The sequence below is a fragment of the Ectobacillus sp. JY-23 genome (assembly GCF_023022965.1).
Classification (GTDB): domain Bacteria; phylum Bacillota; class Bacilli; order Bacillales; family Bacillaceae_G; genus Ectobacillus.
The window spans coordinates 1,492,285-1,549,955 of the sequence record NZ_CP095462.1 but is presented as its reverse complement, the minus strand read 5'-3'; the positions used below and the strand labels follow the sequence as shown (position 1 = coordinate 1,549,955).

The 57,671-nt window shown below is 39.4% G+C and carries 55 protein-coding genes, 2 pseudogenes and 2 riboswitches (1 of these 59 running past the window's edge); of the genes and pseudogenes, 46 read left to right on the top strand and 11 right to left on the bottom strand.

Annotated elements, in window-relative coordinates; genetic code table 11:
- Nucleotides 1-74: 74 nt before the first annotated feature.
- The 18 genes from yqfC (at nucleotide 75) to MUG87_RS08000 (ending at nucleotide 16,483) form a co-directional block, all read left to right on the top strand.
- Nucleotides 75-353 (top strand): sporulation protein YqfC, encoded by a 279-nt coding sequence (gene yqfC, locus MUG87_RS08085; RefSeq protein WP_247086976.1) that lies wholly within the window; start codon nucleotides 75-77, stop codon nucleotides 351-353.
- Between the two features lie 12 nt (nucleotides 354-365).
- A complete protein-coding gene (gene yqfD, locus MUG87_RS08080) occupies nucleotides 366-1,565 on the top strand; it encodes a sporulation protein YqfD (RefSeq protein ID WP_247086975.1) in 1,200 nt (399 codons plus the stop codon).
- 3 nt (nucleotides 1,566-1,568) lie between these two features.
- Nucleotides 1,569-2,528, top strand: a complete 960-nt coding sequence (locus MUG87_RS08075; RefSeq protein WP_247086974.1) for a PhoH family protein — start codon at nucleotides 1,569-1,571, stop codon at nucleotides 2,526-2,528.
- 207 nt (nucleotides 2,529-2,735) lie between these two features.
- Nucleotides 2,736-4,844, top strand: coding sequence for an HD family phosphohydrolase (locus MUG87_RS08070; protein ID WP_247086973.1), 2,109 nt, complete (start codon nucleotides 2,736-2,738; stop codon nucleotides 4,842-4,844).
- Nucleotides 4,845-4,862: 18 nt separating this feature from the next.
- Complete coding sequence (gene ybeY, locus MUG87_RS08065; protein ID WP_247086972.1) at nucleotides 4,863-5,330, top strand: rRNA maturation RNase YbeY; 468 nt, start codon at nucleotides 4,863-4,865, stop codon at nucleotides 5,328-5,330.
- Complete coding sequence (locus MUG87_RS08060; protein WP_247086971.1) at nucleotides 5,327-5,689, top strand: diacylglycerol kinase family protein; 363 nt, start codon at nucleotides 5,327-5,329, stop codon at nucleotides 5,687-5,689. Before ybeY ends, MUG87_RS08060 begins: the two co-directional genes overlap by 4 nt.
- A gap of 20 nt (nucleotides 5,690-5,709) precedes the next feature.
- Nucleotides 5,710-6,108 (top strand): cytidine deaminase, encoded by a 399-nt coding sequence (locus MUG87_RS08055; protein WP_247086970.1) that lies wholly within the window; start codon nucleotides 5,710-5,712, stop codon nucleotides 6,106-6,108.
- Nucleotides 6,101-7,003 carry a GTPase Era gene (gene era, locus MUG87_RS08050; protein WP_247086969.1) on the top strand — a complete coding sequence of 301 codons (903 nt, stop codon included), beginning with the start codon at nucleotides 6,101-6,103 and terminating at the stop codon, nucleotides 7,001-7,003. The genes MUG87_RS08055 and era overlap by 8 nt, the downstream gene beginning before the upstream one ends.
- A gap of 98 nt (nucleotides 7,004-7,101) precedes the next feature.
- On the top strand, nucleotides 7,102-7,245 hold the full coding sequence (locus MUG87_RS08045; RefSeq protein ID WP_247086968.1) for a YqzL family protein: 144 nt from the start codon (nucleotides 7,102-7,104) through the stop codon (nucleotides 7,243-7,245).
- A 31-nt stretch (nucleotides 7,246-7,276) separates the two neighbouring features.
- The gene (recO, locus tag MUG87_RS08040) at nucleotides 7,277-8,023 is read left to right on the top strand and encodes a DNA repair protein RecO (protein WP_247086967.1); all 747 of its coding nucleotides are present in this window, start codon (nucleotides 7,277-7,279) and stop codon (nucleotides 8,021-8,023) included.
- Nucleotides 8,024-8,136: 113 nt separating this feature from the next.
- Entirely contained in the window at nucleotides 8,137-8,766 is a 630-nt protein-coding gene (locus tag MUG87_RS08035) for a transcriptional regulator CcpN (RefSeq protein ID WP_247086966.1), read from the top strand.
- Nucleotides 8,767-8,786: 20 nt separating this feature from the next.
- Nucleotides 8,787-9,596, top strand: coding sequence for a pyruvate, water dikinase regulatory protein (locus MUG87_RS08030; protein WP_247086965.1), 810 nt, complete (start codon nucleotides 8,787-8,789; stop codon nucleotides 9,594-9,596).
- 524 nt (nucleotides 9,597-10,120) lie between these two features.
- Complete coding sequence (locus MUG87_RS08025) at nucleotides 10,121-10,579, top strand: YaiI/YqxD family protein (protein WP_247086964.1); 459 nt, start codon at nucleotides 10,121-10,123, stop codon at nucleotides 10,577-10,579.
- Between the two features lie 33 nt (nucleotides 10,580-10,612).
- Nucleotides 10,613-12,388 carry a DNA primase gene (gene dnaG / locus MUG87_RS08020; RefSeq protein WP_247086963.1) on the top strand — a complete coding sequence of 592 codons (1,776 nt, stop codon included), beginning with the start codon at nucleotides 10,613-10,615 and terminating at the stop codon, nucleotides 12,386-12,388.
- 40 nt (nucleotides 12,389-12,428) lie between these two features.
- Nucleotides 12,429-13,544 carry an RNA polymerase sigma factor RpoD gene (gene rpoD / locus MUG87_RS08015; protein WP_247086962.1) on the top strand — a complete coding sequence of 372 codons (1,116 nt, stop codon included), beginning with the start codon at nucleotides 12,429-12,431 and terminating at the stop codon, nucleotides 13,542-13,544.
- 392 nt (nucleotides 13,545-13,936) lie between these two features.
- The gene (cccA, locus tag MUG87_RS08010; RefSeq protein ID WP_247086961.1) at nucleotides 13,937-14,296 is read left to right on the top strand and encodes a cytochrome c550; all 360 of its coding nucleotides are present in this window, start codon (nucleotides 13,937-13,939) and stop codon (nucleotides 14,294-14,296) included.
- Nucleotides 14,297-14,657: 361 nt separating this feature from the next.
- The gene (locus MUG87_RS08005) at nucleotides 14,658-15,362 is read left to right on the top strand and encodes a tRNA (adenine(22)-N(1))-methyltransferase (protein ID WP_247086960.1); all 705 of its coding nucleotides are present in this window, start codon (nucleotides 14,658-14,660) and stop codon (nucleotides 15,360-15,362) included.
- Nucleotides 15,362-16,483 carry a Nif3-like dinuclear metal center hexameric protein gene (locus MUG87_RS08000; protein ID WP_247086959.1) on the top strand — a complete coding sequence of 374 codons (1,122 nt, stop codon included), beginning with the start codon at nucleotides 15,362-15,364 and terminating at the stop codon, nucleotides 16,481-16,483. Before MUG87_RS08005 ends, MUG87_RS08000 begins: the two co-directional genes overlap by 1 nt.
- Before the next feature lie 85 nt (nucleotides 16,484-16,568).
- Here the strand turns inward: MUG87_RS08000 and MUG87_RS07995 are convergent, their stop codons facing one another.
- Both MUG87_RS07995 and vrrA read right to left on the bottom strand, forming a co-directional pair.
- The gene (locus MUG87_RS07995; RefSeq protein ID WP_247086958.1) at nucleotides 16,569-17,510 is read right to left on the bottom strand and encodes a 4-hydroxy-3-methylbut-2-enyl diphosphate reductase; all 942 of its coding nucleotides are present in this window, start codon (nucleotides 17,508-17,510) and stop codon (nucleotides 16,569-16,571) included.
- An 82-nt stretch (nucleotides 17,511-17,592) separates the two neighbouring features.
- Nucleotides 17,593-18,273, bottom strand: a complete 681-nt coding sequence (gene vrrA / locus MUG87_RS07990; RefSeq protein ID WP_247086957.1) for a VrrA/YqfQ family protein — start codon at nucleotides 18,271-18,273, stop codon at nucleotides 17,593-17,595.
- A 389-nt stretch (nucleotides 18,274-18,662) separates the two neighbouring features.
- On the opposite strand from vrrA, the gene MUG87_RS07985 reads away from it, so the two are divergent.
- Both MUG87_RS07985 and MUG87_RS07980 read left to right on the top strand, forming a co-directional pair.
- Nucleotides 18,663-19,967, top strand: a complete 1,305-nt coding sequence (locus tag MUG87_RS07985) for a DEAD/DEAH box helicase (protein WP_247086956.1) — start codon at nucleotides 18,663-18,665, stop codon at nucleotides 19,965-19,967.
- Nucleotides 19,968-20,012: 45 nt separating this feature from the next.
- Entirely contained in the window at nucleotides 20,013-20,906 is an 894-nt protein-coding gene (locus MUG87_RS07980; RefSeq protein WP_247086955.1) for a deoxyribonuclease IV, read from the top strand.
- Here the strand turns inward: MUG87_RS07980 and MUG87_RS07975 are convergent, their stop codons facing one another.
- Nucleotides 20,907-21,158, bottom strand: coding sequence for a DUF2624 domain-containing protein (locus tag MUG87_RS07975; protein WP_247086954.1), 252 nt, complete (start codon nucleotides 21,156-21,158; stop codon nucleotides 20,907-20,909).
- A gap of 120 nt (nucleotides 21,159-21,278) precedes the next feature.
- On the opposite strand from MUG87_RS07975, the gene MUG87_RS07970 reads away from it, so the two are divergent.
- The 4 genes from MUG87_RS07970 to MUG87_RS07955 all read left to right on the top strand — a co-directional run bounded on the left by MUG87_RS07970 (nucleotide 21,279) and on the right by MUG87_RS07955 (nucleotide 24,518).
- Nucleotides 21,279-22,157 (top strand): YitT family protein, encoded by an 879-nt coding sequence (locus MUG87_RS07970; RefSeq protein WP_247086953.1) that lies wholly within the window; start codon nucleotides 21,279-21,281, stop codon nucleotides 22,155-22,157.
- A 327-nt stretch (nucleotides 22,158-22,484) separates the two neighbouring features.
- The gene (locus tag MUG87_RS07965; RefSeq protein ID WP_247086952.1) at nucleotides 22,485-23,261 is read left to right on the top strand and encodes a metal ABC transporter ATP-binding protein; all 777 of its coding nucleotides are present in this window, start codon (nucleotides 22,485-22,487) and stop codon (nucleotides 23,259-23,261) included.
- Nucleotides 23,258-24,091: a metal ABC transporter permease gene (locus MUG87_RS07960; protein WP_247086951.1), complete on the top strand. Its 834-nt coding sequence runs from the start codon at nucleotides 23,258-23,260 to the stop codon at nucleotides 24,089-24,091. The genes MUG87_RS07965 and MUG87_RS07960 overlap by 4 nt, the downstream gene beginning before the upstream one ends.
- 13 nt (nucleotides 24,092-24,104) lie before the next feature.
- Nucleotides 24,105-24,518: a Fur family transcriptional regulator gene (locus MUG87_RS07955; RefSeq protein WP_247086950.1), complete on the top strand. Its 414-nt coding sequence runs from the start codon at nucleotides 24,105-24,107 to the stop codon at nucleotides 24,516-24,518.
- A 23-nt stretch (nucleotides 24,519-24,541) separates the two neighbouring features.
- Here the strand turns inward: MUG87_RS07955 and ispG are convergent, their stop codons facing one another.
- From ispG to MUG87_RS07940, 3 genes are all read right to left on the bottom strand, one after another.
- On the bottom strand, nucleotides 24,542-25,624 hold the full coding sequence (gene ispG / locus MUG87_RS07950; protein ID WP_247087591.1) for a flavodoxin-dependent (E)-4-hydroxy-3-methylbut-2-enyl-diphosphate synthase: 1,083 nt from the start codon (nucleotides 25,622-25,624) through the stop codon (nucleotides 24,542-24,544).
- 115 nt (nucleotides 25,625-25,739) lie between these two features.
- Nucleotides 25,740-26,060, bottom strand: a complete 321-nt coding sequence (locus MUG87_RS07945; RefSeq protein WP_247086949.1) for a hypothetical protein — start codon at nucleotides 26,058-26,060, stop codon at nucleotides 25,740-25,742.
- A gap of 67 nt (nucleotides 26,061-26,127) precedes the next feature.
- Entirely contained in the window at nucleotides 26,128-26,892 is a 765-nt protein-coding gene (locus MUG87_RS07940; RefSeq protein ID WP_247086948.1) for a DUF1189 domain-containing protein, read from the bottom strand.
- A gap of 228 nt (nucleotides 26,893-27,120) precedes the next feature.
- Here MUG87_RS07940 and sodA point away from each other — a divergent pair, with 228 nt between their 5' ends.
- The 12 genes from sodA to MUG87_RS07880 all read left to right on the top strand — a co-directional run bounded on the left by sodA (nucleotide 27,121) and on the right by MUG87_RS07880 (nucleotide 41,328).
- Nucleotides 27,121-27,732 (top strand): superoxide dismutase [Mn], encoded by a 612-nt coding sequence (gene sodA, locus MUG87_RS07935; RefSeq protein WP_124563380.1) that lies wholly within the window; start codon nucleotides 27,121-27,123, stop codon nucleotides 27,730-27,732.
- Between the two features lie 138 nt (nucleotides 27,733-27,870).
- Nucleotides 27,871-29,142, top strand: coding sequence for an MFS transporter (locus MUG87_RS07930; protein ID WP_247086947.1), 1,272 nt, complete (start codon nucleotides 27,871-27,873; stop codon nucleotides 29,140-29,142).
- 84 nt (nucleotides 29,143-29,226) lie between these two features.
- The gene (locus MUG87_RS07925) at nucleotides 29,227-31,359 is read left to right on the top strand and encodes a peptidoglycan D,D-transpeptidase FtsI family protein (protein WP_247086946.1); all 2,133 of its coding nucleotides are present in this window, start codon (nucleotides 29,227-29,229) and stop codon (nucleotides 31,357-31,359) included.
- A 407-nt stretch (nucleotides 31,360-31,766) separates the two neighbouring features.
- Nucleotides 31,767-32,582 (top strand): phosphate ABC transporter ATP-binding protein PstB, encoded by an 816-nt coding sequence (gene pstB / locus MUG87_RS07920; RefSeq protein ID WP_247086945.1) that lies wholly within the window; start codon nucleotides 31,767-31,769, stop codon nucleotides 32,580-32,582.
- A 25-nt stretch (nucleotides 32,583-32,607) separates the two neighbouring features.
- Nucleotides 32,608-33,264 carry a phosphate signaling complex protein PhoU gene (gene phoU / locus MUG87_RS07915; RefSeq protein WP_247086944.1) on the top strand — a complete coding sequence of 219 codons (657 nt, stop codon included), beginning with the start codon at nucleotides 32,608-32,610 and terminating at the stop codon, nucleotides 33,262-33,264.
- Between the two features lie 147 nt (nucleotides 33,265-33,411).
- Nucleotides 33,412-34,593, top strand: a complete 1,182-nt coding sequence (locus tag MUG87_RS07910) for a glycosyltransferase family 4 protein (protein WP_247086943.1) — start codon at nucleotides 33,412-33,414, stop codon at nucleotides 34,591-34,593.
- Between the two features lie 5 nt (nucleotides 34,594-34,598).
- Entirely contained in the window at nucleotides 34,599-36,923 is a 2,325-nt protein-coding gene (locus MUG87_RS07905) for a sugar phosphate nucleotidyltransferase (protein WP_247086942.1), read from the top strand.
- Between the two features lie 70 nt (nucleotides 36,924-36,993).
- Nucleotides 36,994-37,143: a 50S ribosomal protein L33 gene (rpmG, locus tag MUG87_RS07900; RefSeq protein ID WP_028399211.1), complete on the top strand. Its 150-nt coding sequence runs from the start codon at nucleotides 36,994-36,996 to the stop codon at nucleotides 37,141-37,143.
- Nucleotides 37,144-37,421: 278 nt separating this feature from the next.
- The gene (locus MUG87_RS07895) at nucleotides 37,422-37,976 is read left to right on the top strand and encodes a 5-formyltetrahydrofolate cyclo-ligase (RefSeq protein ID WP_247086941.1); all 555 of its coding nucleotides are present in this window, start codon (nucleotides 37,422-37,424) and stop codon (nucleotides 37,974-37,976) included.
- A 96-nt stretch (nucleotides 37,977-38,072) separates the two neighbouring features.
- Nucleotides 38,073-38,276, top strand: a complete 204-nt coding sequence (locus tag MUG87_RS07890; RefSeq protein WP_247086940.1) for a YqgQ family protein — start codon at nucleotides 38,073-38,075, stop codon at nucleotides 38,274-38,276.
- Between the two features lie 188 nt (nucleotides 38,277-38,464).
- Complete coding sequence (locus MUG87_RS07885) at nucleotides 38,465-39,421, top strand: ROK family glucokinase (protein ID WP_247086939.1); 957 nt, start codon at nucleotides 38,465-38,467, stop codon at nucleotides 39,419-39,421.
- Nucleotides 39,422-39,513: 92 nt separating this feature from the next.
- Nucleotides 39,514-41,328 carry an LTA synthase family protein gene (locus tag MUG87_RS07880; RefSeq protein WP_247087589.1) on the top strand — a complete coding sequence of 605 codons (1,815 nt, stop codon included), beginning with the start codon at nucleotides 39,514-39,516 and terminating at the stop codon, nucleotides 41,326-41,328.
- A gap of 58 nt (nucleotides 41,329-41,386) precedes the next feature.
- On the opposite strand, the gene MUG87_RS07875 is transcribed toward MUG87_RS07880, so the two are convergent.
- Nucleotides 41,387-41,566, bottom strand: a complete 180-nt coding sequence (locus MUG87_RS07875) for a DUF2759 domain-containing protein (RefSeq protein WP_247086938.1) — start codon at nucleotides 41,564-41,566, stop codon at nucleotides 41,387-41,389.
- Between the two features lie 189 nt (nucleotides 41,567-41,755).
- Between MUG87_RS07875 and MUG87_RS07870 the strand changes: the two genes are divergently transcribed.
- Both MUG87_RS07870 and MUG87_RS07865 read left to right on the top strand, forming a co-directional pair.
- Entirely contained in the window at nucleotides 41,756-42,385 is a 630-nt protein-coding gene (locus tag MUG87_RS07870; RefSeq protein ID WP_247086937.1) for an MBL fold metallo-hydrolase, read from the top strand.
- 4 nt (nucleotides 42,386-42,389) lie between these two features.
- Nucleotides 42,390-43,502, top strand: a complete 1,113-nt coding sequence (locus tag MUG87_RS07865; protein WP_247087587.1) for a class I SAM-dependent methyltransferase — start codon at nucleotides 42,390-42,392, stop codon at nucleotides 43,500-43,502.
- Between the two features lie 129 nt (nucleotides 43,503-43,631).
- On the opposite strand, the gene MUG87_RS07860 is transcribed toward MUG87_RS07865, so the two are convergent.
- From MUG87_RS07860 to MUG87_RS07850, 3 genes are all read right to left on the bottom strand, one after another.
- On the bottom strand, nucleotides 43,632-43,919 hold the full coding sequence (locus tag MUG87_RS07860) for an ArsR/SmtB family transcription factor (protein WP_247087585.1): 288 nt from the start codon (nucleotides 43,917-43,919) through the stop codon (nucleotides 43,632-43,634).
- A gap of 394 nt (nucleotides 43,920-44,313) precedes the next feature.
- Nucleotides 44,314-45,483 carry a cystathionine beta-lyase gene (gene metC / locus MUG87_RS07855; RefSeq protein ID WP_247086936.1) on the bottom strand — a complete coding sequence of 390 codons (1,170 nt, stop codon included), beginning with the start codon at nucleotides 45,481-45,483 and terminating at the stop codon, nucleotides 44,314-44,316.
- Nucleotides 45,480-46,589, bottom strand: a complete 1,110-nt coding sequence (locus tag MUG87_RS07850) for a methionine biosynthesis PLP-dependent protein (RefSeq protein WP_247086935.1) — start codon at nucleotides 46,587-46,589, stop codon at nucleotides 45,480-45,482. Before MUG87_RS07850 ends, metC begins: the two co-directional genes overlap by 4 nt.
- Before the next feature lie 177 nt (nucleotides 46,590-46,766).
- Nucleotides 46,767-46,878, bottom strand: a riboswitch (SAM riboswitch).
- A 166-nt stretch (nucleotides 46,879-47,044) separates the two neighbouring features.
- A riboswitch (SAM riboswitch) is annotated at nucleotides 47,045-47,155 on the top strand.
- 82 nt (nucleotides 47,156-47,237) lie between these two features.
- On the opposite strand from MUG87_RS07850, the gene MUG87_RS07845 reads away from it, so the two are divergent.
- From MUG87_RS07845 to MUG87_RS07835, 3 genes are read left to right on the top strand one after another with little or no spacing between them, the layout of a single operon-like run.
- Complete coding sequence (locus MUG87_RS07845) at nucleotides 47,238-49,046, top strand: bifunctional homocysteine S-methyltransferase/methylenetetrahydrofolate reductase (RefSeq protein ID WP_247086934.1); 1,809 nt, start codon at nucleotides 47,238-47,240, stop codon at nucleotides 49,044-49,046.
- Nucleotides 49,043-52,426: a methionine synthase gene (gene metH, locus MUG87_RS07840; protein ID WP_247086933.1), complete on the top strand. Its 3,384-nt coding sequence runs from the start codon at nucleotides 49,043-49,045 to the stop codon at nucleotides 52,424-52,426. Before MUG87_RS07845 ends, metH begins: the two co-directional genes overlap by 4 nt.
- A 60-nt stretch (nucleotides 52,427-52,486) precedes the next feature.
- Entirely contained in the window at nucleotides 52,487-53,545 is a 1,059-nt protein-coding gene (locus MUG87_RS07835) for an undecaprenyldiphospho-muramoylpentapeptide beta-N-acetylglucosaminyltransferase (RefSeq protein WP_247086932.1), read from the top strand.
- 153 nt (nucleotides 53,546-53,698) lie between these two features.
- Here MUG87_RS07835 and MUG87_RS07830 read toward each other — a convergent pair.
- Nucleotides 53,699-54,090 (bottom strand): annotated as a pseudogene (locus MUG87_RS07830) (HD family hydrolase).
- Between the two features lie 179 nt (nucleotides 54,091-54,269).
- Between MUG87_RS07830 and MUG87_RS07825 the strand changes: the two are divergent.
- The 5 genes and pseudogenes from MUG87_RS07825 to MUG87_RS07805 all read left to right on the top strand — a co-directional run.
- On the top strand, nucleotides 54,270-55,271 hold the full coding sequence (locus tag MUG87_RS07825; protein ID WP_247086931.1) for an NADP-dependent oxidoreductase: 1,002 nt from the start codon (nucleotides 54,270-54,272) through the stop codon (nucleotides 55,269-55,271).
- A 192-nt stretch (nucleotides 55,272-55,463) separates the two neighbouring features.
- Nucleotides 55,464-55,634 carry a hypothetical protein gene (locus MUG87_RS07820; RefSeq protein WP_247086930.1) on the top strand — a complete coding sequence of 57 codons (171 nt, stop codon included), beginning with the start codon at nucleotides 55,464-55,466 and terminating at the stop codon, nucleotides 55,632-55,634.
- Between the two features lie 293 nt (nucleotides 55,635-55,927).
- Nucleotides 55,928-56,881: pseudogene (locus MUG87_RS07815) on the top strand (CapA family protein); the annotation flags it as partial.
- A 16-nt stretch (nucleotides 56,882-56,897) separates the two neighbouring features.
- Nucleotides 56,898-57,287 carry a group-specific protein gene (locus tag MUG87_RS07810; protein ID WP_247086929.1) on the top strand — a complete coding sequence of 130 codons (390 nt, stop codon included), beginning with the start codon at nucleotides 56,898-56,900 and terminating at the stop codon, nucleotides 57,285-57,287.
- 5 nt (nucleotides 57,288-57,292) lie between these two features.
- Nucleotides 57,293-57,671 carry the 5' portion of a hypothetical protein gene (locus tag MUG87_RS07805; protein WP_247086928.1) on the top strand. Its footprint extends 92 nt past the window's final position, so the window shows 379 of its 471 coding nt (coding positions 1-379); the start codon lies at nucleotides 57,293-57,295; the stop codon falls past the right edge of the window.

Here is a 57,671-nt window from a genome sequence, read left to right as displayed (position 1 = left end):
TTTTATGCTTTTTTTATTTTTAGTGATAGATGTCTCGTCTGTTTCATACATATGAGATAAAAGGGGGGTCTTTTGTGAAAAAGCTGCAACAGATGAAAGGTTGGATGACAAAGAAGATGGACCTGCCTGCGGATGTTCTAATGGATCTTCCGCGCATTACGCTGATTGGACAAATTCACATTTATATAGAAAATCATAAAGGTTTACTTGTTTTCTCAGATACTGAAGTACGTTTATTGTTAAAGCAGGGACATCTTCTTGTTAAAGGAAATGGCTTTGTAATCAAAACAATATTGCCGGAAGAATTATTGCTCGAAGGGACAATTGATCAAGTATTATTTTTAGACGAGTAATGGGGGAGAACGATGAAAAATCAATGGATGACTTTCTTTTTTGGACATGTTAAAGTTCGGCTCGCTGGACGAGGTGTAGAGCGTTTCTTGAATGAATGTGTAAGGAAAGGCATGCATGTGTGGGATGTTCGAAGAGTAGGAGAGGATATGTTAACTTTTCGTATCTATGTTAAAGATGTTAAAGCACTTCGCCCTATCTTTCGTAAATATGAATGCGATTTAACATTCGTTGAAAGGGGAGGGCTGCCATTTTTGCAAAAGCGAACATTCCGCAATGCAGGATTTACCCTTGGCTTGTTGGGGTTCTTTAGTATTTTACTATTACTATCAAATATGGTATGGAATGTGGAAATTAAAGGTGCTAAACCAGATACTGCGTATATTATTGAGAAAGAATTGCAAAAAATGGGAGTTACAAGAGGGAAGCTGCAATTTCAAGTGCCAAATGTAGAACAAATTCAGTGGCAACTTACAAATAATGTGGGTTCTATCACTTGGGTAGGAGTTGAATTGCGTGGAACAACATATCATTTGCAGGTCGTTGAAAAAAATGAGCCGGAGCAAGAAAAAGTTCTGCCACCTCAAAATTTAGTTGCTCGTAAAAAAGCAATCGTTCAAAAGATGTTCGTTGAGCATGGCAAAACAATGGTGCAGTTATATGACCATGTTGAACCAGGGCAACTTTTGGTGTCGGGTATGTATGGTCCTGAAAACCAACCGACTGTTACAGCTGCAGAAGGAGTTGTATTTGGAGAAACGTGGTATGATTCTGTGGCTGAGATACCGTTAAAAACATCGTTTCAAGTGTATACGGGAGAATTTTTTCATAAACATTATCTGAAAATCGGTAATTTCAAGATAAAAATATGGGGTTTTGAAAAAAATAAGTACAAGCAATATAAAGAGGAAACGATAACTCATCCTCTTCACTTTTTAAAATGGGAGCTTCCTTTTGGATACGAGAAGGTCATTGTCAGAGAAGAGGAAGGAGCTATTCGTCAATACAGTGAAAAAGAAGCTCTAACAGTTGGAGTTGAAATGGCAAGAGGAGAACTTAAGAAAAAACTGGAAAGTAATGCAATTATTTTAGGTGAAAAGGTTTTACAGAAGCAGATCGAGAATGGTACATTAAAATTAAAGTTATATTTTAAAGTAATAGAAAACATAGCAGTAGCGCAACCGATTACAGAATCCAATATTCAAGGAGACTAAGTAATGGCCGAACGTTTAGTAGAAATGAAGCAACAAGTAGAAAACCAGAATGAGGCTGCCGCATTATTCGGCGTCCAAGATGCAAATTTAAAACTTATTGAGCGTGAATTGCAGGTCACAATTGTAACGAGAGGTGAAAGTGTTCGTGTATCAGGTGAACCCGAGGCTGTAGAACTTGTTGAAGACATTTTACAACATTTATTGATAGTGATCCGAAAAGGAATTTCAATTTCTGCCAGAGATGTTGCCTATGCCATTCAGTTAGGACAAGAAGGGGAGCTAGCGCAGTTTGAAAATCTATATGTTGAAGAGCTATTAAAAACAGCAAAGGGGAAGCCTGTACATGTTAAGACAATCGGACAACGTCAGTATATCCAATCTATAAAAAGGAACGATGTTGTGTTTGGGATTGGACCTGCAGGAACGGGAAAAACATACTTGGCCGTGGTCATGGCTATTCGAGCATTAAAGAACGGCTCGGTTAAAAAGATTATTTTAACAAGACCGGCAGTAGAAGCGGGAGAAAGTCTTGGGTTTTTACCAGGCGATTTAAAAGAAAAAGTAGATCCGTATTTAAGACCTCTTTATGATGCGCTTCATGATTTGCTTGGACAAGAGCATACACAACGTATGATTGAGCGAGGTACAATTGAAATTGCGCCCCTTGCTTATATGCGCGGACGAACATTGGATGATTCGTACGTTATTTTGGACGAAGCACAAAACACAACCGGTGCGCAAATGAAAATGTTCTTAACGCGTCTGGGGTTCGGTTCTAAAATGATTATAACAGGAGATCCATCTCAGATTGATTTACCAAAAGGTGTTCGTTCTGGATTAGCTACAGTTACAACAGTTCTAAAGGATGTTCCAGGTATTGCATTTGTCACTTTGGAGCAGTCTGATGTAGTACGTCATCCTGTTGTACAAAGAATTATTGCGGCATACGAGAAAGCAGAGTAGAGGGTGTCCTATAGGACACCCTCTTTAGCCTGTAAAATAATATTTGGTGTTTATGTATTTTTTTTATATGATAAACTTAAAAGTGATGTAAAAATTGAAGGAAATTTTATACAGGATACGGACTCTTAATCCTAGTAGCAACCCAGTAACAATATGTATATATAATCAAATGATGGAAGTGAACCGGAGAGGGGGATGTAGGCAAACATGTTGAAAACAAACAAGGTCTCTCTGTTTGTGAGAAGGCTTTCGCACATTAATTTTATTATAATGAGTTTATATGCCATACTCGGCTTTATTTTATTTGCAGCACTGGCCAGTAATGTAAAACCGGACGAGCTTGATGTAAAATTGCTTTCAATCGCAAAAAAAACCATTCATTCTCCCATTACTATTGAAGATAAAGCCACTACTGAAAAGAAGAAGCGAGAAGCTGCCCAAAAAGTAGAGGACCAATATACATATCGCACGGAATATAAACAAAATCGAATCGATATTGTGAATTCTGTATTTGATATCGTTAAAGAGGTAGGCGATGATAGCAAAGGGTCGGCTACAACAGTGCCTGTTTCAGAGCAAGTTGATATGCTGAAAAAGAAGCTTCCAAGCGATATTATTAAAAGTGTTACTGAACAAGGATTATTAGCTATGCTAAGTGCTACGCCGGAGCAACTTGCGGCTGCGCGAGAGTTTTCTGTCACGGCTGTTAATAATGTAATGAGTCGTCAAATAAAAATCAATGAAGTAAGTGAAGCAAGAACAAGACTCAGCAATGAATTACGCTATGCAAGTGTTACTGGCGCTTTAAAAGATGCCATTATTTCTTTAGGGCAATATGCTGTTATACCTAATTATTTTTATGATCCAATCGCAACGAAAGAACGTAAGCAATTAGAGATGAGCACGGTGGATCCTGTATACATTTTACAAGGGCAAGTTATTGTAAAAGAAGGAGACACCATTAAGCGAGAGGTATATGAGCAACTCAAATTGGTAGGGCTAGCGGACAATCAAACAGCACTTCAACCGTTTCTTGGGTTAATTATGTTAATATCACTCTTATTGTTCTTTGTGCATAAGCAGTTTACACGTTTTTTGAATCATAAGCATGAAGATAAGCCTTACCTTGTGGCATATATCATTATCGTTGCTATGACAATTTTCCTTATGAAAATAATTAGTTTATTTCAACAAGTGGAATATGCAGGACTTAGTTATATGGTACCGGTAGCGATGGGGACAATGCTCATTAAACTAATGATTGGGGAGCGATTTGTTTTTGTAACAAGTATGATTTTTTCCATCAGTGGAAGCATTATGTTTAACGAGGGTGTAACAAGTGCATTCAACTACTCTGTTGGTACGTACATTTTATTAAGCGCCTTGTCAGCTAATATATTTTTAAAAGAGAAAAATCTCAGGAGTATGATTTTACAAGCGGGTATTTTTATTAGCCTGTTTAATGTACTGGTAATATCAGCATTATTGCTACTTCGTAATGGACAGTTTTCGTGGTTTGAGGTTGGATTGCATCTCATGATGGCAGCGGCATCGGGTTTACTTTCTTCCGTACTTGTTATGGGCCTTTTACCTTACTTAGAAAGTGGGCTTGGGATTGTCTCGACGATGAAGTTAATGGAGCTGGGCAGCCCAAATCATAACTTATTACGTAAAATTCTACTCGAAACACCAGGGACGTATCACCACAGTATTATGGTAGCAAACTTATCAGAAGCTGCCTGTGAGGCAATTGGTGCAAATGGATTGGTAGCAAGAGTTGGTGCTTATTATCATGATATTGGAAAGACGGTGCGGCCACATTTCTTTATAGAAAATCAAATGGGTGCCGCTAACCCTCATGATGAGCTTTCTCCTGAAGTAAGTCGAGATATTATTATCTCTCATGTAACGGAAGGAGTAAAGTTACTGCGTGAGCATAAAATTCCGAAAGAAATTGTAGATATTGCTGCCGAACATCATGGTACAACGCTCTTAAAATATTTTTACCATAAAGCAGTTCAAAGTGGAGACAAGGAATACACGGAAGAAATGTTTCGGTATCCTGGTCCAAAGGCTAGGTCTAAAGAATCGGCTATTGTTGGTATTGCAGATAGTGTAGAAGCTGCTGTGCGCTCATTGAATGCACCGACGCCTGAGCAAATTGAAAAATTGGTTAAAGGAATTGTGTCGGATCGTTTGCGAGATGGGCAGTTTTCTCAATGTAATTTAACATTTCAAGAATTAGAAATCGTAACAAAAACATTATGTGAGACGTTGAATGGAATTTTTCATTCACGTATTACATATCCCGATTAATGATAGTGGAGGTACAAGATGAGTATTGTTGTTGATTTTTTTGATGAAACAAATGAAATAGAGGAGAAGCATATTAGTATGTTACAAGAGCTCATTGCGTTTGCAGCAAAGAGTGAAAAGGTTGGAGATGCAGAGATGTCCGTCACGTTTGTGACAAATGAACGTATACAGGAGTTAAATCATAAATATCGTGGCAAAAATCAACCCACGGATGTGATTTCGTTTGCAATGGAGGAGATGGGTGAAGGAGAATTAGAAATTTTGGGCGGAGAAGAAATCCGAATGCTAGGCGATATTATTATTTCTGTTCCTCGTACAAAAGAGCAAGCGGAAGATTACGGTCACTCGTTTGAAAGAGAGCTTGGATTCTTAACAGTTCATGGTTTATTACATCTTCTCGGTTACGATCATATGACGGAAGCGGAAGAAAAAGTGATGTTTGATAAGCAAAAGGAAATTTTACACACTTACGGACTAAATCGATGAAAAAGGGGAAGCTAATCAATAGCTTCCAGTACGCATTTTTTGGTCTTTGGATATGTGTTCGTGATGAACGCAATATGAGAATTCACATTTGTGCAGCGGTAGTTGTATGCGGGATGGGGCTTTATTATGGTATTTCCAGGCAGGAGTGGAGTATTCTTTTGCTCACGATCGGTGTTGTAATGAGCTTGGAAGCTGTCAATACAGCAGTAGAGAAAGTAGTGGATTTAACAACAACTGAACAACATCCGCTTGCAAAATATGCTAAGGATGCAGCGGCAGGAGCTGTTTTATTGTTCGCATCTATAGCTGTTGTAATTGGTATATTAATTTTTATCCCTTACGTTCACCAATCATTTTAATTGTGGAAAGGATGGGTTATATGAACAGTCAAGAATTAATTCAAAAAGCGATTGAGGCTCGTCAAAATGCTTATGTACCATACTCTAAATTTAAAGTGGGTGCTGCCCTATTAGCAGTCGACGGCAAACTATATCAAGGTTGTAATGTGGAGAATGCTTCATACGGTTTAACAAATTGTGCAGAGCGAACAGCATTATTTAAAGCAGTGTCGGAAGGTAATAAGGAGTTTACAGCAATTGCAGTAGTAGGAGACACAGCTGGTCCGATTTCTCCGTGTGGCGCATGCCGTCAAGTTATGGTAGAATTATGCAAGCCCGAAACGAAAGTTTATTTGGCTAACTTAAAGGGCGACGTGCAGGAAACGACCGTTGCGGCGTTATTGCCCGGCGCATTTTCATCGGAGGATTTACATGAATAAAGAATACAAATCAGGATTTGTCTCCATTATTGGGAGGCCGAATGTAGGGAAATCTACATTTTTAAATCGAATCATCGGTCAAAAAATTGCAATTATGAGCGATAAGCCGCAAACCACGCGGAATAAAATTCAAGGTGTGTATACAGAAACGGACGCGCAAATCGTTTTTATTGATACACCAGGAATTCATAAGCCAAAGCATAGGCTTGGTGATTTTATGATTAAAATGGCTGAAAATACGTTAAAGGAAGTAGACATTGTTTTGTTCATGATTAATGCAACAGAACAATTTGGACGCGGAGATGAATATATTATTGAAAAATTAAAGAGCACAAAGCAGCCGGTCTTTTTGGTAGTTAATAAAATTGATCAGGTGCATCCTGAAAAGTTATTGCCGCTTATTGAAAAGTACAAAGAAGCTTATAGTTTTACAGAAGTAATTCCAATTTCCGCATTGGAAGGCAACAATGTTGAGGCTTTAATTGGGACAATTAAAAAGTACTTACCGCCAGGTCCGCAATATTATCCTGCTGATCAAGTAACGGATCATCCAGAACGATTTATTATCGCGGAATTGATTCGCGAAAAGGTGCTGCATTTGACACGTGAAGAGGTGCCACATTCTGTTGCGGTTGCAATTGATGCGATTGAAAAGCGTGAAGGCGGAGCGGTGTATGTGAATGCCACTGTGGTAGTTGAGCGCCCTTCTCAGAAAGGAATTATTATTGGTAAACAAGGTGGCATGTTGAAAGAGGTGGGGAAGCGTGCTCGCCTTGATATTGAAATGCTTCTCGGTTCAAAGGTATTCTTAGAACTATGGGTAAAAGTACAAAAGGATTGGCGCAATAAAATGTCGCAGCTGCGTGATTTTGGATTTCGGGAAGACGAGTACTAATTAACAAAATTTTTCTCACATGAAAATGAACAAATAAGGTCATTTTAATAATAAGGAATTGGAGTATATGCTGGTCTTACTGAGGAAGGTGGGTTCTTATGTTGAAGTTTACCTGGAGTGTGTTTTCAAAGACGGGCAATATCGAAACATATCTTCTCTTAAAGGAATTAGAGAGAGAAGGGCAAGACATACCAGACCAACAAATGGATGAGCTAGCAGAAAGCGATTCGCCAATTTCTTGATCTTATTTGTTCAATCCCAGGGGGAACGAACGTGTTTCAAAAAATTGAGGGAATTGTGATTCGGACAACCGATTATGGAGAAACGAACAAAATTGTCACTATCTTTTCTAGAGAGCTTGGAAAAGTAAGTGCAATGGCAAGAGGCGCTAAAAAACCGAAAAGTCGTTTAGCGGCCGTTTCACAGCCGTTCACATATGGCTATTTTCTCCTGCAAGTCGGTTCGGGTTTAGGAACACTACAGCAAGGTGAAATTATTTCTTCTTTTCGTGATATACGTGAAGATATATTTTTGACTGCATATGCTTCGTTTATAGTAGAATTGACTGACAAGGCAACTGAGGAAAAAAGGAACAATCCATATTTGTTTGAAATGCTGTATCAAACGCTTCATCACATGAACGAAGGAGCGGATGCGGAAATCTTATCGCTGATGTATCAGACAAAGATGTTACCTGTTCTGGGTCTTCATCCGTCTTTTGACGAGTGTGCGATTTGTCGTCGGTCAGACACATTTGTCGCCTTTTCTGTACGTGAAGGCGGCTTTCTGTGTGCTTCGCATGCTGAACAAGATCCATATCGTATTCCATTGAATGAAGCGGCTGCAAAATTATTACGATTATTTCATCATTTTGATTTAACAAGGCTAGGTAACATATCTGTTAAACCAGAAACGAAAAAGCAAATGCGTATAGCATTAAACGCGTATTATGATGAGCATTGCGGTATTTATTTGAAGTCACGACGTTTTTTAAATCAGTTAGATAAACTAACACCGTAAGACCGTCACGGGACTTTCCCGATATGACGGTCTTTTTTGAATCTTCCATTTAGTATATAATATTGAAAAGACAGTATAACGTTTTTTCATGAAAGGATAAAGGTGGTGAGTGTATGGAGTTGAATAAGAGACAGGAACAAATCATTCAGATTGTCAAAGACTTCGGACCCATTACGGGCGAAGCAATTGCTGAACAATTACATTTAACAAGAGCAACATTGCGACCGGATCTCGCGATTTTAACGATGGCGGGCTACCTGGAGGCACGCCCGCGCGTCGGTTATTTTTATACAGGAAAAACAGGAGGACAATTGTTATCAGAAGCTGTCAAGAAATTAACCGTACAATCCTATCAATCCAGACCTGTAGTTGTTGATAAAAATGTATCGGTATATGATGCGATTTGTACGATGTTTCTTGAAGATGTAGGAACATTGTTTGTAGTAGATCATAATACAGTATTGGTAGGAGTAGTTTCCCGTAAAGACTTGCTTCGAGCAAGCCTTGGAAAACAAGAACTAACCGCTGTACCGGTCAATATTATTATGACAAGAATGCCTAATATTACAATGTGTAGACGTGAAGATAGTTTATATGAGGTTGCTAAAAAGCTAATAGCCAAGCAAATCGATGCTATGCCGATTGTGCGTGATACTGAACGCGGGGCAGAGGTAATCGGACGCATTACAAAAACGAACATTACACGTGCATTCGTAGATTTAGTCAACAATGAAACGTTGTAATCACAAAGTGAGGTTAGAACATGAGCAATCAAATTGTATATGTGGTGTCTGACTCAGTCGGGGAAACAGCTGATTTAGTCGTTCGTGCTGCCATGGGACAATTTCTATTTACACCGGATATTAGACGCGTACCATATGTAGAAGATATGGGGACACTTAAGGAAGTTGTTTCAATCGCCAAAAGCAATGGCGCCATTATTTGTTTTACGTTAGTAAAACCTGAAATGCGAAATTATTTAATTGATGAAGCAAAAGCTGAGGGCGTACAAGTATACGATATTATTGGTCCGCTCATTGATCGTATTCAGGCTACAACAGGAGCAATTCCAAGATTTGAACCTGGTTTGGTTCGAAAGCTTGATGAAGATTACTTTAAAAAAATTGAAGCTATTGAATTTGCGGTAAAATATGACGATGGTAGGGATCCGCGAGGGATATTAAAAGCAGATATTGTGTTGATTGGCGTATCGCGAACATCTAAAACACCACTTTCGCAATACTTGGCCCATAAGCGATTAAAAGTGGCGAATGTACCGCTTGTACCGGAAATAGATCCTCCAGAAGAACTGTATCGCGTGCCAAAAGAAAAGTGCTTTGGTCTAAAGATTGATCCTGATAAGCTCAATAACATTCGAAAAGAGCGATTAAAATCGCTTGGGCTCAGTGATGGTGCCAGCTATGCTAATATGAGTCGCATTCAATCTGAGTTAAAGCATTTTGAAAACGTTGTAAGTAAAATTGGATGTCAGGTTATTGATGTTTCCAACAAAGCAATTGAAGAAACAGCGAATCTTATTTTAAATACGATACAAACACAGCGGCGATTTTAATCAGAAACTAACCCTGTATTTCGTAGGCAAGAAGAGCGGTCCATATGTGGGTACGGTCGGTTTCTGAGAGGAATAATGATTGACACTTAGGGGATTTGTGCAATTTCTCTTTTTGCTATTGGCTGTGTTAAAGCCTGATTATGTATATGTTAGCAAAGTACATGAGCTTAGGTAGCTACTAAGTGTTATGCGAGAAAACATCTGCGCAAAATGTGTGGGTGTTTTTTATTGTAGAATAGTTTATAGAGCTTATATAGCAAAATAAATATACCTGCAAGTAGGATGAAATAATGCGCTAATAATTTTCTACAAAGAACAGCTTTTTGTGTAGCCAATAAAAGAAAAATATATTATAATAAAAAATTGTGATAAAAGCATGTGTTTTTTACGTTTAGACTTTGATTTTTCAGAATAAACTAGGGATAGATTCGTGATACCATTCTTCTACGTAAAATCGACAAAAATCCAAACAATTAAGCATGCATTATGGAAGGATTCGCTGAAGGGATGTAGAATAGAGAAATATGCCGAAATCGAAACGGGTTTTCGTAGATGCTGATGCTTGTCCTGTAAAGCAAGAAATAGTTTATGCTTGTAAGCCATACGAAATAGAAGTTTATTTTATTGCTTCTCATGCTCATCAAACAAATTTTGGGAGCGGTACATGGATTTATGTAGACTCTTTACAGGATGAGGTTGACTTTGCAATTTTTCAACGTGCTGAAGCAGGGGATATTGTAGTGACCCAAGATATGGGTTTGGCTGCTCTTCTAGTAAAAAAGAAGGTTATCGTTATTTCCCCCAGAGGGATACTAATTCAGGACGAGCAAATTGACTACATATTGCATTCACGATATGTATCTGCAAAATTACGCCGACAAGGAACATTTACAAAAGGACCTAAAGCATTCATCAAAGAAGATCGAGAGAGATTTTCAAATATGCTACAAAAAATATTGTCGAATCATGAAGGAATTCACTGATTTATACCGAATATAAAGTTACGGAGTGGAGTTATGGGAGAGAAAATCCCTGATGAAGTTGTAGAGCGCGTCCGTCAGTCCGTTGATATTGTCGATGTAATCAGCGAATATGTGCAACTGAAAAAACAAGGCCGCAATTATTTCGGTTTATGTCCTTTTCATGGCGAGAGCACCCCGTCCTTTTCCGTTTCGTCGGATAAGCAAATTTTTCATTGCTTCGGTTGTGGGGAAGGTGGAAATGCATTATCTTTTCTTATGAAAATAGAGGGTATTTCCTTTTCGGAAGCTGTGCAAAAAGTCGGTGAAAAAGTCGGAGTAAATGTTGTAGAGTACGTGGGAGAACCACAAGTTGCAGACAATGCTGAAGGGCGAATGGTGGAGGCTCATGAACTTCTTAAAAAGTACTATCATCATTTGTTACTGAATTCGCAGGAAGGTCAAGCAGCTCTCGAGTATTTGCTGAAGCGAGGGATATCCAGGGAGCTTATTTCCAAGTTTGAACTCGGCTATGCAGGTCCTGCTTGGGATCACGGTGCAAAAGTGTTGCAAAAGCGAGGTTTTTCTCTTGTGAATATGGAAAAGGCGGGTTTGGTTATTGAAAACGAGCAAGGAGAAGGGTATCGAGATCGTTTTCGCCATCGGATTATGTTTCCTATCCATAATGCCCAAGGAAAAACGATTGCATTTAGCGGTAGAACGCTAGGAGATGATGCACCAAAATATTTGAACAGCCCTGAGACCCCGATTTTTCATAAGAGCAATGTGTTATACCATTTTCATCAAGCACGAACAAGTATGCGCAAACAGCAACGTGCCTTATTATTTGAAGGCTATGCAGATGTAATAGCCGCTGCTAGTATCGGGTTTGAGGAATCTGTTGCAACAATGGGCACAGCGATTACCAAAGAGCAAGCTTTATTACTAACACGCCATGCACAAACCGTGGTTATTTGTTATGACGGTGATAAAGCGGGACAAGAAGCGACTGCAAAAGCAGGGACAATTCTTTTAGAAGCTGGCTGTAATGTCAAAGCTGTTATCATCCCGGACCGAATGGACCCGGATGAATATATTCGCACACATGGTGCGAGTTCTTTTCGAAAGCTTGTGGAAGAAAGTCTTACATTTATTGATTTCAAACTTCATTATCTTCGTTTTGGCAAAAATTTACAACATCCACAGGAGCAAGGAAAATATGTACAGGCTGTCGTACAAGAACTCGCAAAGCTGACAACGTTTGTACAGGCCCAGCCGTATTTACAAGCATTAGCAAAGGAATTTCCTTACGAAATGGAAGATTTACGCAATGAATTGCGTAAGCTTCAAAAGGGACGTATGCAAACTGATTCTGTTGTGCCTGTAAGACGTCCGCTCACTAAGCCTCGTTTTACAGGATATGAACGAGCAGAAAGAGAACTTGTTTATCATGCTTTACACAGTGAGGAAGTTGCACAGCGTCTGCAGCCTTATATCCAAGATTTTCATACTGAAGAACATAAAGGGATTTTATATGAACTATATGCATATTATGAAAAGGGATATGAAGCAAGTGTCAGCAAGTTTTTAGACTGGCTTTCTAACGAAGCGCTCAAAAAAATTGCTACAGATATTTCAACCGATCAACTGATTAACCCAAACTATTCGCAAGAACTATTTGAAGGCGACCTTGAATCGCTACAAAATCATAAACAAAAGATAGAAGAAATGAGCTATGCATTTGAATTGCGTAAGATTGAAAAAATTGATCCGAAAGCAGCAGCTCAGTTTGCTTTAGAAAATATCATCAATAAGCGAAAAGCAAGAAGATAATAAGCAAAATAGTTTGTATCTCGTGCAAGGAGGGGAACAGATGGCTGACAAATCAGCACGTTCTAAAGAAATTGAAACAGATGTAACTGTTGAACAAGTAAAAGAGCAATTGACGGAAATTGGTAAAAAACGAGGCGTTCTTACATACGAAGAAATTGCAGAACGCATGAGCGGATTCGATATGGAGTCCGAACAAATGGATGAATATTATGAGTATCTTGGTGAACAAGGTATTGAGTTAATTGGTGATTCCGATGAAGATCCAAATGTTCATCAATTAAAAGAAGAAGAGTTTGATTTAAATGACTTAAGTGTGCCACCAGGTGTAAAGATCAATGACCCTGTACGTATGTATTTAAAAGAAATTGGTCGAGTTGATTTGCTATCAGCAGAAGAAGAAATTAACCTAGCAGAACGAATTGAACAAGGTGATGAAGAAGCGAAACGTCGTCTTGCTGAAGCGAATTTACGACTGGTAGTAAGTATTGCGAAACGTTATGTAGGGCGCGGTATGTTGTTCCTTGATTTGATTCAAGAAGGGAACATGGGTTTAATTAAAGCAGTAGAAAAATTCGATTATCGCAAAGGCTTTAAATTCAGTACGTATGCAACTTGGTGGATTCGTCAAGCAATTACACGCGCGATTGCTGACCAAGCGAGAACGATTCGTATCCCAGTTCATATGGTTGAAACCATTAATAAATTAATTCGTGTTCAACGTCAGCTTCTGCAAGATCTTGGGCGAGAGCCTTCACCCGAAGAAATTGGTGAAGAAATGGATCTTGCTCCGGAAAAGGTTCGTGAAATTTTAAAAATTGCACAAGAGCCTGTTTCGTTAGAAACGCCAATTGGTGAAGAAGATGATTCGCATCTTGGTGATTTTATTGAAGACCAAGAGGCTACTTCTCCTGCCGAGCATGCAGCATACGAACTTTTGAAAGAGCAGCTCGAAGACGTACTGGATACATTAACAGATCGTGAAGAAAATGTGCTGCGCCTACGATTTGGATTGGATGACGGCCGAACTCGTACACTTGAAGAGGTAGGTAAAGTGTTCGGTGTAACGCGTGAGCGTATTCGTCAAATTGAAGCAAAGGCGCTTCGTAAATTAAGACATCCAAGCCGTAGCAAACGTTTAAAAGATTTTCTTGAATAAGCTTGATACTTTGAGTTTACTTCATATTTGTGAAGTAAACTCTTTTGTTTTGTAAGGATTATTTTACAGTTATGCAAAGAAAGGGATTTGCGAATTACAATTCTTGTAATTCATTTTACAGAATTGTCTATTGATTTGCAAATGCTCCTTTCTATAATTTTCGAGTCCTTTCTTTGTTCTGTTACAACTTTCTTTATAAAATATGCCATATTCCCTCGTTTAGACGTGAGATTTAGCAAAAAATGCGTATGGTTCTTATGATTATGGATAATTTACAAAATTTCTAGAATATTTTTTCACTAACATACAGTTTGTACTTTTCCGATACAGCGTTTTCAAGTACAATAGTAATGTCTATATAACATGGGGGTACATAGAGGGGGAGAAAATCAATGAAACGCAACCCATTAATTCCGTTCGCACTTATTGCCGTACTAGGCATACTCAGCATGTTTTTACTTTCTTTTCAAGGATTGCACAAAGCGGATGAGCTTGCTGCGGCGCAAAAAAATGGTGGAAAAGCAACGCAAGCTGCTTCCAAACCTGAGGATATTGTAAAACAAAGCTGTACAAGTTGTCATGGTGAACAGTTACAGGGCGGTGTTGGCCCGAACATTTCTAAAATCGGTAGCAAACTGTCTAAAGATGATATCCAAAATGTCATTCTAAACGGTAAAGGGAATATGCCGCCTGGTTTATTGCCAGCAGACCAAGCTGCAAAAGTTGCTGATTACTTGGCTAAAAAGAAATAATGTAAAAGCCCTTCGCAAATGCGGAGGGCTTTATTTTTTAGGCTGTTTTCGCAAGCTTTGTTGCTATGTAACAAATAGTCGCGAGTGGTTGCTTTCCGCTCCAGGTTGCTCGCTTTCCGCGAGGCGTGCGGTGGCTTACAGCCTGTGGGGTCTCACCTGACCCGCTGTTCCCGCAGGAGTCTCGCAGCTTCCGCTCCAACCAACCTGAAACAAAGAAACCTATTTAAAAACAACAATCTTTTAGAAAAGAGCCATTTTTTATTAAGTAGCTGTTAGTGTGTATGATTTGTGGGACTTGCATCTCATTGCTGAAATTCTTATGATAAAATCATATTGAAAAAGAAGGGTTTGTGAAAAACGAATGAATGAGGTAAAACTTTCAAAACGACTAGAAGCTGTAGCTGCTGAATTGCTGACAGGCTCAACGATGGCTGATATTGGTTCAGATCATGCATATTTGCCATGTTATGCGGTTTTGAACAAGATTGTAAAAGGTGCAGTAGCAGGTGAAGTTGTTGAGGGACCGTATCAATCCGCTTTAGCAAAGGTTCGTGAATGTGGACTAACCGATATAATATCTGTGCGAAAAGGAAATGGCTTGGCGGTTATTGAACCTGGTGAAGTGGATGTTATAACAATTGCCGGTATGGGTGGCGCGTTAATTCGCGATATATTAGATAATGGCAAGGAAAAACTTGCAGGCGTAAAACGCCTTATTCTGCAACCGAATATTGGAGCTCATAATATTCGCAAATGGCTGGTTGAACAAGATTGGGAGCTTATAAAAGAAATTATTTTGAAGGAAGACGGCAAGATTTATGAAATTCTTGTAGCCGAGCGTGGAGATGGAAATGCACCGTACACTACTTTTCGGGAGCATGGTATGTTGCTCGGGCCGTTTTTGTTACAAGAAAAAAGCGATGTATTTGTTGAAAAATGGATGCACGAAAACCAAAATTTATCTCGTATTTTTCATCAATTAGAACAGGCGGCAGATACAGAAGAAAATCAAAAGAAAAAGCAAGAAGTGCTACAAAAGATTGCATTGATTGAAGAGGTGTTATAATGGGGAAAATTCCGAACGGCTATGAAATCATTGAACTATTTGAAGAGTTGTACCCGAAATACTTAGCAGTAGAGGGAGATAAGATTGGTCTTCAAATCGGTACATTAAACAAGCCGATTCATCGAGTTTTGGTGGCTTTAGATGTAACCGAAGAGGTTGTGCAAGAAGCCCACTCGAAAAAATGCGAGCTTATTATTGCACACCACCCACTCATTTTTCGCCCCCTTACACATATTACAACGAACGATGTATACGGAAAAATTATTGAAACGTGTATTAAATATGATATTGCCGTATACGCAGCACATACAAATGTTGACGTAGGGGCAGGGGGTGTCAATGACCTCCTTGCTGAAGCGTTAGGTTTAGTGGAGACAAAAGTATTAGTGCCTACATATGAAGAGGTTCTTAAAAAGCTAGTTGTATTTGTTCCTTCATCACATGCTGAAAGTGTGCGAGAAGCATTAGGCAAAGCGGGAGCAGGTCATATTGGCGGCTATAGCCATTGTACGTTCTCTAGTAACGGTATGGGGACATTTATGCCTGGAGAGGAAACCAACCCGTATATCGGAAAGCAAGGAATGTTAGAGAAGGTAGAAGAGGTCCGCATCGAAACGATATTTCCAGCGAATATGCAGCGTAAAATTGTACGCGCTATGCTAGAGTCTCATCCGTATGAAGAGGTTGCTTATGATATTTATCGCATTGAGAACCATGGGAAAACCTTAGGGTTAGGTAAAATAGGTAAGCTACCTCAGGAGATGACTTTAGAGCAATTCTCCCAGCACGTTAAAAAGTGCTTAGATGTCAATGGGGTACGTACTGTTGGAAACTTACAAGATACAGTGAAAAAAGTAGCTGTGTTAGGTGGAGATGGAAATAAATACATTTCACATGCCAAGCGAAGTGGGGCGGATGTGTATGTAACAGGAGATATGTATTATCATGTCGCGCATGATGCAATGCTTATGGGGCTTAACATTGTAGATCCGGGACATAATGTGGAAAAGGTTATGAAAACTGGCGTGCAAGCAAAATTGGAGAAACGAGCCGTAGAAAAGCGCTATGATGTTGAGATTTATGCTTCGCTTATTCATACAGATCCGTTTACATTTATATAAAAAAGGCAGGAGATTGCTCCTGCCTTTTTTGTTGTTCTGCTCGGCCTTTTATTCACTACTGCCTAAGTGGCCGATTTTGCTTTTCTCACTTCACTTTTACTTTTGGTAAGATTTTATGGAGTGGTACTTGACGTTTTCGTTCCCACGTGCTCTCATCTGCAGGGTCGTATTGTTCTAAGAATGCAATAACCTCTTTTGTGATAGGTGTAGGTGTAGAGGCTCCTGCCGTAACGGCCACTCGTGTAATACCTTCTAACCACTCCAGTTGAATTTCGCTTACGTCAGATATACGATAGGCTTTCGTGCCCGCAATTTCTGCAGATACCTGAGCAAGGCGGTTGGAGTTATTGCTTTTTGGATCGCCTACAACGATTGTCAATTCAGCTTCTCCTGCTTGGTTGGCAACAGCTTCTTGACGAACTTGAGTGGCCAAGCAGATTTCTTTATGAATTTCTGCAGTTGGAAACCGCTCTTGAATTTTTTTCATCAAATGTTGCACGTCCCATTGGCTCATTGTTGTTTGATTTGTCACCAAAATTTTATCTGTTGGGATATGAAGGCAATCAATTTCTTCTTCTTTTTCAATTAAATGCACAATTTCAGGTGCAATCCCGACAGCACCCTCTGGTTCAGGATGGCCTTTTTTACCGATGTAAATCACATGATAGCCTTCTTCTTTTTTATCGCGAATTAGATCATGTGTTTTTGTCACATCAGGACATGTCGCATCGATTGTAGTAAGTCCCTTTTCTTTAGCGCGTCTCTTTACTTCAGGGGATACACCGTGGGCTGTAAAAATAACAGTACCTGATTCAATTTGATCTAAAATTTCTAAACGATTTGGTCCATCCAATGTAATAATACCATCTTCTTCAAATGCGTCTGTTACGTGTTTGTTATGGACAATCATGCCCAAAATGTATATTGGTCGAGGTAATTCTTTATCAAGTGCCGCATTGCGTGCAATAACCATTGCATCTACTACCCCGTAGCAGTAACCACGCGGGGCAATTTTAATAACTTCCACAACTAATCCTCTCCTTTAACAAGGAATCCTTAATAGTTTTCCTTTTCATTATATAGGACAGAGCGGAAGTTGACAAAAGTTATCATACATACAGTTTTGGTTTCATTTGGCTACTCACCGGTGGCTCTGGCGTTGCTTTAGGCGTTGCTTCAGGCTCAGGCGCTGTCGTTTTCTTCTTTTTTTGAACAGGTTTTACTGAATCTGCTGAGGGGGGAGTTACTTCTGTATTTTCTTCACTTTCTTCTGTTGATTTAGAAGTAAGAATTTTCACGATGCTAGGGAAACTTTTTACAATAGGTCCATATTGCTGAACCATTGGGCTAACAGTTTGCGCAACCTTTACCACTTTTTCTACGTTGCCGAGCATAGCTGATGGGTTAGACAGCATATTGGAAAAAAAGCTTCCAATACTTGCTGTATTTTGTGTAGCGGCTCCGGCTGCGGCAGATGCTGCTTCGGGCATCATGCGAACTGGTGCTTGCTGTTGATTTGCTTGTACCTGAAAGGCCTGCTGATTGGGACCTGGCATGGGTGTTTTTTTACCAAATAACCGTGCAAGGAACCCTGGTGGCTTTTGTTGCATATGGGGCTGCATTCCTTGATAGTAAGAAGGGTGCGGACTCATACTAGGGCCAGGTGAATTTGTATAGGGCATTCTCATCGGATGAGGTGCTCCCTGCATAGGATGCCTCTGCATTTGCTGAGGAGGTAAGGGTGACATGTGACGTGGCTGCATGTTTTGCGGATAGGGCGTTCTTATCATAAGACAACTCTCCTTTAATGGGTATATATACTACCATATGCACAAATGAAAAAAGGGTTTAGTTTTCGATGAAGAAAAGTAAACTATATACATGCCAATAAAAAACAACATTCTTTTTAAAACGAGAGAAAAGAACCGCCTATGTGCAGTTGGGTCAGGGAGTAAGAGCAGCCAAGACTATATGACAAAGAGAGAAAAATTCTGGTGCTTTATGTGTCTGTCATTGTTAAGCGGGAAGACTTATATAAACAAACGTAAAAGTCACCCAAGTATTGTGTATGTGTGATGAGATACATGGAGTTGTCTAGCGTGGATTTTTTATGAGAAATCTGCTATAATATAATCTTGTCTTACTTTTGAACGAAAACTTAACGAAAGAAGGTGGCGAAATGAAAACTGAAGCATTTGAGAAGTTTGATTTTCAACCGTTCCTTATAGAAGCACTTCAAGAACAAGGCTTTTCTAAGCCAACAGAAATTCAAGAGAAAATTTTTCCAGTGGCTAAAAAGGGAATCAGCGTTATTGGCCAATCTCAAACTGGTTCGGGTAAAACACTCGCATATTTACTTCCTTGTATAAATGTAATTGCTGCTGAACGTGAAGAGGTACAATTAGTGATTACTGCGCCTACAAGAGAATTGGCGCAACAAATTTATCAAGAGGTATTAAAATTAACGAAGTTTTCTCCAGCAGGTAAAGAACTTACAGCTCGTTGCTTTATTGGAGGCACAGATAAACAGCGCACAATCGAAAAGCTGAAAAAGCAACCTCATATTGTTGTGGGGACGCCGGGACGCATTGAGGATCTTGTAGCGGAGCAAGCACTATTTGTGCATACTGCGAACATGATTGTTGTGGATGAAGCAGACCTGATGCTTGATATGGGTTTTATTCAAGAAGTAGATAAAATTGCAGCCCGTATGCCTAAAACCTTACAAATGCTTGTCTTTTCAGCAACAATCCCGGAAAAGCTAAAATTGTTTATGAAAAAATATATGGAAAATCCAGAGTATGTACAGGTTAACCCTAAGCAAGTGGCTGCGGAAAAGATCGAACATGCTATTATCCCGTTACGTCATCGAAATAAATTAAACTTGTTAAAAGATATTTTAGTGTCATATCAACCATATCTGGCAATCGTATTTACAAATACGAAAAAAACGGCAGAAGAAGTTGCGATGGGACTGGCAGAGCGTGGTCTTAAAGTAGGCCGCATTCATGGCGATTTAACGCCGCGTGAGCGCAAGAAAATGATGAAGCAAATCCGAGATTTAGAATATCAATATATCGTGGCGACTGATTTGGCAGCACGCGGCATTGATATTGAAGGAATCAGTCATGTTATTAACTACGAATTACCAGAAGACCTTGATTTCTATGTACACCGTGTTGGTCGTACGGCGCGTGCTGGACAATCCGGTCACGCTATTACCCTATATGAGTTGTCTGATTCTGATGCCTTAGAAAGACTGGAAAAGCGTAATATTAGTTTCCGTCATGTAGATCTAAAAGATGGCGAATGGGTAGAATTAGGTGCGCGTCATAAGAGACAAACACGTAAGAAGCAACAGGATGACTTAGATGTGATGGCACAAAAGGTTGTGAAAAAGCCAAAACAAGTAAAGCCTGGATATAAGAAAAAGCTTGCAGAAGACCGCGAGAAAATTAAAAGAAAATACGGTAAAAAAAGATAAAGGGCCCATGCCCTTTATCTTTTTTCAAAGCATGGAGGTATGAGGATGAAAATTGGATCACACGTTTCGATGAGTGGAAAGAAAATGCTACTTGCAGCAAGTGAAGAAGCTGTTTCGTACGGTGCGAACACATTTATGATTTATACCGGTGCACCGCAAAATACGCGTAGAAAACCAATTGAGGATTTGAATATTGCTGCGGGTCTTTTACATATGGAAGACCATGGGATAAATGAAATTATTGTGCATGCGCCGTATATTATTAACATTGGTAACTCGGAAAATGCGGCCACGTTTCAGCTTGGAGTCGATTTTTTAAGAATGGAAATTGAGCGTACAGAAGCATTGCGCGCGGCTAAGCAAATTGTACTTCATCCGGGCGCTCATGTGGGAGCTGGAGCAGACGTTGGCATTCGAAAGATTATTGAAGGATTAAATGAAGTGATTACACCGAATCAATCCGTTCAAATTGCTCTGGAGACAATGGCTGGGAAAGGAACAGAATGTGGCCGAAGCTTTGAAGAGATCGCTCAAATTATAGAAGGTGTTACGCACAATGAAAAGCTTTCAGTTTGCTTTGACACTTGTCACGTGCATGATGCAGGGTACAATATCGAGAATGACTTTGACGGTGTGTTAGAGGAATTTGACCGTATTGTTGGCATAGAGCGTTTACGTGTGTTGCACATTAATGATAGTAAAAACGAACGGGGAACAAGAAAGGACCGGCACGAAAATATCGGCTTTGGACGAATCGGTTTTGAAGCTTTACATTACATTGTACATCATCCACAGCTTGTTCACGTGCCGAAAATTTTAGAAACGCCATATGTGGGTGAAGATAAAAATGATAAAAAGCCGCCATATAAGTATGAAATTGAAATGTTAAAAAATGGGAAATTCGACCCTACTTTACTGGATAAGATTGTAGTAGGCTAATTATAGCAGCTTTTGTAACAGGGTATTGACTTGTTGAGCGGTTGCTGGTGACGTGACCTTCGCAATTTTTTGTACTAATGCAAGTCGTTCTGCGTCATTATAAATGTTGATGTTTTGCCCTTTGATTAAGACAGATACCTGCTGCGCCTGCTCTACAGTAATAGAAATATTGTATTCTTTACTTAATTTCAACAAATCGGGACCAGTCATATTGTTCAATTTCTTATTGACTAAATGTTGGATGATATTCATATGCTTTCCCCCTTGTAACGCGTTCTATGGGAATATATGTGTAATCGGCTTGTTCATATTCCGGGAAAGCTTAGGTAAGGATATGCTACAATAAAATAAAACAACACTTAAGGAGGAATTATGGGAAAAAAACAGCATAAAAAAGAAAGCTTACTTCACTTGATTTACAGGATTGTGATGATTATTATTGGAGCGGCTTGTGCGGCAATTGCCATCGAGTTGTTCTTAATGCCAAATCAAATTATTGACGGCGGTATTATTGGTGTGTCTCTTATCCTAGATTATTTAACACCTCATATGCCTTGGCTGAGCTTCTCTACGTTGGTTGTGATTCTAAACTTACCGTTTATGTATTCAGGTTATAAACAGATTGGCAAAACTTTTATGTTCTCATCTATCTTTGGAGTTGTATGTTTAGCTCTTATTGAAAGTAGGCTGCATGATTTTGATCCATTTACCACAGAACCAATTTTAGCAACTGTATTTGGTGGTCTTATATTGGGTGTAGGGGTAGGGTTGGTAATCAGACATGGTGGTTCATTAGATGGAACCGAGATCATGGGAATTTTACTAACAAAGAAATTGCCATTTTCTGTTGGTGAGTTTGTTATGTTCATCAATATTTTTATTTTTGCATGGGCGGCATTTGTGTTTGGACTGGAGCAAGCAATGTACTCTGTAATGACATACTACATTGCCTTTAAAACGATTGATACAGTTATCCAAGGTCTGGATGAAACAAAAGCCGTACTTATTGTATCCGATTACTATGAAGACGTATCAGATGCTATTCTACATCGACTAGGCCGGGGGACAACGAAGTTGATGGGTAAGGGTGGCTATACGGACGAGCAAAAGGAAGTTATCTATGCTGTTGTGACAAGGTTGGAGGTTACGAAATTAAAGTCCATTGTTCATGAAATTGATCCAGCAGCATTTATTACCATTATGAGTACACAAGAAACACAAGGGGCTAAATTTAAATCGGCCATTCACTAACAGAGCTGTTGCAGCTCTGTTTTTTCTGTTATCATCGGCTGTGTTAAAGCCCGATGTTGATAATTAGCACTTGTTGATGGGAGTGAAGGGGGAAACTGCCACGTGAAAAGTGGGTCAAAGGAGACCGCGCAGGCGCAGAGCGCTGAGGAGGCTCCTTGACAGCCCGCGGACAGCGAACCCCCGTAACGAAAATCAACAACAAACCTTAACAGATACGTATCATTAAAAATTAATTATTTGACGTGTTATCTGCAATGCGTTACAATAATTTAGTTTAAGCTCGTCATAAACAAATCGTAATTATTACGCATATAAAAGGTGAAGCATATGAAAGAACAAGCTATTGTTGAGGTTGATAACGTTTCATATCGATATGAAGGTGAAAATGTATTGGAACATATTCAGTTAACTGTTCCAAAGGGTGCATTTCTTGGTTTGGTTGGACCGAATGGCTCAGGGAAATCTACTTTATTAAAATGTATACTTGGTATTTTAAAGCCAAAAGACGGCCAAATTCGTTTGTTTGGAATAGATAGTCGTAAGTTTAAAGATTGGAGTAAGATTGGCTACGTATCACAAAAAGCGAACAGCTTTAATTCTGGCTTTCCAGCTACTGTATTTGAAGTGGTAGCGATGGGGCTTGTCTCAAAAAAAGGCTTGTTCCGTTTTCTCAATAAAGCCGATAAAAACAAAGTGAAGCAAGCAATTGCTAATGTTGGTATGAGCGAATTTTCCTCTCGAAATATTGGAGAGCTTTCAGGTGGTCAACAACAGCGCGTATTTATTGCACGTGCACTCGTGAGTGAACCGCAGTTGCTAATATTAGATGAGCCTACTGTAGGTGTTGATGCAGGTAATGTAGAAAGCTTTTACACGATGCTTGGAGATTTAAATCAAAATTTAGGAATCACGTTATTACTTGTCACACATGATATTGGTACCATTACGGATAAAGTAACACATGTAGCCTGTTTGAATAAATATTTGCATTTTCACGGAGAAACAGAAAAGTTTGAAGCGATGAAGGAAGAGGAGTTATCGAATTTCTATGGACATCATGTGCAGGTTTTGGAGCATGAGCACGCGCACGGGAGGATACAATGATACAAGATTTTTTACAATATGATTTTTTAAGAAATTCACTGTATGCTGCACTGCTGATTGGTTTAGCAGCTCCTTTATTAGGCGTGTTTGTTGTGATTCGTCGCCTCTCCTTAATTGCTGATGCGCTCAGTCATGTAACATTATCAGGAATTGCGGCAAGTTTACTGCTAGAAAAGACGGTGTTTACAGGAGGCTTCATTAATCCTCTATACATGGGTATGCTTTTTTCAATGGGCGGTGCGTTGTTTATTGAAAAGCTAAGGGTGGTGTATAAGCATTATCAAGAACTCGCAATTCCTATTATTTTATCAGGCGGCATTGGTCTAGGGGTTATTTTTATTTCATTAGCCAAAGGCTTTAATACAGATCTGTTTAATTATTTATTTGGTAGCGTAAGTGCGGTGAGTAGAAGTGATTTAATTGCAATTACAGCTATTACACTTCTAGTTGTAATAAGTATCATTTTATTGTATAAAGAGTTATTTTTGCTTTCGTTTGATGAAGAATACGCTACTGCAACAGGATTAAAATCTAAATGGATTCATTTTGCCTTTATTATGTTAGTTGCACTAGTTATTGCGGCTTCTATGCGTGTTGTGGGAATTTTGCTTGTTTCATCGTTGATGACATTACCCGTTGCCGCAAGTATTCGTATTGCAAAAGGCTTTAAGCAAACGATCTTGTTCTCTGTTCTATTTGGAGAGTTGGCTGTTGTTGGGGGATTAATTACTTCGTATCAATTAGACTTGGCTCCTGGTGGCACAATTGTTGTCATTGCGGTTATAATCCTCGTAGGAGCTATTCTTTGGAAAAAGAAAAAAACTGCGTAATGAGGGGATTTCAATGAATGTAACATCTGCGCTGCAGCTCATGAAGGACAAAGGATATAAATATACAGGCAAGCGTGAGGATATGTTGCAGCTGTTTGCCACGCATAATAAATATTTAACAGCAAAAGATGTTCTCGAGAATTTAAAGGATAATTATCCTGGTCTTAGCTTTGATACCATCTATCGAAACCTGTCTATTTTTGTAGACTTAGGGATATTGGAACAAACAGAATTGAGCGGTGAAAAGCATTTCCGTTTCACTTGTCCAGTAAAAGAACATCATCATCATTTCATTTGTCTGGAATGCGGGCAAACCAAAGAAATTCAAATGTGCCCGATGGATGATATTTTAGGTAGCTTTTCAGGATATGAAGTGACGGGACATAAGTTTGAGGTATATGGTAAATGTCCAAGGTGTATACAGTAAAAGGGAGCTTAGCGCTCCCTTTTTTATTTCTCTTGCTTTGCTGCATATTCCTCAGCAATTTTGTCAATTTCCTTTTTTAGCTCCTCCACCATGACCGCTTCCGGCACTTTTCTTACAATCTCGCCTTTTCGGAAAAGGAGACCTTCTCCGCGTGCCCCTGCGATACCAATATCAGCTTCGCGTGCTTCGCCTGGACCGTTTACCGCACAGCCGAGAACGGCAACTTTAATCGGCGCTTTAATTTTAGAGATATATTCTTCCACCTCGTTCGCAATGCTAATTAAATCAATTTCAATACGACCACATGTTGGGCAAGAAATAAGTGTTGCAGCGTTTGACGCAAGTCCAAAAGACTTGAGTAGCTCACGTGCGACTTTAACTTCTTCTACTGGATCAGCACTTAAAGAAATGCGCAATGTATTGCCAATACCTTTGCTTAGGATAGCACCTAGACCGGCTGCGCTCTTTACAGTGCCAGCAAATAATGTACCAGACTCTGTAATTCCTAAGTGTAATGGGTAATCAAACGCTTTTGCTGCTTTTTCGTATGCTTCAATTGCCAAATTTACATCGGAAGCTTTCATGGACACAATGATGTCATGGAAGTCTAGATCCTCAAGGATTTTAATATGGTGAAGAGCGCTTTCTACCATGCCATCAGCAGTAGGGTATCCATATTTCTCCAAAATTTTTCTCTCAAGAGAGCCTGCGTTTACGCCAATTCGAATGGGAATACCTTTTGCTTTGGCTGCATTCACAACAGCTTCTACCTTCTCTCGGCGTCCAATATTACCTGGATTAATACGAATTTTATCAATACCGCCTTCAATTGCTTTTAAAGCTAGACGATAGTCGAAGTGGATATCAGCAACTAGCGGAATATTAATGCGCTTTTTAATTTCAGGAATTGCATCTGCGGCACGCTCATCCGGAACTGCAACACGAACAACCTGACAACCTGCTTCTTCAAGGCGAAGAATTTCTGCTACTGTTGCCTCCACATCATGTGTTTTGGTTGTGGTCATGCTTTGTATGAATAATTCATTGCTTCCACCAATAGTTAAATTCCCGACTTTGACGGGACGTGTTTTCGTACGATGTGTAATTTCACTCACGAATAGATCGCTCTCCTTATAAAAGGTTATGTGTGTATCATTTGTTATTCTTGTCTATTGTATCAATGCTTCTGCTGTGCGACAAGAATTATGCTGTAATTTCTCTTTATTGGTAGATTGGAAATTTGTACGTTTTTCCGATGCGCAGTTTGGAGGGTGATTCCCCCGGGTTTAATTTTTTAAAATCTGCTACGACTTTTTCAATAGAAGGTGATTTGGACTTGCTGATGGCTTCTACAATCGAAAGTGCTGTATCGCCGCTTTTCACTTCAATGTTTTTATAAGTAGCTTTTTCTCCTTGTGGTAAAGCTACTGTTTCTTTTTGGGTTGGATAAGAGCTTAAAAAGGGCAGTGTGCCAATTTTGATATCATAAAATACAGCATAGCCAATTACGAGTATAAACAACGTAACGAATAGTCGCTTCATATAGTTCTCACTCCTTTTGTAGAGAAATATATGCTTGTCCCATAAAAAAATGCCGCATTTGCGGCATTTAGGCTTTTACTTTTTTTTGTGGAATTTCTTTTATAGTCAAATATAAAACAAAAATCGCTGTAAATAGAAATACGAATAGATGCGCACTTACATGAATTCGTAAAGAATCCATGATAATAAAGAAGACAGTCGGTAATGTAAAACTGTAGGCTGTAAGCGTCCACGCTTGTTTATACTGCATCGGGCGCTGTAAAGAACGAGCGAGTATATTACCGATAAAAGCAACAAAGGTAACACCAATAAAAGTTGTAAAGGCGTTTACTAAGAATAAAAAGAACCCGATAATGAACAATGCGATTGGATACATAGATTTCACACGTGATAAAAATGTTTCTATATCTTTCTTTGTAACTGTCCACTCTTTGAAGGTGTCATACGTATAGGTTTGTACTTGTCCTGCCGAAACTGTAATGGCCCGATCTTGTAAGATATATAACCCGTTTAGGGCGTCGCTTTTGTATTCTGTTGTATTTGGGTCAAATAAAAAGGTAAACGTTTCGTCTTCTTTTATAATGGGTTCAGAGATGTCAGCGCGCAGCTCCCCGTTTTCAATTGTAAAGTCTGGAAGCTCTGAAGTAACCATATGTTGTAATTGCGAAAATTGCTGCTTAAGCATTGTGCCGAATTGTGTTGTCTCAGGGATAGTAGCAAGCAATGAAAGGAGTAATATGTATAGAATGGTTTTTCCGACTTTTTGAAAGCGAAAACGCGCTATATCTTTTGGTGAGTATATACTTTTTACAAGCTGTGTAAATATGGACATTGTATTCCTCCTTCTATGTACTCTTCATATTGTAACGTAAAACTGGGATAGTCTACAAGATTGTACCATTGATATGTGCAAAACATATCATTTGAAATCCCTTTTAAAATTTGATACTTTTATGATGAGAAGTGTAGCTTGTAATTCTCACTTTTCTGAAAATGTTGTAAAATAAAGCTGAGCAGCTTATATATTGCTCAAAATACATATCTTTAGGAGGAATTTACAATGGCGAAATACGAATTGCCTCAATTGCCTTACGCTTACGACGCTTTAGAACCACATTTTGACAAAGAAACAATGAATATCCATCATACAAAGCATCACAACACGTACATCACAAATGTGAACGCTGCTTTGGAAAGCTATCCGGAGCTTGCTGCAAAGAGTGTGGAAGCTTTAATTTCTGATTTGAACGAAGTACCGGAAGCAATTCGTACAGCTGTTCGTAACAACGGCGGCGGTCATGCAAACCACTCTTTATTTTGGACAATCCTTTCTCCAAATGGCGGTGGCGCTCCTGTAGGTGAGCTTGCGACTGCAATTAACGAGAAATTTGGAAGCTACGATGCATTCAAAGAAGAGTTTACAAAAGCGGCAACAACTCGCTTCGGTTCTGGTTGGGCATGGCTTGTTGTAAACAACGGCGAATTAGAAGTAACAAGCACACCAAACCAAGATTCTCCACTAATGGAAGGTAAAACGCCGGTATTAGGTCTGGACGTTTGGGAGCATGCATACTACTTGCACTACCAAAACCGTCGTCCTGACTACATTGGTGCGTTCTGGAATGTAGTAGATTGGAACGCAGTAGAAAAACGTTACCAAGACGCAAAATAATGCAATAAGTAAAACCCCTTTCTCATGAGAAAGGGGTTTTACTTATTATGGGGTTAAAAGTGAGCCAGGTTTAGCTGTTTTGTGTATACTCTTCGCTCTTTTTGAGAGACTAAAGCGTGAAGCAAAGGAGAGTTATATATGAAGATGAAGTATTTACTTGGTGATGTGCAAGTGAATCGCGACTTGGTTTTACTTTTAATCGTAGGTGGGCTTTATACACTTGCCATATCCCTATCAAACACATTTGTAAATATCTATCTGTGGAAACAAACAAAGGACTTTGTTAATTTAGGACTGTACAATTTATCAGTTGTTGTCTTGCAGCCTCTTACATTTGTGATAGCTGGAAAACTGGCGAAACGAATTGACAGAATTATTATTTTGCGACTTGGTGTCAGTGCACTGGCAGTGTTCTTTATTACAGTACTGGTTTTAGGTACCAGCGCCTCTCAATTCATTGTTTTAATCGGCGCAATTTTAGGTGCGGGCTATGGATTTTATTGGTTAGCATTTAATTTGTTAACATTTGAAATTACGGAACCGGAAACACGTGACTTTTTTAATGGCTTCTTAGGATTGTTAACATCATTTTCCGGCATGATTGGTCCTATTGTAGCAGGACTTATCATCTCGCACATGAAAAAGTGGAACGGTTATACGTTTATTTTTATTTTATCGTTAATTATGTTTAGTATTGCTGTTGTATTAAGCTTTTTCCTGTCGCGACGTGAATGTGATGGAAAATATGAATTAATAGAAGCATTTCAGGAACGGCAGCACAATCAAAATTGGAAGCGAATTACATGGGCACATTTTTTTCAAGGGCTACGCGAAGGAACATTTATATTTGTTATTTCTGTATTTGTGTTCATTGTGACTGGCAGTGAACTTGCGATTGGAAAGTTCGGATTAATCAGCTCTGGTATTTCTTTTTTAATGTACTATATTGCTGCGCGTCTTATTAAAGATCGTTTTCGTAAAAAAGCCATATTGGTTGGCGGACTCATTTTATATGCCGCTGTCTATTTAGTGGCAATTGATGTTACATATCCAAAACTGCTATTGTATGCAGCTTGTATCTCAGTGGCATACCCTATCTTGTTGGTTCCTTATAATTCTATGACATACGATGTAATTGGGAGAGCGACTAAAGCAAAGGAGCGTCGTGTGGAATATATTGTTGTTCGTGAATTATTTTTAAATGGTGGCCGAATTTGTTCTATAACCGCGTTTTTATTTGCAGTTTTCTTTTTTGATCCAAAAGAGAGCCTTTCATATTTACTCATGATTGTCGGAATCGGACATTCACTTATTTATTTTGCGATTCGAAACATTGATCCTGCTCAAAAAGCACCGGAAGGTCTAGAGGTTTCCAGATCAAGACAAGAAGTTACAGAGGGTGATGGTTAACTTAGCTGTTTATTTATGCTACAATAAACTGTACGTACAAAGACACCTCATTAGGTGTCTCTTTGCTGTAAAAGGGGGACCGTCATGAAAAAGAAGCAAAAGAAGAAAAAGAGTCATGTGCCAACTCGGCTGAATATATTGTTTTTTATCGTGTTTGTTATGTTTTCTGCGCTCATTTTGCGATTGGGTGTTGTCCAAATTGTATATGGAGAGGACTACACGAAAGAAGTTGAGCGCACGGAAAATTTAACGGTTAACACACCCGTACCGCGCGGAAAAATGTTTGATCGCTATGGCAGAACAGTTGTTGATAACACACCGCTTCGAACCATTACATATACACGTATGAAAGGATCGAAGAGCGAAGAGCGTCTTGAGCTTGCAAAAGAATTAGCCAAGCTTATGGATATGCCTACAGATAAGTTGACAGAGCGAGATAAAAAAGATTTTTGGATTGAATTGAACCCAGATAAGGCCAAAAAGAAAATTACCAAAAAAGAATGGGATGCATTTGAAGCCAAGAAACTGGACGATAAAGACATTTATAATTTGCAATTAGAACGTATCACAGCTGCAGATTTAAATGAATTTACGCCGGCGGATTTAGAAGTGTTAGCGATTAAGCGGAAAATGGACGGTGGTTATGCCATGACACCGCAAATTATCAAAAATAAAGATGTAACACCTCAAGAGTATGCACGCATCAGCGAAAATTTAGATCGCTTGCCAGGGGTGGATACAACTACAGATTGGGAACGTAATTATACCTATGGTGATATGTTTACATCTGTACTGGGAACAGTCACTAATGCAGATGAAGGTCTACCGCGCGAACAGCTTGACTATTATTTAGTACGTGATTATAACCGGAATGACCGCGTTGGAAAAAGCTACATTGAGCAGCAGTATGAAGATGTACTGCACGGAACAAAGGCACAAATTAAAAATGTGACAGATAAAGATGGGAATATTTTAGAACAGGTGTATTTGTCTAAAGGAGAGCGCGGCAAGGACTTAATTTTGACTATCGATATGGAGCTGCAAAAAAGAGTAGAGCAAATTATTGAAGAAGAGCTAAAGGTAGCTAAGTCCAAGGGGGGCACCCAATTTTTAGACCGCGCGTTTGTTGTGATGATGAACCCGCGCAACGGAGAAATTTTATCCATGGCGGGCAAGCAACTTGTCATGAATGAACAAGGACAGCTACAGGTGAGTGATTACGCGCTTGGAACCATGACCAGCTCCTATCAAGCGGGTTCGGCAGTAAAAGGTGCGACTGTGCTAACAGGTTTTCAAACAGGCGTTATCCAGCCTGGTAGCATATTGGTGGATGAGCCCATCAGAATCAAAGGTACACCAGTTAAAAAGTCTTATAAAACAATGGGACCAATTAACGATTACTACGCGTTAGCGCGTTCATCTAACGTATATATGTTTCGGATTGCGATGGAGATTGCAGGAGCCAAATATGTACCTGGCGCACCGTTATCTATCCCTTCTAAGGCATATGATACAATGCGCTATTATTTCAGCCAATTTGGGCTAGGTGTACCGACAGGTATCGATCTTCCAAATGAATCGGTCGGATTTAAAGGAGCAGAAACAAAAGTGCCCGGACTATTGCTTGACTTATCTATTGGTCAATACGATACGTATACGCCTCTTCAATTGGCACAATATGTGTCTACAATTGCGAACGGGGGATACCGAATCAAACCGCAAATTGTAAAAGAAGTGCGCAATCCAGTTTCAAAACCAGGTGAAATTGGTAAAGTGGTAAAATCAATGGAACCTGTGGTATTAAACCGCGTTGATATGAGCACAGAGTATATTAAACGTGTACAAGAAGGCTTTCGAGCTGTAATGTCCGATTCACAAGGAACTGCGACAAATGTGTTCAGTACAGCTCCATATCAGCCTGCTGGTAAAACAGGCACAGCACAGACCTTTTATGATGGTCCTGACGAAGCAAAACGAAAGAGCGGTCCAAAGGGGACATTGCCACCAACGTACAACTTAACGTTAGTTGGATATGCGCCTTACGATAATCCAGAAGTTGCTTTTTCGGTAGTTGTACCATGGGTTTCTGATGATAACAATCGTATTAATAAAATCATTGGCCGCAGAGCGTTAGATGCATATTTTGAATTGAAAAAAGAAGCCGTTAAAATAGAAGCAGATCCTACCATTGTACCGGAGAGTACGAATAATTCATAAAAAAGCTTTGCGCATATTGGCGCAAAGCTTTTTTAGGTTTTGCTAACGTTAATTGTCATCTATGAATTGAAGAGATTCCACAGATGACTTTCTGAACTGTCGCAAAAATTTATAAGTAGCGTTAGACATATTTTTAACAAAGAAAGTGCCCCTATTTACAAAACATTTACAAAGTATTAAAACCGCATTAATAGTTAAACCGTATCCTTATATTTATGGTCAGTACGTTTGCTAAGTATATAATCAAACCACGTTACATTCCGATTTGTAATTAGGGAAGAATTGTAATAATTTTTCCGGTCATACTAATGTATATGATTATGTACTGTATGTTGTGAGAATGTGGTGCGAGCAAACGGAATGCAAGATAGATGCTTCCTGACATGTGGATGAAAGGGGAAAACAAAATGGTTTCTACAGTTGTAAATGTAACAACAAAAGAACAAGTGACAAAGGCAGAAGCGCCTAAAAATATTGTATTCGATACAAAAGATCTAAACTTATGGTACGGTGAAGATCATGCGTTAAAAGATATTAACTTAAGCATATATGAAAACGAAGTAACTGCAATTATTGGTCCGAGCGGGTGCGGAAAATCTACGTATTTAAAAACATTAAATCGTATGGTTGAACTTGTACCTATTGTACGTACAACAGGTGTAATTGAATACCGAAACAGAAATATTTTTGATAAAGCATACCATGTAGAAGAATTGCGCACGCATGTAGGAATGGTATTTCAAAAGCCAAATCCATTCCCAAAATCTATTTATGAGAACGTTGTTTACGGTCCGAAAATCCATGGCATTCGAGATAAGAAAAAGCTCGATGAAATCGTGGAAAAAAGCTTGCGCGGTGCTGCGATTTGGGATGAGTTAAAAGATCGGTTACATGACAACGCATATGGATTGTCAGGTGGACAGCAGCAACGTCTTTGTATTGCGCGTTGCTTAGCGATTGAACCGGATGTAATTCTCATGGATGAGCCGACGTCCGCGTTAGACCCAATCTCTACTTTAAAAGTGGAAGAACTGATTCAAGAACTGAAAAAGGACTTCAGTATTGTCATTGTAACGCACAACATGCAACAGGCGGCACGTATCTCTGATCGCACAGCATTTTTCTTAAGCGGTGAAGTCGTTGAGTATACAGATACAAACCGACTGTTCACAACACCAACTGACAAGAGAACGGAAGATTATATTACAGGACGATTTGGTTGATTCATTTATCTCAGGAGGTAAGGGCATGGTACGTGAGCAATTTGATTATGATTTAAAAACGTTGCGAGCTAAGCTGGTTGAGCTAGGGACGTTGTCTAAGGAAGCCTTGGAAATAGCGATGGAGGGACTGCGTACTCGCAACGTAGAATTAGCTTTGCAGGTCATTGATAATGACAATCGTATGGATGATTTAGAAGAAGAAATCAATGAGCTGGCACTAATGCTTATTACAAAGCAACAACCCGTTGCAACAGATTTGCGACGCATTTTTGTTTCCATTAAAATTGCAACTGATTTAGAACGAATTGCTGATCATGCTGTTAACATTGCAAAATCAACAATTCGTTTAGGAGAAAAAGAAGTAGCTGTAACAATAAATGTGCTAGAAAATATGTTTAAACAAGCTGGTTCCATGTTGGAATTATCTATGGATGCGTATCAAGAAGAAAATTTAACATTTGCAAAACAAATTGCTGAAATGGATGATGTGGTAGATGAGCTATACGGACAAGCCGTACGAGATTTCATGTCTTCTATTCCACAAAACCCTGAAGGAATTAATCAGATTACACAATTATCGTTTATTGCCCGTTACATTGAGCGTGTAGCAGATCACATTACTAATATTGCTGAGAATGTATTCTACCTTGTTAAAGGTAAGCATTACTTATTGAACGAATAAAAGCGTCCTTTGAGGGGCGCTTTTATTTATTTTCAGTTCGTTGCAGCAAATTTTTTGTTTATTTGACAAAATAGGCTTATTGTGGATGGAAAAGACTGGTGCTATCATTTTTATATACAACAAAATAAAAATATAAGGGGGGAAGGTATGGAACGCAAGCGTGTGTTGATTTTATCATGGGAGTATCCACCCATGCTGATTGGAGGACTTGGGAGGCATGTGCACGAATTGTCTAAAGCATTGGCCAATGCAGGGCATATCATTCATATTATCACTACGTATGTAGAAGGTTCACAGCTATATGAGGAGGTAGAAGCTGTACACATACATCGTGTATGTCGTAAAGGTAGCCGTGATCACTTTTATCATTGGATTAGCGAGCTTAATGAAGCTATCTTACAATATGCCTTATGTTTATGTGACGAAGTAGCTTTTGATCTTGTTCATGCTCATGATTGGCTGGTAGGTGAAGCAGCAAAACAGCTTAAAAAAAGAAAGGGACTGCCGCTTATTACGACCATCCATGCAACTGAGCATGGCAGAAATCAAGGCATCCATACATCCCTGCAATGGGAAATACATATGAAGGAAAAGGAATTGGTAAAGGAGTCGCAAGCCGTCATCGTATGTAGTGAGTATATGAAAAAAGAGGTATTACGCATATTAAATCCTTCTCTGCAAAATATATTTGTGTTTCCAAATGGTATTAATGAAGCATTTTTCTGTAATGCAAAGCCTTTGGCTTCTGTATACCGAACTTATGATTTACGAAATCGTACCCTTGTATTTTCAATTGGTCGCATTGTAAATGAAAAGGGCTTTTATACAATTATTGAAGCTGCACCTGAACTCATTCGTTTTGATTCAACCTTAATCTTTATTATAGCAGGAAAAGGCCCGATGCTTGATTTTTACAAGCACGTAGTCGCCGAGCGAGGTTTAGGGCAATTTATTCATTTTGTTGGTCATGTGAGCGAAGAGGAGCAGCGTGCTTTTTTACAAAGCTGTCATATCGTTGTTGTACCGAGTTTATATGAGCCTTTTGGAATTGTTGCATTAGAGGGGATGCTTGCCAACAAGCCAACTATTGTTTCAGATGTAGGAGGACTTAGTGAAGTGGTACAGCATGGCTATAATGGCTATAAAATGGAACCGGGCAGTGCTCACAGCTTAACCATGCGAATCAAAGAAATTTTAAATGCACCTGAAACCGCATGTCAAATTGCACAAAATGGATGTAACCTCGTGAAAAAACAATATAGTTGGAGTAAAATTGCTGCGGATACGGTTCGTGTATATGAGGATAGTGTCTATCAAAAAGGGAGGTAAACAGGATGAAAGGAGTTATCTTAGCCGGGGGCAAAGGCATGCGTTTAAGGCCGTTAACTTGTAATCTCCCAAAACCTATGCTGCCTCTATTACATAAACCTGTCATGGAATATAGTCTGGAGTTGCTGAGAAAGCACGGTATTCGTGAAGTAGCAGTTACGGTTCAATACATGGGAGCTGCAATTCGTAATTATTTTGGTGACGGCAGTAATTGGGGAATGAAATTATACTATTTTGAAGATACACCGCCTCTAGGTACTGCAGGCAGTATAAAGCAAGCGGAAGAATTTTTGGATGAGACATTTGTAGTTGTAAGCGGAGATGCTCTTACGGATTTTCATTTATTAAAAGGTATGGATTTCCATAGAAGTACAGGAGGGATGGTTACAATTTTTCAAAAGGAAGTTGCAAATCCCCTCAACTTTGGCCTGGTTGTTACAGAGGAAGAAGGGCGGGTTATGAAGTATATTGAAAAGCCCAGTTGGAATGAAGTTGTATCTAATACAGTCAACACAGGTATTTATATTATAGAACCGTCCATCTTTTCTTATATGAAGGTACACACTTTTTATGATTTTAGTCATGATATTTTTCCGATGCTCCTCAGTAAAGGAGAGCCTTTGTATGGCTATATGAGCGAAGGGTATTGGTTGGATATTGGTACATTCCAAAATTACCGGCAAGCTCACTTTGATTTGCTTACTAAGAAAGTCGGAATATCGATGGAATGTACAGAAGTATTTCCCGGAGTATGGATGGGAGAAGGAGCCAGAATTGAGAACGGTGCAAAGATTCAAGGACCGGCCTTAATTGGCGATCGTGTTACGATTAAGAAGGGAGCTGTGATTCATCCGTACACAATTATCGGAAAGAACAGCTTTATTAGTGAGGATGTACAAATCAGTAAGTCCATTATAGGCAATGATGTGCATGTAGGAAAATGTTCGGAAGTAAATGGAACTATTATTTCATATGGCACAATTATTGAAGAATGTGTTACTCTTTTTGATAAAAGTGTTGTTGCAGATCGAAGTGTGATTGGTAAAAATACAGTCATTAAATCAAACGTAAAGGTTTGGCCAGATCAAATTATTGACGGAGGATCTGTTCTTCTTTCGTCTGTCACAGCACAAGAGGAACGCGATGCGTCGTTGTTTTACCGAGGCGATATTAAGGGCAAGGCCAACATACACATTAAGCCTGAAACCATTGTGAAAATTGCACATGCATATAGTATCGTACTCACATCAAAAGCTACTATTTTAATAGGGTATGATTGTCATCGCTATGCGGAGATTGTAACCCGTGTTTTTATGGAAACTTTACATGCTGCCGGTATTACAACGCGTGAGTGCAAATACACAAATGACGCATGCTTCAGATATATGATTTCAAAAGCTCACGTACAGGGAGGTGTATTTATTTATGTGCAAAGTAACGGGGAGGTTGTATTGCGTTTTTATGATAGTTGCGGAACCATTATATCAGGTCGCTTTGAAAAAGAAGTAGAGTCGGCATATGTTCTAGATGAATCAAAATATGCAGAGATTGAGCATTTAGGAATAAATATATTTTACCCTTCTCAACATATAGAATATGTAAGTGCTATTCTTAAAATGATTCGCGTTAGCAGCATTCGCCAGTGTGCGTTTCATCTGTGTGTATATCAATCCAGCGCTTTACAGCGAGAGATGCTGTCACATTTTTTCCAACAGCTGCATTGCCAGATTACATGGGTAGACACAAACCCTAATGATGTCATGGATATGATACGAAGCAGCGGGGCTGATGTAGGCATGGTGTTGCAAGAACAAGGTAATGATTTTGAATTATATGATGTATACGGCAATGTATATACAAATATTAAAGATACGGTTGCATCTCATATTTTACGACATGTATATCCCCTTACTATCAAGCAGAGAGGCAGTTATATATGCTGTTCGGAACAGGAAGATCATTCCGGTCAGTTTGGTCAGGATGCACTATTACAAGTCGGAAAAATTATAGAGATTATGGCAGTGGAGAATGCTCCTTTACATACCATTGTACAGAATCGTCCCCACTTTCATTTGTTATGGGACGAAGTACTATGCCCATGGAAAGAAAAAGGGCGGGTAATGCGCATGCTAACAGAAGAAGGAGCACAACAAGAGCTCGAAGTATCTGAAGGAATAAAGTTTTTGTATGATCATGGTGAATGGTCATACATTATATCTGACGCACAGCAACCAAAAATTATTGTGTATGCTCAGTCTGCAAATGCAGCAAAAGCGCGTAAGAAAATCCTTAACATAATAGAAAAAATTAGACAATATCAAAAGGTGTAGAATTTTTATTTAAAAAGTGATATCATAGTAAAGTCTGATTTATGTTATTAAAGACTGGAGGGAAATTAACATGCGCGTAAACATTACTCTAGCATGCACAGAGTGCGGAGATCGTAACTATATCACTAAGAAAAACAAGCGTAATAATCCTGAGCGTATCGAACTTAAAAAATACTGCCCAAGATTAAAGAAAGTTACATTACACCGCGAAACAAAGTAAACAGTAGGGATTCCTACTGTTTTTTTGTTGTGAGGAAAGATAGGGTGCCAGGTGGGATAATGTTATAGGTGTTATCAGCGGAGGCTTTGTAAACAAGGGTTTGCTAGAGCTTAATGTCTAATAAGTGTCACTTGTTAATTGGAGGGGGAGAGGCTTCCTAATCGTTTAGAAAAAATGACCCCATACAAAAATGATAGGAACTTTAGCAAAGCCTTTATGTAGCATACAATTTATTGTGCCATTTCGCATACACGTTTGTAATGTAAAGAGGTGAAGCGATGAAAGCAGAGTTGAGAAAAGCAATATTGATGGAATTGAACCATATGACGTTGAAAGAGCGTACAGAGAAATCGCTACTGCTCGCACAACGGTTATATCAACAAGCTGAATGGGAACAAGCACGGACTATTGCAATTACGATCTCGATGGGACACGAGCCAGATACACGCAGCATCATTGAATATGCATGGCATATAGGAAAAAAGGTAGCTGTTCCAAAATGCACACCTAAAACAAGAGACATGGAATTTCGGTATATTACGTCATTCGCACAATTAGAGACGGTTTATATGGAGCTTCAAGAGCCAATGGTTGCTAAAACTGTACTTGCAAATCCAGATGAAATTGAACTGATGCTTATTCCTGGTGTGGCGTTTACGAGAGAAAGAGCCAGGATAGGGTATGGCGGTGGTTATTATGACCGGTATTTACCGAAGTACAAAGGGAGAACAGTTGCTTTGGCATTTGCTGAGCAAATTGTCTCGTCTGTACCGATGGATATGCACGATCAATATGTGCAAAAAGTAATTACAGAAACAGATATTTTTATATGAGAGCTATAGGATTCCCGTCGTAAATTGACGCATGATATGCTTCTTTTTATAATAAAAGATGTGAACGTTTTCTTAAGATAGGTAAAGGGTGAGAAGATGACATCCATTTATGACATTCAGCAGCTTTTAAAACAGTTTGGAACCATTATTTACACAGGTAATCGCATCGCGGACCTGGAGTTAATGGAAGATGAGTTACGTGAGTTGTCACAATCACAGCTAATTGAAAAACAAACATATGAAGCGGCGTTGATGGTGCTTCGCAGTGAAGTGCAACAATTAAAAGAAAGGCTGTGTTAAAACTTGATGTGGATAATCGGCACTTGTTGATAGACTCCTGCGGAAAAAACAAATCAAAGGAAGACCTCGCAGGTGCATAACGTTCAGGAGGTCCCTGTCCGCACGCGGAAAGCGAACCCCCGTAACGGAAATCAACAACAAACTTTAACAGAGCCAAAAGAAAAAATGCAGTGAGGATGGTAATAAAAATGGAAGACAAATGGTTGGTTGGTGTCGATCTTGGTGGAACGACGATTAAGTTAGCATTTATCAGTATGTACGGCGAAATTCTTCATAAATGGGAGATTCCTACGAACATTAGTGAAAGTGGTAAGCATATTACTTTGGATATTGCCAAAGCAATTGATAAAAAGCTGCATGAGTTAGGTGAGATGAAACAACGCTTGTTAGGTATTGGTATGGGGGCACCTGGTCCGGTTGATTTGACAACAGGTGTTATTTATGAGGCGATTAACCTAGGGTGGACAAACTATCCATTAAAGGATTTATTAGAAGTTGAAACAGGGCTTCCGGTTATTGTTGACAATGATGCTAACATTGCAGCTCTTGGTGAGATGTGGAAAGGTGCCGGAGAAGGTGCTAAAGATCTTGTTTGTGTAACACTGGGCACAGGTGTAGGTGGGGGTGTGATTGCGAACGGAGAAATTGTACACGGCGTGAGCGGTGCAGCCGGCGAAATCGGTCATATTACGGTTGTGCCTCATGGCGGCGCGCCTTGTAACTGTGGAAAAACGGGATGCTTAGAAACAGTAGCATCAGCAACAGGTATTGCACGCTTGGCTAAAGAAGCCCTTGCAAAAAGTGGAGAGAGTCAATTGTCTCAGTTTGAAATGGTTACGTCTAAAGATGTGTTTGAAGCAGCAGAAGAAGATGCTTTGGCAAAGCAAGTGGTAGAAGAAATGGCATCTTACCTCGGTTTGGCAATTGCCAATATCAGCAATATTATGAACCCAGAAAAAGTTGTTATTGGCGGTGGTGTATCAAAAGCTGGTGATGCACTTTTGAATCCTGTACAACGTTATTTTGAACAGTATGCGTTTTCACGCGTTGCTAAGAGTACAAAATTGGCAATTGCAACACTTGGTAACGATGCAGGTGTAATTGGTGGAGCTTGGTTAGTAAAAACAAAAATTGGGAAACACTAAATAAAGCAAAAAAGTCTGCGTAATAGCAGACTTTTTATTTTACGTTCGAGAGGTGCGAATTTGTGCTGGTAGAGCTCAAGAAACTTCGTTTTATGTTACTGGCAGTATTCTTGTTTTGGGTAAAGATGTATGTTGTATATAAATTCATTTTCGCAATTGCTGCTGAAAATACGGTCCAAGAGTTGATTTTATTATTCAGCTCATTAAGTTCGCTATTATTTATATTTGGTATAGCCTTGTTTACTAAAGGCAAAATGTATACGCATACTGTTTTGTGCAGTGCTGTTTCACTTACGATATTACTATGCTCTAATATAATGTTTTATGGTTTTTTTGATGACTATTTAACTGTGCCTGTATTGCTTCAAACAAGTAATTTTAGCGATCTAGGATCAAGTATCCGTGAATTATTAAGTTATAGGACCGGACTTTTATTTATGGATATTATTGTATTGTGGTATGTGGCGAGAAAGTGGCCTCAAATCATCCCTAAAGATAAGTTATCTATTAAAAGTAGAAGCGTATATTTCGTTGGTTTAATAACGCTGTTTATAGTGCATTTATCATTTGCTGAAAAGGAAAGGCCACAATTGCTAACACGTTCTTTCGATCGAAAAATACTTGTCAAAAACATTGGTCTATTCAATTATCATGTGTATGATGTGATACTGCAATCAAAATCTTCTGCACAACGAGCATTGGCAGATAGCGACAAGTTAATAGAAGTAGAAAATTTTGTAGGAGGCAAACGCAAACCAAAACACGATTTATTTGGTATTGCTAAGGGAAAAAACGTTATTATTATTTCAATGGAATCTCTGCAGCAATTTGTAATAAATAATACAGTAAACGGACAAGTGATCACACCATTTTTAAATGAACTGATTCAAAAGAGCTACTACTTCAATGAGTTTTATCATCAAACGGGACAAGGAAAAACTTCGGATGCAGAATTTATCATTGATAACTCATTATATCCGTTAGATCGCGGTGCTGTATTTTTTACACACGCAGGAAATCAATATGTAGCGACTCCGGCAATCTTGAGGCATTACGGCTATTATTCAGCTGTTTTTCATGCGAATAACAAAAGTTTTTGGAATCGTAATCTTATGTATCCTGCACTAGGATATCATCGTTATTTTCATGGACAGCATTTTGCCGCCAACGCAACAAATTCTGTTGGATGGGGATTAAAAGATAGAGAAATGTTTGAGCAATCTATTCAACAGTTAAAGTCGTTACCGCGTCCTTTTTACGTTAAGTATATTACACTTACTAATCATTTTCCGTTTCGCTTAGGTGTAAAAGATCAAATCATTCCACCCTACGATTCAACAAGTAGTACATTAAATCGTTATTTTTCTACGGTGAGATATAGCGACGAAGCGGTTCGATATTTTTTTACACGATTACAAGAAGAGGGCTTGTATGAAGATACAATTTTCGTATTATATGGAGATCATTACGGAATTTCTGAAAATCATAACAAGGCTCTCGCACAATATTTAGGAAAAGGAGAGTTCACCCCTGCTGATGTTGTCTTATTACAAAAAGTGCCGTTAATTATACATATACCAGGGCAAAAGGCAAAAGTGATGTCACAAGTAGGAGGACAGATTGATGTGAAACCAACTCTGTTACATTTACTTGGGGTTGAACGTGAAAGGGATATTCATTTTGGGGAGGATTTCTTTTCCCCGCTCAAAGAGCAGTTTACGGTGTTTCGAGATGGTAGTTTTGTTACGGAACATTATATTTATACAAGAGGAGTTTGTTATAATCGGAACGGGGAGGTATTAGATGTAACACATTGTCTTCCCTACATAAAAAAAGCTAGGTTAGAATTGCGTTACTCTGATAAGTTAATATACGGCGATTTATTGCGTTTTCTTAACAATAGATAGAAGAAATATACAGAAAAAGAATAAGCCTATGGAAAAAAGCTCTGAGGCATCAGAGCTTTTAATGTGTAGGCGGATAGCCATTTTTGATGATTGTCATGATTGTGAACCAACCGAATACAACCAGTGTGGCGACAGAAAGTGACGCACCAAGCATATTCTTTTCTTTTAATGTTTTGTAGCTGGAATACAAAGATAAAAGTGTTACTAGTACGAAAATAACAACAAGACCGTATTTCATATAAATCCCCCTTTATTATCCCGCTCTTTCTAAGATTTGCAATATTTCTTCTTTTATTATTGTACAACTTACATTTTCAAATGTCGAGGGTTAAAGGAAAGCGAATACAACACTTATTTGTACATTGTGCAAAATGTTGTATCATGATAGAAGAAGGTAGAACAGTAAAAAAAGGAGGAAACGATACATATGAAATGGCGACAATTGCCGTTAGGTCCATTACAAACCAATGCATATATCTTACATAATGAACAGGGGCAATGTATTGTCTTTGATCCGGGTAGTGAAGGGAAACGTCTTATTACTTATTTACGAAAGCATCATTTACATCCATTAGCGATTTTACTTACTCATGCACACTTTGATCATATTGGTGCTGTGGATGAGGTGAGAAATGCTTTCTCTATCCCTGTGTATGTGCATGAAGCTGAGCAAGACTGGCTGGCGGATACAACTCTTAATGGTTCTAGCTACTTTGGACAGGGAAGTATTACAGCAAAGGCCGCAGATTGTGTAATTACGGAAGAAAGCACGCTTCAAATAGGTGATTTTACATTTGAGGTTCTTGAGACACCGGGCCACTCCCCTGGAAGTGTATCGTATTATTGCAAAGAAGCAGGTGTGGTATTTTCTGGTGATGTCCTATTTCAAATGAGTATAGGACGTACGGACTTGCGTGGCGGTAGCTTTCATGAATTGGTATTGAGTATTGAAGAGAAACTTTTTACCTTGCCTGATGATACCGTTGTAATGTGCGGACACGGCCCGGAAACAACCATTGGATTTGAAAAAGAACATAATCCATTTTTAAATGCGTAACATGATGCAAGCAATTATAGAGGAGATTAAAGCAAGTAAATTGCAGGCTATTTCGTACGCAGATTTTATGGAAAAAGCATTATATGACCCGACTTTTGGGTATTATATGAAACACAAACCGAAGATTGGAAAACAAGGTGATTTTTATACAAGTAGTAATATATCAATATTTGCAAAGCAATGGGCTAAATTTTTTGTTTCGTTAGTAGAAGCCAAAGTCACTTCCCCTGTTATTTGTGAAATAGGTGGGGGAACAGGGCAATTTGCATATGATGTGCTAATGGAATGGCAACGTGTTTCCCCGCAAACCTATAAGACTTTAACCTATATAATGGTGGAAGTTAGTCCGTATCATCGAACGTTACAACAAGAGAGGTTAGTAGACTTAGGCGTACGCTGGTGCACATCTATCCAAGAAGTAGATAGTTTTAACGGAATTGTGTTTGCAAATGAGCTGTTTGATGCATTTCCTGTTCATGTTGTAGAACAGCAAGATGAGTTGGTGGAAATATATATCGCTTTTAATGAACAACAGCAACTGATAGAGCGTGCTATTTTATTAGAGAATTTGGAGGTTATATCTTACTTGAAAAAACAGAATTTCAAGTTGGCGTATGGGCAAAGAATGGAAGTGCCTCTTGCGATGGAATCTTATATGGCTGAAATAGGCCGTGTCTTGCAGCAGGGACTATTTATCACTGTCGACTATGGCTATACCAATGAAGAATGGTGTGAGCCTGTTCATCGCCAAGGAAGCTTACGAGGGTATTATAAGCATCAATTGATTTCAAATCCATTGTTATATCCAGGGGATATGGATTTGACGACGCATATACATTGGGATGGGTTGCAGTCAGCTGCAGCAGAAAATCAAATGGAAACGCTGCTTCGTGTTAAACAAACAACATTTTTGCTTGCTACTGGTATCCTCGAACAGTTGATTGATCATGTTGATGTAGACCCGTTTTCTACAGCAAGTACTCATAATCGAGCGGTGCGGTCATTGCTAACAGGTGGCATAAGTGACACCTTTCAAATAGCGATTATGGGGAAACTGCTAGAAGGCTATCGTGAGCTGCTAGCTGTGACTAATGAAATGCGTCATTCACCTTTATGAGAAATTATATATGATTGTATGTAAAAAGTGCAGCATTTGCCGCACTTTTTACATATAAAACAAGAGTTCCGTTTAATTTTTGACATAAGAAAAGCAACATTTTATAAATGCTGCTTACCTTTCCCCTAATTAAAATAATATCTTTATAAGTTGTGTTACTTTTTCGTTATCAACACTATAAAAGATTTCTAAACCTTTTCGCTCACTCGTAACAATTTTGGAGCTTTTTAACTTGGCTAAGTGCTGTGAAATGGTAGACTGCGGCATGTCAAGGCTTGTATACATTGTTGATACATTACATGCCCCTTTTTCAATTAGTCCCTTCACAATACAAAGGCGAACCGGATGAGCCAGTACCTTCAACATCTCAGCATTTTCTTCAAATAAATTGGCTTCACTTTCGAATGTTTCAATCATTTGCTTTTTCACCTCCGTATATGCTCCTGGCATTAAGATATACACAAAAAATTGTAAGGTAAAGAGAATCTCCTTTGCAAATCTTTTGGCGAAACGTAAAGATAATGTAAAGAAAGAGATTACTGTGTAATTATATAAGCACCTACAGTTATAGACTCTTTTATCTTAACTCTATCAAGATTTAGGAATGATTTACAATGCTCCTGTTGACACACTTCTTCAAACCTAATCAAATACAGCTAATTTGTTAAAGAGAAGATATAAATGTACTTATATAAATCACATTGTAGCACAATTTTTGTTCTTTATATAGTACCATAATACAAGCAGTTGCGAAAATACTTCTTTAGCAACTGCTTGTATCTCTTGGTTATTATAGAAAATATGTTTTTTGTTAGAATAATTGAATGTGACTTTTTGTTCTCTCAAAAGTATTTTCAAAGTCACATATAAGATCATCAATATGTTCTAAGCCAACAGATAAACGAAGCAAATTCGATGAGATGCCTCGTTTTTCTCGTTCTTCCACAGACATAGCAGCATGTGACATCTTAGCTGGGTAAGATAATATAGATTCAACAGCACCTAAACTCACAGCAAAGACTGGTAATGTAATACATGATAAGAATGAGTTTAGAGATATTTCTTCGTGCAATTCAAAGGAAAGAACAGCACCGGGATGTGATGCTTGACGTTGGTGTACGTCATAGCCTGGATGATGAGTAAGCCCTGGATAATGTACATGCTTTATTTTCGGATGTTGATCGAGATAGGCAGCCATAGCTGATGCATTTTGTGCACTTCGCTCTAAGCGAACTTGTAATGTTTTCAGCCCGCGAAGTACGAGCCAGGCATCTTGTGGTGCGAGCACTGCACCGAAAGCATTTTGTAAAAAGCCGAGTTGTTTTGCTAAAGATGCATCCTTTACCACAGCTAAACCTGCAGTTACATCGCTATGCCCAGCAATAAATTTTGTTGCGCTGTGTAAGACCACATCAGCTCCTAGAGACAAAGGACGCTGATACAAAGGTGTCATAAAGGTATTATCTACAAAAGTCAAAGCGCCGTGCTTTTTAGCGATTTGACATACAGCAGCTAAGTCGGTGACTTTTAAAAGTGGGTTGGAAGGAGTTTCTACATATAGTACCTTTGTATTTGGTCTAATTGCGTTTTTTACAGCTTGTAAATTACTCATATCAACAAAGGTGTGCTCTACGCCGTAACGTGCCAGTACTTCTGTTACAACTCGAAAGGTTCCGCCGTATACATCTTCAGAAATAAGAACATGATCTCCTTGTGATAGGAGCAAAAAGGCAGTTGAGATAGCAGCCATGCCTGATGAGAATGCAAATCCTTTCACACCGTCTTCAAGATCGGCAATCACCTCTTCTAGAGCCTCACGAGTAGGGTTTCCGGAACGACTATAATCGTATTTGCCAAATGTATCGGGATTTGTTTGATGAAAAGTGGACGTTTGGTAAATAGGTACACTGACAGCACCTGTTTGTGAATCAAATTTATGCTTATTATGCAATAAGCGTGTATCAAAGGAAAAGTGGTTCATATTTGAACCTCCTCGCGTACAAGATAAAGTGCGTGCTTTACATCTTGTATCAAATCTTCAACATGCTCAATACCCACGGAAAAGCGAAGTAGCCGATTGCATACACCACGTTGTAGCCGCACCTGAGTAGGAATATCTGCATGTGTTTGAGTAGCCGGATATGTAATAAAACTTTCCGTACCACCTAGACTTTCTGCAAATGTGATGAGAGAAAGGGATTGCAAAAATGGATCAATCCATTCTTCGTGTTGTAAGCGAAATGAAATCATTCCCCCTTTGCCAGGGTACAGGACATCTGTTACTGATGCGGAAGACTGCAAGAAAGAAACCAAGGCTTTTGCGTTCTCTTCATGCTGCTTCATGCGCAGTGCTAGAGTTTTCATGCCTCTCATTAAAAGCCAAGAGTCAAAGGGACTTAAAACAGCACCGGAAGCGTTATGAAAATGACCGAGTGCCGTGCAAAGCGCTGCTCCTTTCGCTACAACAAGACCAGCCAATACATCATTATGTCCTCCTAAATATTTTGTGGCACTATGAATGACAATGTCGGCACCAAGCAAGATAGGCTGCTGTAGCACCGGTGTGTAAAAGGTATTATCAACTATGAGCAGTAAATTATATCTTTTTGCAATGTCAGCTACGCCGGGAAGGTCTGTGACTTCCATGAGTGGGTTGGTAGGTGTCTCAATGAAAATAGCCTTTGTGTTTGATGTAATGGCTTCTTCGATATGATGTAGATCATGAGTTGATACATATCTACATCGAATGTTCCATCTGTTTTCTAAATCATTAAATAAGCGGAAAGTACCGCCGTATAAGTCTTCTGATACAATCAATTCATCTCCAGATTTAAATAAAGAAAGTACAAGAAGAATTGCAGCCATACCTGAGCTACAGGCAAACCCTTTATCTCCGTGTTCCAGCTCTGCAATGGCCTGCTCGAGAATCTCGCGCGTTGGATTGCCTGTACGCGTATAGTCATATCCGGTTGATCTGCCAATCCCCTCATGTCTGTAAGCTGTAGATAAGTAAATAGGAGCGCTCACAGTTCCTGTAGTGTGTTCACTTCTGTTTCCAATTTGAGCCAACTTTGTTTCCTGTCTCATATTTTCTCCCCCTTTAATATAAGGCCGTTGTTACTTTCCATTACAGTGTTTTGCGTTCCGCAAGAGCCTCCCCCTGCGCTCCAATCAACAAGTTCCTATCCTCAACACTAGGCTTTAAAACTGCCTAACATAAAAAAGCCTTCTAAGAAGAAGGCTTTATAATGCAGAATACGCTTCTTCTTATCTGTCAAATTCCTTTGAATTTGCTGGAGTTAGCACCTTTTTAACAGAATTGTTAATGGTTGCTGAGGTATCTAAGGGCCAGTCCCTCCACCTCTCTGGATAAGAAACACATATGAAGTTCGAAGTCTTTTTTATACTGTATACTTAGTACCTAGAAAAAAGCAATATTTTTTTGTTAATTTAAAAAATTAAAAATAATTATGTTTATTTTTATTGACTTCTAAAAAGCGAGTATGCTAAATTATCATGAAAAGCGCATAAGTTGTATCAAACTCTTATCGAGAGCGGCGGAGGGAAAGGCCCTGTGAAGCCCGGCAACCTTCAAACGACTTGTTTGAAACGGTGCTACAACCTGCAAAACAACAAGTTTTGCGTGATAAGGGGCGGATGTTTCCGAATCCTCTCCTTTCATAAAGGAGAGGATTTTTTGTGAAATTATTCGCCCTACAAAAAGGGGTGCGATGAATGTTACGAAAAAGAATTGAGGAAGGTATCTTACTAGGTGATGGAGCAATCGGAACATTGCTCCATTCTCATGGATTGCAGAGTTGTTTGGAAGAACTCAATCTAGAACAACCAGAGCGCATCATTGATATACATCGTCAATATAGAGAGGCAGGAGCAGAGGTTATCCAAACACATACATATGGTGCTAATGAAGGGAAATTGCGCGCATATGGCTTGGAGGAGCAGGTTGTTGCTATTAATAGAGCCGCGGTTAGAAACGCTAGAGTCGGAGCAGAGGGTGCTTATATCCTTGGGACGATTGGTGGCGTGAAGCATACGGGAGCCATGATAACAACAGAAGCAGAACGTGAGTTTATGTTGCTTGAGCAAGCGTATGCTTTGCTTGAGGAAGGTGTGGATGGCCTGATCCTGGAAACCTTCTATGATGAAAAGGAATTAATACGAGCTTTACGTATTTTGCGATCAAGAACAGATATCCCCATTATTACACAGGTAGCTTTACATGAGGCTGGCTTGACACAAACTGGAAGATATATTGAAGATGTCTTTGCTGAATTGTTTCAATCTGGTGCTGATGTTGCCGGTCTCAATTGCCGGTTGGGACCGCTTCATATGATTGAATCTTTGACCTATGTGCCCCTTCCACAGAAGGGACATCTTTCTGCCTATCCGAATGCAGGTCTCCCCAAATATGTAGATGGTACATATGTGTATGAGGGAACACCTGAATACTTTAAAGATATGGTGAATCAATTTGCCAATCAAGGTGTCAAACTGATTGGTGGCTGCTGCGGGACCACACCTGCACACATTCGGGCGATGAAAGAAGCATTACAGCAAGCGCCGGTCTTAAGGAAAGAGGTAGAGAGAAGAAATATCATTACCATAGCAGAGGCTCGCTCTCGTCAAACAGGTAATAGTTTAGCAGAAAAGGCAAAGGAGGAGAGAACGATTATTGTCGAGCTAGACCCTCCTAAAACTTTGGATACGAGTCGCTTTTTTGAAGGAGCAAAGGCACTCAAACGAGCAGGAGCCGATGCAATTACTCTGGCTGATAATTCATTAGCCAGTCCACGTATTTCTAATATGGCACTTGGCGCGATGCTAATGAGGCAGAACATACCTGTGTTAACACACTTAACATGTCGCGATCACAATTTAATTGGCTTACAATCCCATTTACTAGGTCTTGCTTCCCTGGGTATGAATGAGGTGCTTGCTTTGACGGGAGATCCAGCTCGTGTCGGCGATTTTCCAGGCGCCACGTCTGTTTATGATGTTTCCTCATTCGAGCTTATTTCTATGATGAAACAAATGAATCAAGGAAAATCACCTCTTGGCAAATCAATTGGGGATGCTACTTCCTTCTCTGTGGCTGCTGCTTTTAACCCAAATGTACGACATATCGATGCTGCTGTAAAAAGGATGGAAAAGAAGATTGCTGCTGGCGCAGATTATTTTCTTACACAGCCTGTATATGATGTGGAGACACTTCTAAGAACCTATGAAGCAACGAGACATGTAAAAGTACCTATTTTCATAGGAATCATGCCGCTCGTCAGTAAGAGAAATGCAGATTTTTTACATTATGAGGTGCCGGGCATCACCCTTCCAGAAAATATTAGACAAAGGATGGATTGCCAGCCACAGCAAGCTATACAAGAGGGCTTGGCCATTTCCAAAGAGCTGTTGGCTGCTGCAGTAACAATGTTTCATGGCATTTATTTAATTACGCCTTTTCTGCGTTACGAACTAACAGAAGAACTTGTACAATATGCAAAAATACAACAGGAGGCGAACGTATGAGCAGGGTTGAACAAGCATTGCAGGAACGAATTCTCATTCTTGACGGCGCAATGGGAACAATGATTCAACAATATGATTTAGCAGCAGATGACTTTGGTGGCGAAGTATATGAAGGATGTAACGAATATCTTGTAAAAACAAGACCAGATATTATTTTATCCATCCATAAAGCATATTTAGAAGCGGGTGCCGATATTATTGAAACCAATACATTCGGAGCTACTAATATTGTATTAAGCGACTATCATTTATCTCATTTAGATGAAGAGTTAAATGAATTAGCAGCCAAACTTGCAAAACAAGCAGTTGCTGAAGTGGGAAAAGAAGCCTTTGTGGCAGGAGCAATGGGGCCGACAACAAAAGCCATTAGCGTAACAGGTGGTGTTACGTTTGAAGAGCTTATTCAGGCATATATGCGACAAGCGCGCGGTTTATTGCGGGGCGGTGTGGATGTATTACTTGTAGAAACAAGCCAAGATATGCGCAACGTAAAGGCTGCATCGATCGGAATACGCCAGGCATTTGAAGAAACGGGTATTACGGTGCCGCTTATGATCTCAGGTACGATTGAACCTATGGGAACGACACTTGCGGGTCAAAGTATAGAAGCCTTCTATTTATCTATTGAACACTTAAAACCGCTCGCGGTTGGTCTGAACTGTGCGACTGGTCCGGAATTTATGCGTGATCATATCAGAACTTTGAATGAGGTATCGGAAAGTTATATTTCTTGTTATCCCAATGCAGGTTTGCCCGACGAAGACGGTCATTACCATGAATCGCCGCAATCGCTTGCAAAAAAAGTCCAAGCATTCGCAGAAGAAGGCTGGATAAATATTGTTGGTGGATGCTGCGGAACTACACCGGCTCATATCCGTGCAATGAAACAGGAGCTTGTATCGCTTTCGCCGAGAACCAAAAAAGTGAGACAAGGTCATTCTGTAAGCGGCCTCGAGAGCCTACAATATGAAGAATCCATGCGCCCACTTTTTGTAGGTGAACGCACCAATGTCATTGGCTCTCGAGCATTCAAACGTTTAATCGCTGAGGGAAAATTCGAAGAAGCAGCAGAAATAGCTAGGGCGCAAGTGAAGCGGGGCGCCCACGTTATTGATATTTGTATGGCAGATCCTGATCGCGATGAAAAAGAAGATATGGAAAAGTTTTTACAAACTGTGACCAAAATGCTGAAGGTTCCCATTGTTATTGATTCTACTGACGAAGAAGTAATGGAACGTGCACTTACCTATATCCAAGGTAAAGCGATCTTAAATTCTATTAATCTCGAAAATGGAGAAGAACGCTTTGAGAAGGTGATTCCTCTTCTGCATAAATATGGTGCTGCAATTGTAGTAGGAACAATTGATGAAATTGGAATGGCGGTCACCGCGGAAAGGAAGCTGGAAATCGCACTAAGAAGTTATAAGTTGTTGACTGAAACATACGGTGTGAGACCTTCAGATATTATTTTCGACCCACTTGTATTTCCAGTCGGAACGGGCGATGAAGAATATATAGGATCGGCTCTAGCGACTGTGGAGGGCTTGCGGTTAATCAAAGAGGCGTTACCAGAATGCTTAACAATACTTGGTGTTAGTAATATTTCATTTGGCTTGCCACCTGCTGGGCGAGAGGTTTTAAACTCTGTATTTCTATATCACGCGACAAAAGCGGGTCTTGACTATGCAATCGTTAATACTGAAAAGCTAGAGCGCTATGCTTCTATTTCAGATGAAGAAAAAGCGTTGGCAGACCGCTTGCTGTTTCAAACAAATCAACAGACACTGGAAGAATTTACAGCCTTTTACCGCGTTGCAAAGCAGAAAAGTGTTGAGGTGCAAGAAACATTTACATTGGAGGAAAGGTTAGCAAATTATATTGTAGAAGGAACAAAGCAAGGTTTATTTGATGACTTGCAAATTGCTTTAGATGAAGGGCAGAAGCCGCTTGATATTATCAACGGACCACTTATGTCAGGTATGGATGAAGTAGGACGTTTGTTTAACAATAATGAGCTCATTGTGGCGGAAGTGCTGCAAAGTGCAGAAAGCATGAAGGCAGCGGTAAGTTATTTGGAACCACATATGGAGCAAACAGATGTGAAAAAGAAAGGAAAGGTTGTACTGGCAACAGTCAAAGGAGATGTACACGATATTGGAAAAAATCTTGTTGAGATCATTTTAGCAAACAATGGCTTTGAAATCGTCAACTTGGGTATTAATATTCGCTCGGATGAGTTGATTCGCCAAGTGCAGGAGCATAAACCTGATATTATTGGCTTATCTGGTCTTCTGGTGAAATCTGCACAGCAGATGGTTACCACAGCCGAAGATCTAAAGGCAGCCGATATTCATGTGCCGATTTTGGTAGGTGGAGCAGCTTTGACACGAAAGTTTACAGATACACGCATTTCACCATCTTATGAAGGTTTGGTTTTATATGCAAGTGATGCAATGAACGGCCTTGATCTTGCCAATCGTTTACAGCGTCCTGATGAACGTGAAAAGCTAATCGTAGAAAAAAGAGAAAAAAAGGTAACGGTTGCCCCTTCAGTAGCAATAGTACCGGAAGAATATGTACCTGTTCCACTAGAAGTGGCGGAAGTATTGCGTCCTCATACATTGCAACGTGTCGTTATGAAAGATATTCCTGTGTCATATATTACGCCCTTTTTAAACAGACAGATGCTCCTTGGTCATCATCTTGGTGTGAAAGGAAATGTACAAAAGTTATTGGCACAAGGAGATGTGAAAGCTGTTGAATTAAACGCGCTTATTGATGAGTTGCTACAGGAAGAAACTTGGCTTCGTCCGCAAGTTGTATATCAGTTTTTCCCTGTTAAAGCAGATGGACAAAATATTTATATCTATGATCCATCTCAAGAGAAACGACTTGAAAGCTTCACTTTTCCTCGTCAACAAAAAACACCGCATCGCACTCTTGCTGACTACTTGCATCCAACAGAACGTGATTATGTAGCGTTTTTCTCCGTTACTGTCGGGTCTGGTGTACGAGAAGTAGCTGAAAAGTGGAAGCAAGAAGGAGATTATTTACGCAGTCATGCCATTCAATCATTAGCACTTGAATTGGCCGAGGCTTTGGCTGAATATACGCACATGTTAATTCGTGACCGCTGGGGCTTTCCGGATCCGGTGCGTATGACAATGGAGGAGCGCTTCCGTGCGAAATATAGAGGCATTCGAGTTTCGTTCGGTTATCCAGCGTGTCCGGAGCTTGCTGATCAAGAAAAATTGTTTCGTTTGCTACGTCCGGAAGAAATTGGTGTTGAATTGACGGACGGTTATATGATGAACCCCGAGGCTTCGGTTACGGCAATGGTATTTTCACATCCGGAAGCAAGATATTTTAGTGTAATGTAAAGTTTGCAGCAAAAATGTACTATAATGATATAGGACGTTTATAGTAAAGGAGCTGCAAAAGTGAAAACAATCGTATTTACAGGTGGAGGTTCCGCCGGTCATGTAACGCCAAATTTAGCCTTAATCCCTAAGCTGCAAGAGGGCGGCTGGAATATACACTACATTGGATCTAAAACAGGAATTGAAAAAGATATCATAGAAAAAGAAGGCATTCCTTATCATGGGATTTCAAGTGGTAAATTGCGTCGTTACTTTGATATGAAAAATTTTAAAGACCCGTTTCTTGTAATGAAGGGGGTAGCGGAAGCTTACTTTTTAATTCGTAAGCTCAAACCCGATGTTATTTTTTCAAAAGGTGGTTTTGTTTCTGTACCTGTTGTGATTGCGGGCTGGATGAACCGTATTCCTGTGTTTCTTCATGAGTCTGATATTACGCCTGGGCTTGCTAATAAAATTGCAATTCGATTTGCCACAAAAATTTTCGTTACCTTTGAAGAAGCCATCAAACATTTACCGGCAGGTAAGGCGGTACATACCGGTTCCCCGATTCGTGAGGATATTTTAAAAGGAAATCGCGACCGCGGTCTTCGCTATCTTGGATTCACAAGTACCAAACCAGTGATTACAATCATGGGCGGAAGCCTAGGGGCAAAGCGTATTAATGAAACGATACGAGAGGCATTACCACAACTGCTTGAAACATTTCAGATTGTGCATCTTTGCGGAAAAGGAAATCGTGATGAATCATTGAATGAAGTAAAAGGATATCAACAGTTTGAATATGTAAGCGATGAGTTGCCTGACATTATGGCGGCTACAGACATGGTGATTTCACGTGCCGGTTCAAATGCAATCTTTGAGTTTTTAACATTGCAAAAACCGATGATTTTAATTCCGCTTCCGAAGGCCTCTAGCCGTGGTGATCAAATTTTAAATGCAGCAGCGTTTGAAAAGCAGGGATATTGCCGCGTTTTGCAGGAGGAACAACTAACAGAAGCATCATTATTACAATCAGTGAATGAGGTATATGGATACCGTCTGCGTTATAAAGAAAAAATGCGTGGCTATTCCGCATCCGGTTGCTTGAAAGAAATTATTGAATATATAGAAAAAGCATGAAAATAACCCTGCGTTTGCAGGGTTATTTTTGTAAGTAGCCGTACTCTATAGATTCCGCAATGATTTGTTTTGCATACTTCCATAATGCTTCCGAGCCGTCGGCAATGACTATGTCCGCTGTAAGATTTGAGAAGAGGAAATATTGTGCTGTTTCTAAGACATTCCATCTGTGTGGTAGTTATGTATTAAAGGTTGCAATCTATCTAAAGCAGCAGCAAAGCGGGCTTCTGGTGTCTCTCTTTCCTCCAATTCGCGCCAAAGCTCATGCATTTCTTGAGCTTGAGCAGGAGGAAGTATCTCAAAAATACGTGTAGCGGCTTTTGGCTCACGCTCTGCTTTATCGTCATATCCTTTTTCATCGTAGCAGAATGTATCATCTGCATCAATTTCTACAATATCGTGAATAAGCAACATTTTAATGACCTTAAGCAGGGAGATATTCTTTTCATTTGCATACTCAGAAAAAACAAGTGCCATGTATGCTCAGCGTCATTTTCATTTCGGAACTTGTTAATTAAATAGGAGCGCCGATACACTTGTTTCATCTTATCAATTTCTACTAGAAATTGAACTTGCTGTTGTATAGTGATGTGCATACATATTACCTTCTCTCATAATTTCTTTTCATGATACAGGAAATAAGAGTTATATTAAAAATTCTGAATTATAAGATTGTGTTATAATGACAAATGAATCATTATTCACTTTCGAAGGAGGAAAGGATATGAAGAATGAACAAATTTGGCTCGTGAGTCGACCACAGGGCATGCCTACGATGAAAAACTTTCAATTTGTTGAAGTGGCAATTCCCGACGTGAGGGACGGAGAGGCTCTAATTCAAACGTCTTACATATCGGTTGATCCGTATATGCGTGGCAGAATGAGTGAAAGCAAGTCCTATGTGGCTCCCTTTGCACTCAATGAGGTTATTACAGGAGGAGCTGTAGGTACGGTTATCAAATCAAAGTCGGAACATCTGCAACCGGGTGATACTGTAATAGGAGAATGGGGATGGCAACGCTATACAGTAATATCTGCTAAAAAAGTACGCAAAATGAATACAAGCTTGGCTCCTGCAACGACAGGCCTGGGAGTACTTGGCATGCCAGGACTCACTGCATACTTCGGGTTATTAGATATTGGTCGGCCACAGGAAGGCGAGACGGTGGTTGTTTCAGGTGCTGCAGGTGCGGTCGGGATGACGGTTGGGCAAATTGCCAAAATCAAAGGTGCTCGTGTAGTTGGAATTGCAGGTTCTGATGAAAAAGCACAACTTCTAAAGGAAGAGCTTGGCTTTGATGAGGTAATTAATTATAAAACCGATGCTATAAAGGATGCTTTAAAAGCTGCTTGTCCAAATGGCATAGATATATATTTTGATAACGTTGGCGGTGAAATCTCAGATCGAGTGCTACGTCTTATTAATAAAGGGGCACGTATTCCTATTTGTGGACAAATTGCTTTATATAACTTAGAAAAAGCAGATATCGGTATGCGCGCACAAACAACTTTGCTTATCAATAGTGCTCTGATGCAAGGTTTTATTGTAAGTGATTATGCAGGAAGATTTAAGGAAGCAGCTACACAGCTTGCTGCATGGCTAGCAGAAGGGAAATTAACATATAAAGAGAGTATTATAGATGGTTTCGAACGTACACCAGAAGCCTTTTTAGGATTATTTACAGGTGAGAATATCGGAAAGCAACTTGTTCGAGTAGAAGCATAAGAGAAGGAATCAAGGGTGTCTTACATAAGAAGGTACCCTTGATTTATACAGGATACTGTGTCATCTGCTGATAAATATAAAGAGACGACGCGAAACGATCGCTTCTTTATGGGATGTGCATCGCGGTATCTGAATTGAAAAAAATGTGATACAATAATATGAAATGTCATATTTATTAAGCGGGGGGACTGTATGCTTGCACTTTATGACAATGTGATGCTCGTTGCTTGTATCGGGTTATGTGTTTTATGGATTGGATATTACGTTGTTAAACGATTTATAAGGGAAAGAAGGTTAAAACGTTCAGAAATCATTGCTGAATTAAATATTTTACTAGAAAAGAATAAAACGGAGGAAAAATGAAGCACTGCTTGTAGTGGACATTTTCTTCCGTTTTTTCTGTTTATACGGCTTCTCCTCTGTTGTATGATTAATATATTCAAAGACAGCCAGGAGGAAGAGGAAGCATGAGAAGTGAGCGGAGAAAAAAGAAGCGGTTAATTATGATAGGCATTATTTCTGCGTTAACCATAGTTTGTGGAATTGGCCTAGTTATTGTGGTATCTCAAAAGCATAATGCTGTGGCAGTTGCTAAGCCTGTTGTTAAGACTGCAAAACAAGCGCAAGATCAAGGTGTTGTTCCACCTCCTGCAGCAGAACCGGAAATTTCTATTGCATTTGCAGGTGATACGATGTTTGATTGGCAACTTCGACCTGTTATTGAACGAAATGGGGCAGATTTTCCGTTTCAATATGTAAAAAAGGAAATTGAAGCAGCCGACTACGCCTTTGTCAATTTAGAAAGTGCTTTTACAGAACGCAATGACAAGTATCCTGGGCAATTGTTTTGGATTAAAAGCCATCCGAGTACATTACAAGCTATTAAAAATACAGGGTTTGATATTGTTTCATTAGGTAACAATCATACACTTGATTATGGACAAGCAGGTATGCTCGACACGATTAAGCATGTAGAAAGCATGGGTTTTATATATACAGGTGTCGGTCGCAATGAAACAGAAGCGTATACAGCTAAAGAAGTTGTTATGAAAGGAAAGAAATTTAAATTCTTATCATTTGTTCGCTTTATGCCTGACAGCGCATGGGTTGCGATTGGTGACAAGCCGGGGGTTGCTGGTGGGTATGATTTAAATAAAGTAACCAGTACCATTCGAACGCAAAAAGGTGATGCGGACTATTTGATTGTTTATATGCATTGGGGCGTGGAAAAAACAAATCGTCCAGCAGCGTATCAAAAGGAATATGCAACACAGATGAAAGCAGCGGGGGCAGATGTCATTGTTGGTAGTCATCCACATTGGCTACAAGGCTTTGAATATTACGGTGATATGCCTGTAGCTTATTCACTGGGGAATTTTCTGTTTCCTGATTATGTGAGTGGTCACTCGGCTGAAACGGGTGTACTTACAATTACGTTTAAAGGGAAAGAAAAGAAGATGTCCTTTCAGCCCTATTTCATTCGTAATAATCAAATTCAACCGTTAAATGGACAAGAGCGAGAGCAAATGCTTCGCTATATGCAATCTATTTCATATGATGTAGAAATAACGGCTGAAGGAACTATTATAAACAAGAAGAATAGTCAATGATAAAGGAGGAGAGAGAATGCGCTTTTATATCGCCTCAGGATTTGCAAATCAAGAAATGGTTCGTAGGTTGACATCGCGCTTAACAGAAGCTGGCTGGATTCATACATATGATTGGACCCAAAATAAGAAAGCAACTGATAGTAAGCGATTGAAAGAAATTGGTGTTCTTGAGAAGGCGGCTGTGAAGGAGGCAGATGTATTTGTCTTGCTGCTTCCTGGGAGCAAAGGTAGTCACACAGAATTGGGAATGGCTTTGGCATGGGGCAAATCTATTGTGGTTTGTCATGAGAAGGATGAACTAGCTACCACATTTTATCATTTACCTGAAGTAAACATCGTGCAAGGTGATATTGGTATGTTAGGTGATTATCTATTGAACAATATTCATATATACAATTCGAGGTGAGTCGTATGGAGCGAAATAAGCTGTTTTTGACGGTTGTACAGGAAAGTGATTTTAAAAAACAAGCTTCTAAAGAACAATTGTTATGTGAAGCTCGTGAGGAAATAGAGGAACTCGTAGATGACTATGGATATGAAGAAATATTATCCGGTGAGCATGATGATGAATTATGTGAGCTTTTAGGGGAAGAGTTGTTTCAGCAGTGGCTGGATAGTTTACGAGGTAGTTCTGATATGCGTCAACAAGCCATTGCGTTTATAAATGGTCTTGGCTTTGAAATCTTGGATCTGATTGTAATACTGGAAACAGAATGCTCCATCTCAAGTGACATATTTACATCAGAAATAATAAAGAAGATGGAAAAGCAATTATATGAATTTCCTATGC

Coding starts and splice junctions, on each gene's coding strand:
- MUG87_RS07880 (WP_247087589.1), top strand. CDS start 39,514: ATGTTACTGGCAGTATTCTTGTTTTGGGTAAAGATGTATGTTGTATAT.
- rpoD (WP_247086962.1), top strand. CDS start 12,429: ATGGCTGACAAATCAGCACGTTCTAAAGAAATTGAAACAGATGTAACT.
- MUG87_RS08060 (WP_247086971.1), top strand. CDS start 5,327: ATGAAAAAGGGGAAGCTAATCAATAGCTTCCAGTACGCATTTTTTGGT.
- MUG87_RS07930 (WP_247086947.1), top strand. CDS start 27,871: ATGAAGATGAAGTATTTACTTGGTGATGTGCAAGTGAATCGCGACTTG.
- phoU (WP_247086944.1), top strand. CDS start 32,608: ATGGTACGTGAGCAATTTGATTATGATTTAAAAACGTTGCGAGCTAAG.
- MUG87_RS08045 (WP_247086968.1), top strand. CDS start 7,102: ATGTTGAAGTTTACCTGGAGTGTGTTTTCAAAGACGGGCAATATCGAA.
- vrrA (WP_247086957.1), bottom strand. CDS start 18,273: ATGATAAGAACGCCCTATCCGCAAAACATGCAGCCACGTCACATGTCA.
- MUG87_RS07885 (WP_247086939.1), top strand. CDS start 38,465: ATGGAAGACAAATGGTTGGTTGGTGTCGATCTTGGTGGAACGACGATT.
- MUG87_RS08000 (WP_247086959.1), top strand. CDS start 15,362: ATGGGGAAAATTCCGAACGGCTATGAAATCATTGAACTATTTGAAGAG.
- MUG87_RS07825 (WP_247086931.1), top strand. CDS start 54,270: ATGAAGAATGAACAAATTTGGCTCGTGAGTCGACCACAGGGCATGCCT.
- MUG87_RS07955 (WP_247086950.1), top strand. CDS start 24,105: ATGAATGTAACATCTGCGCTGCAGCTCATGAAGGACAAAGGATATAAA.
- MUG87_RS07820 (WP_247086930.1), top strand. CDS start 55,464: ATGCTTGCACTTTATGACAATGTGATGCTCGTTGCTTGTATCGGGTTA.
- rpmG (WP_028399211.1), top strand. CDS start 36,994: ATGCGCGTAAACATTACTCTAGCATGCACAGAGTGCGGAGATCGTAAC.
- MUG87_RS07960 (WP_247086951.1), top strand. CDS start 23,258: ATGATACAAGATTTTTTACAATATGATTTTTTAAGAAATTCACTGTAT.
- MUG87_RS08035 (WP_247086966.1), top strand. CDS start 8,137: ATGGAGTTGAATAAGAGACAGGAACAAATCATTCAGATTGTCAAAGAC.
- MUG87_RS08025 (WP_247086964.1), top strand. CDS start 10,121: ATGCCGAAATCGAAACGGGTTTTCGTAGATGCTGATGCTTGTCCTGTA.
- MUG87_RS07925 (WP_247086946.1), top strand. CDS start 29,227: ATGAAAAAGAAGCAAAAGAAGAAAAAGAGTCATGTGCCAACTCGGCTG.
- MUG87_RS07980 (WP_247086955.1), top strand. CDS start 20,013: ATGAAAATTGGATCACACGTTTCGATGAGTGGAAAGAAAATGCTACTT.
- MUG87_RS07975 (WP_247086954.1), bottom strand. CDS start 21,158: ATGAATATCATCCAACATTTAGTCAATAAGAAATTGAACAATATGACT.
- MUG87_RS07945 (WP_247086949.1), bottom strand. CDS start 26,060: ATGAAGCGACTATTCGTTACGTTGTTTATACTCGTAATTGGCTATGCT.
- metH (WP_247086933.1), top strand. CDS start 49,043: ATGAGCAGGGTTGAACAAGCATTGCAGGAACGAATTCTCATTCTTGAC.
- MUG87_RS07985 (WP_247086956.1), top strand. CDS start 18,663: ATGAAAACTGAAGCATTTGAGAAGTTTGATTTTCAACCGTTCCTTATA.
- MUG87_RS07965 (WP_247086952.1), top strand. CDS start 22,485: ATGAAAGAACAAGCTATTGTTGAGGTTGATAACGTTTCATATCGATAT.
- MUG87_RS08030 (WP_247086965.1), top strand. CDS start 8,787: ATGAGCAATCAAATTGTATATGTGGTGTCTGACTCAGTCGGGGAAACA.
- MUG87_RS08070 (WP_247086973.1), top strand. CDS start 2,736: ATGTTGAAAACAAACAAGGTCTCTCTGTTTGTGAGAAGGCTTTCGCAC.
- MUG87_RS07810 (WP_247086929.1), top strand. CDS start 56,898: ATGCGCTTTTATATCGCCTCAGGATTTGCAAATCAAGAAATGGTTCGT.
- dnaG (WP_247086963.1), top strand. CDS start 10,613: ATGGGAGAGAAAATCCCTGATGAAGTTGTAGAGCGCGTCCGTCAGTCC.
- MUG87_RS07870 (WP_247086937.1), top strand. CDS start 41,756: ATGAAATGGCGACAATTGCCGTTAGGTCCATTACAAACCAATGCATAT.
- MUG87_RS07860 (WP_247087585.1), bottom strand. CDS start 43,919: ATGATTGAAACATTCGAAAGTGAAGCCAATTTATTTGAAGAAAATGCT.
- ybeY (WP_247086972.1), top strand. CDS start 4,863: ATGAGTATTGTTGTTGATTTTTTTGATGAAACAAATGAAATAGAGGAG.
- era (WP_247086969.1), top strand. CDS start 6,101: ATGAATAAAGAATACAAATCAGGATTTGTCTCCATTATTGGGAGGCCG.
- MUG87_RS08075 (WP_247086974.1), top strand. CDS start 1,569: ATGGCCGAACGTTTAGTAGAAATGAAGCAACAAGTAGAAAACCAGAAT.
- MUG87_RS07940 (WP_247086948.1), bottom strand. CDS start 26,892: ATGTCCATATTTACACAGCTTGTAAAAAGTATATACTCACCAAAAGAT.
- MUG87_RS08005 (WP_247086960.1), top strand. CDS start 14,658: ATGAATGAGGTAAAACTTTCAAAACGACTAGAAGCTGTAGCTGCTGAA.
- MUG87_RS07905 (WP_247086942.1), top strand. CDS start 34,599: ATGAAAGGAGTTATCTTAGCCGGGGGCAAAGGCATGCGTTTAAGGCCG.
- MUG87_RS07910 (WP_247086943.1), top strand. CDS start 33,412: ATGGAACGCAAGCGTGTGTTGATTTTATCATGGGAGTATCCACCCATG.
- MUG87_RS07895 (WP_247086941.1), top strand. CDS start 37,422: ATGAAAGCAGAGTTGAGAAAAGCAATATTGATGGAATTGAACCATATG.
- MUG87_RS07865 (WP_247087587.1), top strand. CDS start 42,390: ATGCAAGCAATTATAGAGGAGATTAAAGCAAGTAAATTGCAGGCTATT.
- MUG87_RS07850 (WP_247086935.1), bottom strand. CDS start 46,589: ATGAGACAGGAAACAAAGTTGGCTCAAATTGGAAACAGAAGTGAACAC.
- MUG87_RS07890 (WP_247086940.1), top strand. CDS start 38,073: ATGACATCCATTTATGACATTCAGCAGCTTTTAAAACAGTTTGGAACC.
- MUG87_RS07845 (WP_247086934.1), top strand. CDS start 47,238: ATGTTACGAAAAAGAATTGAGGAAGGTATCTTACTAGGTGATGGAGCA.
- MUG87_RS07970 (WP_247086953.1), top strand. CDS start 21,279: ATGGGAAAAAAACAGCATAAAAAAGAAAGCTTACTTCACTTGATTTAC.
- metC (WP_247086936.1), bottom strand. CDS start 45,483: ATGAACCACTTTTCCTTTGATACACGCTTATTGCATAATAAGCATAAA.
- sodA (WP_124563380.1), top strand. CDS start 27,121: ATGGCGAAATACGAATTGCCTCAATTGCCTTACGCTTACGACGCTTTA.
- MUG87_RS08055 (WP_247086970.1), top strand. CDS start 5,710: ATGAACAGTCAAGAATTAATTCAAAAAGCGATTGAGGCTCGTCAAAAT.
- pstB (WP_247086945.1), top strand. CDS start 31,767: ATGGTTTCTACAGTTGTAAATGTAACAACAAAAGAACAAGTGACAAAG.
- cccA (WP_247086961.1), top strand. CDS start 13,937: ATGAAACGCAACCCATTAATTCCGTTCGCACTTATTGCCGTACTAGGC.
- MUG87_RS07875 (WP_247086938.1), bottom strand. CDS start 41,566: ATGAAATACGGTCTTGTTGTTATTTTCGTACTAGTAACACTTTTATCT.
- yqfD (WP_247086975.1), top strand. CDS start 366: ATGAAAAATCAATGGATGACTTTCTTTTTTGGACATGTTAAAGTTCGG.